This is a genomic window from Clostridium sp. LBM24168, from assembly GCF_052953915.1.
The window spans coordinates 346,029-403,699 of the sequence record NZ_CP196861.1 but is presented as its reverse complement, the minus strand read 5'-3'; the positions used below and the strand labels follow the sequence as shown (position 1 = coordinate 403,699).

Annotated in this window: 50 protein-coding genes, 2 tRNA genes, 1 other RNA gene, 1 riboswitch and 1 other annotated feature (1 of these 55 only partly in view); of the genes, 15 read left to right on the top strand and 38 right to left on the bottom strand. The window is 32.6% G+C overall.

What is annotated here, in order from left to right:
• Positions 1–129 precede the first annotated feature (129 nt).
• From ACSVC9_RS01930 to ACSVC9_RS01870, 13 genes are all read right to left on the bottom strand, one after another.
• Positions 130–2,781, bottom strand: coding sequence for a penicillin-binding transpeptidase domain-containing protein (locus ACSVC9_RS01930; protein ID WP_446898704.1), 2,652 nt, complete (start codon positions 2,779–2,781; stop codon positions 130–132).
• 15 nt (positions 2,782–2,796) lie between these two features.
• Positions 2,797–3,288 (bottom strand): rod shape-determining protein MreD, encoded by a 492-nt coding sequence (gene mreD, locus ACSVC9_RS01925; RefSeq protein ID WP_446898703.1) that lies wholly within the window; start codon positions 3,286–3,288, stop codon positions 2,797–2,799.
• A 13-nt stretch (positions 3,289–3,301) separates the two neighbouring features.
• Positions 3,302–4,162 (bottom strand): rod shape-determining protein MreC, encoded by an 861-nt coding sequence (gene mreC / locus ACSVC9_RS01920; protein WP_446898702.1) that lies wholly within the window; start codon positions 4,160–4,162, stop codon positions 3,302–3,304.
• 9 nt (positions 4,163–4,171) lie between these two features.
• Positions 4,172–5,182, bottom strand: coding sequence for a rod shape-determining protein (locus ACSVC9_RS01915; RefSeq protein WP_446898701.1), 1,011 nt, complete (start codon positions 5,180–5,182; stop codon positions 4,172–4,174).
• Positions 5,183–5,202: 20 nt separating this feature from the next.
• Positions 5,203–5,889 (bottom strand): RadC family protein, encoded by a 687-nt coding sequence (radC, locus tag ACSVC9_RS01910; RefSeq protein ID WP_446898700.1) that lies wholly within the window; start codon positions 5,887–5,889, stop codon positions 5,203–5,205.
• 15 nt (positions 5,890–5,904) lie between these two features.
• Entirely contained in the window at positions 5,905–6,483 is a 579-nt protein-coding gene (locus ACSVC9_RS01905) for a Maf-like protein (protein ID WP_446898699.1), read from the bottom strand.
• 12 nt (positions 6,484–6,495) lie between these two features.
• Positions 6,496–6,756, bottom strand: coding sequence for a DUF4321 domain-containing protein (locus ACSVC9_RS01900; RefSeq protein ID WP_446898698.1), 261 nt, complete (start codon positions 6,754–6,756; stop codon positions 6,496–6,498).
• 171 nt (positions 6,757–6,927) lie between these two features.
• The gene (locus tag ACSVC9_RS01895; protein ID WP_446898697.1) at positions 6,928–7,629 is read right to left on the bottom strand and encodes a hypothetical protein; all 702 of its coding nucleotides are present in this window, start codon (positions 7,627–7,629) and stop codon (positions 6,928–6,930) included.
• A gap of 144 nt (positions 7,630–7,773) precedes the next feature.
• Complete coding sequence (thrB, locus tag ACSVC9_RS01890) at positions 7,774–8,676, bottom strand: homoserine kinase (protein WP_446898696.1); 903 nt, start codon at positions 8,674–8,676, stop codon at positions 7,774–7,776.
• Positions 8,677–8,731: 55 nt separating this feature from the next.
• Positions 8,732–9,973: a homoserine dehydrogenase gene (locus ACSVC9_RS01885; protein WP_446898695.1), complete on the bottom strand. Its 1,242-nt coding sequence runs from the start codon at positions 9,971–9,973 to the stop codon at positions 8,732–8,734.
• Positions 9,974–10,035: 62 nt separating this feature from the next.
• Positions 10,036–10,473, bottom strand: a complete 438-nt coding sequence (locus tag ACSVC9_RS01880) for an ACT domain-containing protein (RefSeq protein ID WP_446898694.1) — start codon at positions 10,471–10,473, stop codon at positions 10,036–10,038.
• A gap of 312 nt (positions 10,474–10,785) precedes the next feature.
• Positions 10,786–12,186 (bottom strand): group II intron reverse transcriptase/maturase, encoded by a 1,401-nt coding sequence (gene ltrA, locus ACSVC9_RS01875; RefSeq protein ID WP_446898693.1) that lies wholly within the window; start codon positions 12,184–12,186, stop codon positions 10,786–10,788.
• A 463-nt stretch (positions 12,187–12,649) separates the two neighbouring features.
• Positions 12,650–14,500 (bottom strand): APC family permease, encoded by a 1,851-nt coding sequence (locus tag ACSVC9_RS01870; RefSeq protein ID WP_446898692.1) that lies wholly within the window; start codon positions 14,498–14,500, stop codon positions 12,650–12,652.
• 253 nt (positions 14,501–14,753) lie between these two features.
• On the opposite strand from ACSVC9_RS01870, the gene ACSVC9_RS01865 reads away from it, so the two are divergent.
• Positions 14,754–16,163 carry a sigma-54 interaction domain-containing protein gene (locus ACSVC9_RS01865; RefSeq protein WP_446898691.1) on the top strand — a complete coding sequence of 470 codons (1,410 nt, stop codon included), beginning with the start codon at positions 14,754–14,756 and terminating at the stop codon, positions 16,161–16,163.
• A gap of 167 nt (positions 16,164–16,330) precedes the next feature.
• Here ACSVC9_RS01865 and ACSVC9_RS01860 read toward each other — a convergent pair whose 3' ends face one another.
• A complete protein-coding gene (locus ACSVC9_RS01860; protein WP_446899784.1) occupies positions 16,331–17,704 on the bottom strand; it encodes an ISNCY family transposase in 1,374 nt (457 codons plus the stop codon).
• 208 nt (positions 17,705–17,912) lie between these two features.
• Here ACSVC9_RS01860 and ACSVC9_RS01855 point away from each other — a divergent pair.
• Together ACSVC9_RS01855 and ssrS are read left to right on the top strand one after the other, a co-directional pair.
• Positions 17,913–17,997 (top strand) — tRNA-Leu (locus tag ACSVC9_RS01855).
• 88 nt (positions 17,998–18,085) lie between these two features.
• Positions 18,086–18,262: non-coding RNA, 6S RNA (gene ssrS, locus ACSVC9_RS01850), on the top strand.
• Positions 18,263–18,299: 37 nt separating this feature from the next.
• Here the strand turns inward: ssrS and ACSVC9_RS01845 are convergent.
• Genes ACSVC9_RS01845 through polA form a run of 3 tightly spaced genes read right to left on the bottom strand, consistent with a single transcriptional unit; the run spans position 18,300 to position 22,148 of the window.
• Entirely contained in the window at positions 18,300–18,848 is a 549-nt protein-coding gene (locus ACSVC9_RS01845; protein ID WP_446898690.1) for a lytic transglycosylase domain-containing protein, read from the bottom strand.
• Positions 18,849–18,861: 13 nt separating this feature from the next.
• Positions 18,862–19,491 carry a dephospho-CoA kinase gene (gene coaE / locus ACSVC9_RS01840; protein ID WP_446898689.1) on the bottom strand — a complete coding sequence of 210 codons (630 nt, stop codon included), beginning with the start codon at positions 19,489–19,491 and terminating at the stop codon, positions 18,862–18,864.
• A gap of 23 nt (positions 19,492–19,514) precedes the next feature.
• On the bottom strand, positions 19,515–22,148 hold the full coding sequence (gene polA / locus ACSVC9_RS01835) for a DNA polymerase I (protein WP_446898688.1): 2,634 nt from the start codon (positions 22,146–22,148) through the stop codon (positions 19,515–19,517).
• A 226-nt stretch (positions 22,149–22,374) separates the two neighbouring features.
• Here polA and ACSVC9_RS01830 point away from each other — a divergent pair, with 226 nt between their 5' ends.
• The 3 genes from ACSVC9_RS01830 to ACSVC9_RS01820 all read left to right on the top strand — a co-directional run bounded on the left by ACSVC9_RS01830 (position 22,375) and on the right by ACSVC9_RS01820 (position 24,881).
• The gene (locus tag ACSVC9_RS01830) at positions 22,375–23,001 is read left to right on the top strand and encodes a hypothetical protein (RefSeq protein ID WP_446898687.1); all 627 of its coding nucleotides are present in this window, start codon (positions 22,375–22,377) and stop codon (positions 22,999–23,001) included.
• Positions 23,002–23,165: 164 nt separating this feature from the next.
• Positions 23,166–23,858 carry an iron-sulfur cluster assembly scaffold protein gene (locus ACSVC9_RS01825; RefSeq protein ID WP_446898686.1) on the top strand — a complete coding sequence of 231 codons (693 nt, stop codon included), beginning with the start codon at positions 23,166–23,168 and terminating at the stop codon, positions 23,856–23,858.
• 21 nt (positions 23,859–23,879) lie between these two features.
• Entirely contained in the window at positions 23,880–24,881 is a 1,002-nt protein-coding gene (locus ACSVC9_RS01820; RefSeq protein WP_446898685.1) for a GGGtGRT protein, read from the top strand.
• Positions 24,882–24,940: 59 nt separating this feature from the next.
• On the opposite strand, the gene ACSVC9_RS01815 is transcribed toward ACSVC9_RS01820, so the two are convergent.
• Complete coding sequence (locus ACSVC9_RS01815) at positions 24,941–25,495, bottom strand: MEDS domain-containing protein (protein ID WP_446898684.1); 555 nt, start codon at positions 25,493–25,495, stop codon at positions 24,941–24,943.
• A 370-nt stretch (positions 25,496–25,865) separates the two neighbouring features.
• Between ACSVC9_RS01815 and ACSVC9_RS01810 the strand changes: the two genes are divergently transcribed.
• Positions 25,866–25,950, top strand: a tRNA-Leu gene (locus tag ACSVC9_RS01810).
• Between the two features lie 108 nt (positions 25,951–26,058).
• Here the strand turns inward: ACSVC9_RS01810 and ACSVC9_RS01805 are convergent.
• The 5 genes from ACSVC9_RS01805 to ACSVC9_RS01785 form a co-directional block, all read right to left on the bottom strand.
• Complete coding sequence (locus ACSVC9_RS01805; RefSeq protein WP_446898683.1) at positions 26,059–27,465, bottom strand: FAD-binding oxidoreductase; 1,407 nt, start codon at positions 27,463–27,465, stop codon at positions 26,059–26,061.
• 15 nt (positions 27,466–27,480) lie between these two features.
• Positions 27,481–28,479, bottom strand: a complete 999-nt coding sequence (locus ACSVC9_RS01800) for an electron transfer flavoprotein subunit alpha/FixB family protein (protein ID WP_446898682.1) — start codon at positions 28,477–28,479, stop codon at positions 27,481–27,483.
• 1 nt (position 28,480) lies between these two features.
• Positions 28,481–29,290: an electron transfer flavoprotein subunit beta/FixA family protein gene (locus ACSVC9_RS01795; RefSeq protein WP_446898681.1), complete on the bottom strand. Its 810-nt coding sequence runs from the start codon at positions 29,288–29,290 to the stop codon at positions 28,481–28,483.
• Positions 29,291–29,475: 185 nt separating this feature from the next.
• Positions 29,476–29,676, bottom strand: a binding site (T-box leader).
• Positions 29,677–29,741: 65 nt separating this feature from the next.
• Positions 29,742–30,425, bottom strand: coding sequence for a GTP-binding protein (locus ACSVC9_RS01790; protein WP_446898680.1), 684 nt, complete (start codon positions 30,423–30,425; stop codon positions 29,742–29,744).
• A gap of 16 nt (positions 30,426–30,441) precedes the next feature.
• Positions 30,442–31,464 (bottom strand): ATP-binding cassette domain-containing protein, encoded by a 1,023-nt coding sequence (locus tag ACSVC9_RS01785; RefSeq protein WP_446898679.1) that lies wholly within the window; start codon positions 31,462–31,464, stop codon positions 30,442–30,444.
• A 194-nt stretch (positions 31,465–31,658) separates the two neighbouring features.
• Here ACSVC9_RS01785 and ACSVC9_RS01780 point away from each other — a divergent pair, with 194 nt between their 5' ends.
• The 4 genes from ACSVC9_RS01780 (at position 31,659) to thiE (ending at position 34,628) form a co-directional block, all read left to right on the top strand.
• On the top strand, positions 31,659–32,123 hold the full coding sequence (locus ACSVC9_RS01780) for a DUF441 domain-containing protein (protein ID WP_446898678.1): 465 nt from the start codon (positions 31,659–31,661) through the stop codon (positions 32,121–32,123).
• 50 nt (positions 32,124–32,173) lie between these two features.
• Positions 32,174–32,274: riboswitch (TPP riboswitch) on the top strand.
• A gap of 92 nt (positions 32,275–32,366) precedes the next feature.
• On the top strand, positions 32,367–33,170 hold the full coding sequence (gene thiD, locus ACSVC9_RS01775) for a bifunctional hydroxymethylpyrimidine kinase/phosphomethylpyrimidine kinase (protein ID WP_446898677.1): 804 nt from the start codon (positions 32,367–32,369) through the stop codon (positions 33,168–33,170).
• 40 nt (positions 33,171–33,210) lie between these two features.
• Complete coding sequence (thiM, locus tag ACSVC9_RS01770; protein WP_446898676.1) at positions 33,211–34,020, top strand: hydroxyethylthiazole kinase; 810 nt, start codon at positions 33,211–33,213, stop codon at positions 34,018–34,020.
• Positions 34,011–34,628, top strand: a complete 618-nt coding sequence (gene thiE / locus ACSVC9_RS01765; protein ID WP_446898675.1) for a thiamine phosphate synthase — start codon at positions 34,011–34,013, stop codon at positions 34,626–34,628. The genes thiM and thiE overlap by 10 nt, the downstream gene beginning before the upstream one ends.
• Before the next feature lie 240 nt (positions 34,629–34,868).
• On the opposite strand, the gene pepT is transcribed toward thiE, so the two are convergent.
• The 4 genes from pepT to thrC all read right to left on the bottom strand — a co-directional run bounded on the left by pepT (position 34,869) and on the right by thrC (position 42,488).
• Positions 34,869–36,095 carry a peptidase T gene (gene pepT, locus ACSVC9_RS01760; protein WP_446898674.1) on the bottom strand — a complete coding sequence of 409 codons (1,227 nt, stop codon included), beginning with the start codon at positions 36,093–36,095 and terminating at the stop codon, positions 34,869–34,871.
• 17 nt (positions 36,096–36,112) lie between these two features.
• Positions 36,113–39,808 carry a helicase-exonuclease AddAB subunit AddA gene (gene addA, locus ACSVC9_RS01755; protein ID WP_446898673.1) on the bottom strand — a complete coding sequence of 1,232 codons (3,696 nt, stop codon included), beginning with the start codon at positions 39,806–39,808 and terminating at the stop codon, positions 36,113–36,115.
• 14 nt (positions 39,809–39,822) lie between these two features.
• Complete coding sequence (locus tag ACSVC9_RS01750) at positions 39,823–40,890, bottom strand: diguanylate cyclase (RefSeq protein WP_446898672.1); 1,068 nt, start codon at positions 40,888–40,890, stop codon at positions 39,823–39,825.
• 101 nt (positions 40,891–40,991) lie between these two features.
• Positions 40,992–42,488, bottom strand: a complete 1,497-nt coding sequence (gene thrC, locus ACSVC9_RS01745; protein ID WP_446898671.1) for a threonine synthase — start codon at positions 42,486–42,488, stop codon at positions 40,992–40,994.
• 148 nt (positions 42,489–42,636) lie between these two features.
• On the opposite strand from thrC, the gene ACSVC9_RS01740 reads away from it, so the two are divergent.
• The gene (locus tag ACSVC9_RS01740; RefSeq protein WP_446898670.1) at positions 42,637–43,782 is read left to right on the top strand and encodes an aminotransferase class V-fold PLP-dependent enzyme; all 1,146 of its coding nucleotides are present in this window, start codon (positions 42,637–42,639) and stop codon (positions 43,780–43,782) included.
• Positions 43,783–43,819: 37 nt separating this feature from the next.
• Here the strand turns inward: ACSVC9_RS01740 and cbiM are convergent, their stop codons facing one another.
• Both cbiM and ACSVC9_RS01730 read right to left on the bottom strand, forming a co-directional pair.
• Entirely contained in the window at positions 43,820–44,791 is a 972-nt protein-coding gene (gene cbiM, locus ACSVC9_RS01735; protein ID WP_446898669.1) for a cobalt transporter CbiM, read from the bottom strand.
• A 172-nt stretch (positions 44,792–44,963) separates the two neighbouring features.
• Complete coding sequence (locus tag ACSVC9_RS01730) at positions 44,964–46,502, bottom strand: N-acetylmuramoyl-L-alanine amidase (RefSeq protein ID WP_446898668.1); 1,539 nt, start codon at positions 46,500–46,502, stop codon at positions 44,964–44,966.
• Between the two features lie 193 nt (positions 46,503–46,695).
• Here ACSVC9_RS01730 and ACSVC9_RS01725 point away from each other — a divergent pair, with 193 nt between their 5' ends.
• Positions 46,696–48,048: a hemolysin family protein gene (locus ACSVC9_RS01725; RefSeq protein ID WP_446898667.1), complete on the top strand. Its 1,353-nt coding sequence runs from the start codon at positions 46,696–46,698 to the stop codon at positions 48,046–48,048.
• Between the two features lie 110 nt (positions 48,049–48,158).
• Here the strand turns inward: ACSVC9_RS01725 and ACSVC9_RS01720 are convergent, their stop codons facing one another.
• Entirely contained in the window at positions 48,159–48,716 is a 558-nt protein-coding gene (locus ACSVC9_RS01720; protein ID WP_446898666.1) for a hypothetical protein, read from the bottom strand.
• Between the two features lie 122 nt (positions 48,717–48,838).
• On the bottom strand, positions 48,839–49,045 hold the full coding sequence (locus tag ACSVC9_RS01715) for a cold-shock protein (protein WP_294184506.1): 207 nt from the start codon (positions 49,043–49,045) through the stop codon (positions 48,839–48,841).
• Positions 49,046–49,271: 226 nt separating this feature from the next.
• On the opposite strand from ACSVC9_RS01715, the gene ACSVC9_RS01710 reads away from it, so the two are divergent.
• The gene (locus ACSVC9_RS01710; RefSeq protein WP_446898665.1) at positions 49,272–50,453 is read left to right on the top strand and encodes an MFS transporter; all 1,182 of its coding nucleotides are present in this window, start codon (positions 49,272–49,274) and stop codon (positions 50,451–50,453) included.
• Between the two features lie 27 nt (positions 50,454–50,480).
• Here the strand turns inward: ACSVC9_RS01710 and ACSVC9_RS01705 are convergent, their stop codons facing one another.
• From ACSVC9_RS01705 to modA, 5 genes are all read right to left on the bottom strand, one after another.
• Positions 50,481–51,440 (bottom strand): hypothetical protein, encoded by a 960-nt coding sequence (locus ACSVC9_RS01705; protein ID WP_446898664.1) that lies wholly within the window; start codon positions 51,438–51,440, stop codon positions 50,481–50,483.
• A gap of 129 nt (positions 51,441–51,569) precedes the next feature.
• The gene (locus tag ACSVC9_RS01700) at positions 51,570–51,776 is read right to left on the bottom strand and encodes a TOBE domain-containing protein (protein WP_446898663.1); all 207 of its coding nucleotides are present in this window, start codon (positions 51,774–51,776) and stop codon (positions 51,570–51,572) included.
• A 303-nt stretch (positions 51,777–52,079) separates the two neighbouring features.
• A complete protein-coding gene (locus ACSVC9_RS01695; RefSeq protein WP_446898662.1) occupies positions 52,080–53,144 on the bottom strand; it encodes a sulfate/molybdate ABC transporter ATP-binding protein in 1,065 nt (354 codons plus the stop codon).
• Between the two features lies 1 nt (position 53,145).
• On the bottom strand, positions 53,146–53,832 hold the full coding sequence (gene modB, locus ACSVC9_RS01690; protein WP_446898661.1) for a molybdate ABC transporter permease subunit: 687 nt from the start codon (positions 53,830–53,832) through the stop codon (positions 53,146–53,148).
• Positions 53,833–53,881: 49 nt separating this feature from the next.
• Positions 53,882–54,703, bottom strand: coding sequence for a molybdate ABC transporter substrate-binding protein (gene modA, locus ACSVC9_RS01685; RefSeq protein ID WP_446898660.1), 822 nt, complete (start codon positions 54,701–54,703; stop codon positions 53,882–53,884).
• Positions 54,704–55,161: 458 nt separating this feature from the next.
• Between modA and ACSVC9_RS01680 the strand changes: the two genes are divergently transcribed.
• The gene (locus tag ACSVC9_RS01680; RefSeq protein ID WP_446898659.1) at positions 55,162–56,295 is read left to right on the top strand and encodes an MFS transporter; all 1,134 of its coding nucleotides are present in this window, start codon (positions 55,162–55,164) and stop codon (positions 56,293–56,295) included.
• A gap of 72 nt (positions 56,296–56,367) precedes the next feature.
• Here ACSVC9_RS01680 and ACSVC9_RS01675 read toward each other — a convergent pair whose 3' ends face one another.
• Together ACSVC9_RS01675 and ACSVC9_RS01670 are read right to left on the bottom strand one after the other, a co-directional pair.
• On the bottom strand, positions 56,368–57,501 hold the full coding sequence (locus ACSVC9_RS01675; RefSeq protein ID WP_446898658.1) for a DUF1648 domain-containing protein: 1,134 nt from the start codon (positions 57,499–57,501) through the stop codon (positions 56,368–56,370).
• A gap of 13 nt (positions 57,502–57,514) precedes the next feature.
• On the bottom strand, positions 57,515–57,671 hold the end of the coding sequence (locus ACSVC9_RS01670) for a GntR family transcriptional regulator (protein WP_446898657.1). Its footprint extends 221 nt past the window's final position; the window shows 157 of its 378 coding nt (coding positions 222–378); its start codon lies beyond the right edge, outside the window; its stop codon occupies positions 57,515–57,517.

The window sequence follows — 57,671 nt, the reverse complement described above, 5'->3', positions numbered from 1 at the left end:
CCACATGCCGCCAATATATTATTTCAACAAAATTTCTCTAAATCCTTCTAGATATTTGATTTTATTTTAAATTTTATTTAAATTATATATGAACATTGCGAATAGGCTGCCTCCTATTCGCAATATTTTTTAATTTTGATTTTTATCAAGTCCAAAATAGGCTGAATATATATCTCTTGCCACCTGAGCAGAACCTGCACCCATGCCTCCATCAAATACTACCACACACACAGCTATCTTTGGATCATCAAGAGGTGCATATCCTACGTATTCAGCATAATCGGTTCTTCCAATCTTAGCCATCTGTTCCTGGCTTCCAAGGCTGGCAGTACCTGTCTTACCTGCTGTCTTTATGGGAAAGCCTGCAAATGTCTGCGAAGCCGTACCTTTTTCATTAACTGCCTCCATTCCTGCTTTAACTGCAGCTATGTTTGCATCACTAGCTCCCGTTTTTTCTGCAATTTCAGGCTTTATATTCTTAATAACTTTTCCATCTGAATCAAGTATTTTTTCTACGAGGTGAACTTTATATCGTGTACCACCATTTGCAATTGTAGCAATATAATTTGCCATCTGCAGCGGAGTAAACTGATTAAGTCCCTGTCCTATAGCTGCATCCTCTATATTAGCCGGTACCGTCAGCTGTACATGGGCATCTGACACAGTTATGTAATACAATATATCTAATAAATTACCCATCTGACTGTCAGTGATCTCTTTTTTATTGTTGGGATCTTTTGTAGCAAGTTCTGAAAACAATTCCTTGTATCGTGACTTGCTAAAGGATTTACTTCCGTTTTTAATACAGTCCTGGATCAAATTTTTAATATTCTTTTTTATATCTTTCACTTCATCTGAATCCCCGGCACTGTCATATAAATTCATGGTGATTACCCTATTTCCCTTGTCATCCTGTCCGTCTTTAAGTATTTTCATTGTCTTCCACAGATAAGTATTGGCAAAAGCATTTTTATTTGAAACTGTATTATATACCTGGCCAAATTTTTCAGGTATTTCTATTCCCGTAGTCGGTGTTACCTTGCTCTTTGGGTCTGCACCAAGTCCGAACTTCCATGCATACTTGGCCAACGTATCATCTCCAAAATTGTCCCTTATCAACTTTCCTACAGTCATAAAATAGGGATTACTGGATCTCTCTATTGCTCTTGCAAGATCTACTACACCATTAGAACCATCCAATTTAAATTCGACAATATTTCCTCCTCCCTTGTCGAAAAAGCCCTCATCATCCACACTAAAACCCGGTGTTATCGCTCCACTTTCAAGTCCGGCTATAGCAGTCATTGGTTTGAAGGTAGATCCTGGAGGTATCAGCGACTGTGTAGCATAATTATAAAACGGTTTTGAATATATATCATATACATCCTGTCTTATAGTCGTATTGCCCTTTATACTCTTGTCCAGTGGAAATAATATATCCAAAACATCATCCTCACTTGCTCCATGATAAAGGCTGGTAATTCCTCGTTTACTTATATATTCTCTACCAAATTTTTCTAAATCAGGGCTGAAATACTTACTGTATTGTTCGGAGGTAAGTTTTCCTGGAGATGAAAATAGATTTGGATCATAACCGGGTCTACTTGCAAGTGCAATCACCCCTCCTGTTTTTACATCTATAACCACAGCTGCAGCCCTTGTTGCATTTGTAGTATCAGATCTTTGCTGACCATAAGGATCCGACTGCAATTCTTCCATTCTCGTATCAAGTGCTTTTTCTGCTGCTTGCTGAACATTTTTTTGTATTGTAAGCTGGACTGTATTTCCCGGCAAAGCTTTCTCCGTTCCCATTTCCTCAATTATCTTTCCATTATTGTTAAGCTTTACCCTTCTGCCTCCTTTTTTACCTTTAAGTTCATCTTCAAGTGCAGCTTCGATACCAGCCTGTCCTACATAGTCAGTATTTGGATCGTAGCCTTTTCCCTTGTATTTGTTATAATCAGTACTGCTTATTTTGGATATATATCCCAAAACCGCAGAAGCTAAATCCTTGTTAGGATATGATCTCATAGGCTGGGTATTCACATCCACTCCGGGAAGATCATTGAGTATCTGGGAAAATTTCAATGCAGTAGCCTTGCTGATATTAGCTATTACAACCGGATCATATCCCGAAAAGCTATGCATCTTTATAGTATCCTTAATGATCATGAATCTTCTCTGTTCTTCAAGCGGATATTTATTGCTTATTTGATACTGTTTCAATAAAAGCTTATATGTTTCCTCAGGTGAAATCTTAAGCAGTCTATCGTTTACCTGTTTGGTAAGTTCATCCTCGGATATATTCTCGTTTTTTTTCTTTATCTCATATTCTATATCATCGTTCAATCCTCTATCTCTCTTGAACTTTATCTCAAGATTTCTTCTTGTCTTTGGGTCATCACTTCTGAATTCAAACTTGAAAGGATTTATTTTTAATTCAAAATCATCCTGCTGACTTTCACCATTCTCATCTAGAATTTTGAATACCTCGTGCATCGTCTGAAAAAATTTCTTGTCACTCTCATCAGTTTCATTGTAAACCAAAGTATAACTCTGGACACTGGTGGCAAGTACTTCACCATTCTTATCTAATATATTGCCTCGTGGTGCTGAATCAGATATTTCTCTTATAGATCTATTGTTAGCAGTTTCCTTGTATTGAGAACCTTTTACAACTTGAAGTGAAAAAAGTTTTCCTCCCATAATGCTGAAGATGCTTACTATTATTATAATAAGCACAGTATACCTAGATAATTTTTTCTTGTCTTCCAGTTTCATAAAATCACCATTCCTCTAAAATTTCCATTCACTTATCATATAGCTCTCCTTGCAAAGTTTATAAACTGCTTTGTATATGAATATACAGATAATCATATTGTATATGCTTGTAAAAAATATGTTGACTATATTCATTTCAATATCACTTAACCAAAATATCACAAAAATCATCATACCTTTCAGAAGCGACAAAAAGAAACATGAAATTACAGGAATAAATTTCTTCTCTTTAAATATATTAGTCCCTATAAATCCACCAATAGCACATATTACCATGTTTACAAGGGCATTTATCCAGAATCCATCCACAAAATAAATATCTTGAAGTATTCCGGCAAACACCCCAAGCCATAATCCCTCATAACTTCCATTTATAATAGAATAAGACACGGCAAATACAAAAAGTAGACTTGGGTATATTGTTTTTATAGAGAAAAAAGGTACAACTGCATTATCAAGTATAAATAGTACTATAGACAAAGAAAACAGTATTAATAACTTTTTCATATCACACATCACCTTAATACTTCACATCTATTTGGTTTTTAGGGACTACTATAAGTACCTCTTGAATTTTATCAAAATCCACATAAGGTTTTATTACAGCATTTTTCATTACTTTACCCTTATCTAATTCCACACTTATGACACTTCCGATTCTTATTCCCTTTGGATAGGCATTATCAATTCCAGACGTTAAAATAGTATCTCCCTTTTTAATTTTGGAATCAACAGGGAGATAATATATTTTTGCAAGTAAATTGTTAGATTTATCTTTGTACCCCTTCACAATTCCCTGTCCGGAAATTTCATCTTTCTCTTCAATTTTCTGTGGCTCACCACCTACAGAAAGATTTTCACTGGAAAGTGATTGAACTATTGACCAGTTTTTCTCTACATGCGTTACCTGCCCTACAAGTCCATCAGCTGTAATGGCAACCATACGTCTTTTTATACCATCATTACTTCCTCTATTTATTATAAATTGATCAAGAATGTTGTTTCCACCCTTGCCTATTATGTCACATCCTATATAGTTATATTCGGCTCTTTCCTTTTTAAAATTTAACTCTTTCCTCAAATCAGTATTTTCATTTTTTAGAGAATTATACTCTACAAGTTTATTCTCTAATTCACTATTCTTTTTAACAAGTTCTTCATTCTGACTTTTCACTGCAGAAAAGTTTATTATAAAGCCTAGAAATTGCTTTATACCATTATTTAATTTATAAACTCCACCTTGTATAGAATTAAATGTACCACCTATGCTATTTCTCATAAAAAATATATTGCTATTTTTTACGCTAAAAGAAATTAAAATTAAAAATGTAACTGACAGTACAACTATAGTAACCGCCAGTTTATTCCTGAAAAATTTCATAACACGCCGCTATTTTCTACTGGATACTATTTTATCTATAGTATCCAGTGCCTTTCCTGCGCCTAGTGCTACACAATCCAAAGGTGTTTCTGCTATATGGACAGGAATATGTGTTTCTATATTTACAAGTTGATCCAAACCTCTAAGCATAGCGCCACCACCTGCCAACATTATTCCTTTGTCCATTATATCAGATGCAAGTTCAGGTGGAGTTTTTTCCAGCGTAGTCCTTATAGCTTCTATTATGGAAACTACCGGTTCCTTTAAAGCCTCTCTTATTTCTTCTTCATTTATAGTTATTACTTTAGGAAGTCCAGTAACAAGATCTCTTCCTCTTATTTCCATGGATTTGTTTTCTCCTGTATCATAGGCAGATCCTAATTCTATTTTTACATTTTCTGCTGTCCTCTCACCTATCATTAGGTTGTATTCTTTTTTTATATAGCTTATTATAGCTTGATCCAGTTCATCTCCTGCAATTCTAAGTGATTTACTCGTAACTATACCTCCGAGGGATATTATAGCAACTTCTGTAGTTCCTCCTCCTATATCCACGATCATGCTACCTGTAGGTTCATTTACAGGAAGTCCAGCTCCAATAGCTGCAGCCATAGGTTCTTCCATTAATAACACATCTCTAGCACCTGCATGCTTTGTCGCCTCTTCTATAGCTCTCTTCTCAACTTCTGTAACTCCAGATGGAAAGCAAACAAAAATTCTTGGACTTGTAAAAGCTGATTTTGGACTCACTTTTTCAATAAATTTTCTAAGCATTGTATGCGTAACATCAAAGTCAGCAATAACACCATCCTTAAGCGGTCTTATTGCCACAATATTTCCAGGAGTTCTCCCTATCATATCCTTTGCTTCATTTCCTACAGCCATAACCCTTTTAACATCACTATTTATAGCAACAACTGATGGTTCTCTAAGAACTATACCTTTGCCTTTTACATATATTAACGTATTAGCCGTACCTAAATCTATTCCCATATCTCTTGAAATACTAAAAAGTCCCATTTATATTTCTCCTTTCAATCTCACAATATTCCCTTTTCTTTCAAACTTATATATTTTCCATTGCCTATTATCAGATGGTCAATGAGTTGTATTCCCAAAATTTCTCCACATTTGTTTAATCTATATGTAACCTTAATATCTTCATCACTTGGTGATGGATCTCCTGATGGATGATTATGACATATTATTATTGAGGCACTACTTTTTTTAATAGCATCATTGAAAACCTCTCTTGGATGGACTATGGAAGAAGTCAAACTACCTATAAATACCCGTTTCACACTTATGACTACATTTTTCGTATTGAGCATTATAACTACAAGATTTTCCTGTTTCAATAATTTCATTTCTTTCATCACAAGCATGGCAGCATCTCTGGAATTGCATATCTTGTAATTTTCACCATCTCTAAAAGACCTAAATCTCTTAGAAAGCTCTACTACAGCTAAAAGCTTAGCGGCCTTTGCCTTTCCAATACCATTTATATTAACAAGATCTTCCAGTGTAAATTCCATAATTCCATTTAACCCACCGTTATTATGTATAATCCTACTACTTAAGGACATTATGTTCTCCTTTTTAGTTCCTGAACCAAGGAGTATAGCCAAAAGTTCTACGTTGGACAATATTTCAGGCCCATATCTGAAAAGTCTTTCTCGTGGTCTCTCATTTTCAGGTAAATCTTTAATCCTTAACATTTTGTCCATGCAAAGTCTCCTTAACTATAGATTTACCCCCATTCCAGTTAACATATCATAGAGCTTATTTAATGGAAGCCCTACTACATTATAATAGCATCCATGAATTTCAGATACAAATACTCCTCCATATCCCTGAATACCGTATGCACCAGCCTTATCCGCATATTCTTCTGTTTTTAAATATTTTTCTATCTGTTCATCTGATATATTTGAAAATCTAACACTGGTTTTAACAAAATCCTTCTTCATAATATTAGAAGTTTTGTCTATAATTGCTATCCCTGAATACACGTGATGTTCATTCGTGCTTAAAGATTTTAGCATATTATAAGCTTCATCTTTATCCCTGGGTTTACCAAGTATATTCCCTCTGAAATATACAATAGTATCACACCCTATTACAATGACATCTCTTTCATTTATCTTGCTGCATACATCTCTAGCCTTACCTGAAGCCAGATCCATAACATATTTTTCACAATTTCCACCGAATACAACACTTTCTTCCCGAAAACTGCTCACAAATACATCAAAATTATCTACGAGCCTCCCTAAAAGCTGTTTTCTCCTTATAGATGAGGAAGCCAATACAATTTTCATATTCGTCACTTCCTAATACTTTCTATATAATATTATAGCCATAATTATGCCTATTATAGTCATTATATTGACATTAAAATTTATTCCCAAAGTTATAGTCATAATTTTAAAGCTCAACAACAAAGGTGCATTTGTACCTATTTCATATGAATTCTTTAAAAATTTCAGCACACTAAAACTACTTCCCAATGCATCTCCGATGAGACTTCCCGCTATGGCACCCAACAATATGAGGAACCATAAAAAAATCGTATTTTTACCTGTTCCCTTCACTTAAATCCCCCTAATTAACAATATATCTAATATAGTTTATCATTTAATATAATCATAAACAAGTATATATATTATTGTTTAAAAAAATTTTTAATTTAAATATAAAGGTGGTAGGTATCATAAGAAATTATCTATACCAACCACCTTTAATTATACATATACAAGAACAATTTACTTTATCTTTTTCAATATATTATATATATATATATAATTTTCTTCGCAATTATTCAAAGTAATATTTTCCTGCATACCTTTTATATGGTTTTTTAAATCCTTGAGCAATATAAAATTTTTATTATCCTCATTTACCTCTTTTAAGGATGAACACCATTTTTTAAGGTCATCAGTTTTTACATATTCAACATCTTTATCAGAAAATTTATTTAGTACTTGCAAATAGGCATTTATAACTTCCACTATTTCCGTATTACACAGATTATCCTTTTTTATAGTAAAATCCATACTTGAATTATCAACTTTTTGTTCTACAAGTGACTTTGTTACACTCTTTACATTGCCAGCTGTATATATTCCTAGAAAAATCCTTACTTTTCCATTATCCTCAACAGTAAAGGGTGTACCATATTTCGAAAGCAACTGTTTTTCTTTCATTGCATTATTTTTATCCTTGTATACTCCTCCTTGTACTGCTGTAAATTTAACTTCACTTCCATCTGCAATAGCTTTTTTATCACTACTCTGAGAACTTATGGTTTTATCGGTATTTTGAAACATCGTTCTATCATTGTCTCCAAGAAATATTTTGGATGCAAGAGTTCCTATAATAAATGCTGTAATAAGTATCATTGCTATCATAAATATAAAAGTTTTTGTCCCTTTTCCCTTTTTAAGATCGTATCGTGTGTACTTCATTTTTTCACCTCATTTTTCTAAATGTTTGTATTATATATATAAGTATGAAATGAAAAAAATATTACATTTTCAAACCAATTTTACAATAAAAATCGCTATTGTCTTGTAAGCACAACAATAGCAATTTAATTTTTTTCCGTTTATTTAATTTAAAATCTTTACTCCATCCAAATCTGGCTCAAGTAAAATTACATTCCAGCTATCTTCAAATCCATTTAAAAATTTTTTCATTGAATTTATAAATTTCTCCTGGTGTTTGTCGTCAAGCACTGCCATCAACGTAGACCCTGATCCACTTATAAATTCACCTATAGCTCCTAACTTTTTACATTTTTCAAAAACTAAATCAGAATCTTTTATAAGATCTTTTCTATAGGGCTGATGAATTTTATCCTGAAAACAAACTCTAAGTTTGTCGAACTCACCATTATTTAGAGCACTCACAAGCATTGCGGCCCTTGACACATTAAATACACAATCTTCCTTTAAATATGATTTAGGAAGAACCTTTCTTGAAAGTACAGTACTTACTTCAAATGCAGGAATCATTGCTGCAAACTTTAAATTGGAAGGCAAACAGACCTTTGAATAAATTATTTTATTTTCTTCTCTTAAAGAAATTACCATTCCACCTAAAGCTGCAGGGACAACATTATCTGGATGTCCCTCTATTTCAGTAGCCAGTGAAATTACATCATCCATTGACATCCTGCTGCCAATAATCGAATTCGCAGCTGCTATTCCTCCAACTATGCATGAAGAGCTACTGCCAAGGCCTCTTGATATAGGTATATTACACTTTGTAACATTTATTTTTATACCTTCACAAGAATAATCCTGCTTTTCCATAGTCATTTTTATACTTTTATATATCAAATTATCTCTAAAATCACAGGAAATCCTGATTCCATTATTATATATTTCTGTTTCGCCAGTTATTTCTTCAACTTCAATTTCATTGTACAGCTTAAGAGCCATTCCTAAAGTATCGAATCCCGGCCCCATATTGGCAGTAGTAGCTGGTATTCTAACTTTAACCTTAGACATGCTATATCCTCCTCTTTAATGTTCAAGTTCATAACATCCTCTTAGTAAAAACAAATTACTTTTCTAAAATCAACAATTTTTTTATAGATTTGGCAAATCCACTTTGCATTATAGTTTCTATATATCTGTCAATCTCACATTCACTTTCTGCTTTTACAAATGCTGCAACTTCATTTTCATCCCCTGAAACTGCATTGGATAAAATATAGCTGCTTTTAAAATTACCAGTTATACTTTCTATAATTTTTATTCTATTTTCGGTATTTACTCTGAGGAGCCATCTACCTTCCGAATCCCAATCTTTATTTACTTCTGCTTTCTCATCGTTTAAAGCAATAGTTTCATTTTTATGCATAATTATATCTGCAATATCTGCAAATACCGAACTTGCCGTAGGAAACATTCCTGCCCCTTTTCCTGAGAATAGTACATCACCTACAGCATCACCTTCAACCAAAATTGCATTGTATTCATCTTCAATTCTTCCAAGTACGGAATTTTCTTTTACCATAACAGGTCTTACAGATGCATATACCTTTTCCTTGCATTTCCTGCTGATTCCAAGAAGCTTTATACTACATCCATTCATCTTTGCATACTTAAAATCTTCCTGGTCTATATCGGTAATTCCTTCTATTTTCATATCCTTCCAATATATTCTTTTATTATATGCAATGGTAGAAAGTATGGACAACTTTCTTGCAGCATCATAACCTTTGACATCTGACTCAGGATTTGCCTCTGCAAACCCAAGTTTCTGGGCAAGTTTCAGTGCATCTCTATAACCCATATTTTCATGATTCATTTTTGAAAGTATAAAATTAGTAGTACCATTTAATATTGATTCTATACTTTTTATTTCATTTCCAACCAGGCAATCATTCATAGATTTCAGTATAGGTATTCCCCCACCTACACTTGCTTCGAAATGAATTGTAACACCATTTTGATTCGCAAGCTCCAGAAGCTCATGCCCATATTCTGCTATTAAATCCTTGTTGGCTGTAACAACATGTTTCTTCATTTTCAAAGCTCTTTTTACATACTCATAGGATGGATTGAGTCCACCCATAGCTTCTACAACTATATCGACTCTTTTTCTAAAAATATCCTCTATATTATCTGTTAATAGATTCTTATTTTTATTGTCAATATGCTTTTTAACATTTCTAACTAGAATATTAGATATTTCAAGTTCCTCATTTAATCTACTTTTAAACTTGTCCCTATTTTTTAATATGAGTTCAGCCACCCCACTGCCTACAACTCCATATCCAAGCATAGCTATAACCGCCATGTTTATATGCCTCCCTTTTTATTATATATAAAAACTCAACCTTAATTCAGGCAAATTTTATACTATTCTACTGCTACAAGTCTTACACTTACCACACTGTCTATAGATTCCAGTTCTTCAACCAATTGGTTTGTATCTACAGAAAGCTTTGATGCATCAAAAGTTATAGAAACACTAGCTGCATTATTTATAGGTATGTCCTGATTTATGGTAAGTATATTCCCATGATTTTGTGCTATCTTGTCAATTATCTTCGACAGTGTACCTGCCTTATGTAAAATCATAAACCCAAGTGTAATTTTATGCCCCACTGCACTTTCTGACATGGCGAATACCGAATCCTTGTATTTATAATAAGTACTTCTGCTTATTCCAACTTTTTTTGTACCTTGTGATATATCTTTTACCTTGCCAGTTCTAAGAAGTTCTTTAACTTTTACAACTTTTAAAAACACGTCTGGAAGAATCTCCGAATCAATTATTAAAAATTTATTGTTCATAATCCCCTCCTGTACGCGAATGGCATACAAATGTACGCGCTTAAAATTTATATTTTTTATAATATCATATATCAGTTAGAAATTCAACAAATTTTTTCAATTTATTTATCTCTCGAAAATCTACATTTATCTATGTATAGAAACATTTTTAACATAATGGCAAATGTCAACGTTTTATATAATTAATGTCTTCCAAAATATATGCTTTAATCAAATTAATCGAGTAGGAGCTGAATAATTATTTTATTCAGCGACCTCTCACACCACTGTGCGTACCGTTCGGTACACAGCGGTTCAATAAGAATTACCTAATTATAGATACCTTTCGGTTAATGTTATAAAGCCTTGCTTTTTAAGATGTTTATTAGATAGTGTCTTTGATAGAATAGGGCTGCAGGATATCCTCCAGTAGCCTTTTCTTGTATTTGCATATTCCCAAGCTTTATATTCATCAATACCAAGCCTTTTAAGATTATCGTGTTTTGTTTTGAGTTTCTTCCATTGTTTCCAATAACACATCCTAATCCTTCTTCTAAGCCACTCATCTAACGTCTTAAGTGTACTTTTCATATCTGCCAGTTTGAAGTAGTTAATCCATCCGATTATAATCTGTTTTAGCTTAATCGCACGGAGTTCCATACTCATAGCATTACTTCTTCCTGTTACTTCCTTAAGTTTAACTTTAAGTTTCCTAACAGAATTTTGATGTACTCTTATTCCCATTTCACCTTTCTTTGGATAAAATGTAAATCCTAAATATTTCAACTTCCACGGTCTATCGACCTTACTTTTATCTTTGTTGACTTTGAGTTTTAATTTCTCTTCTATAAACCTTGTTATACTTGCCATTACTCGATATGCTGCCTTTTTTGTTTTCAAGTATATATTACAGTCGTCAGCGTACCTACAGAAATGTAGTCCTCGCTTTTCTAATTCTTTATCCAGTTCATTTAACATGACATTGCTTAGCAATGGTGAGAGATTTCCACCTTGTGGAACGCCTCTTCTTGTAATGCTAAAAATACCTTTTTCCATTACACCTGCTTGTAGATATTTTCTTATTAAAGATATTACCCTAATATCTTTTATTTCTTCATAAATCAATCCAATTAATTTATCATGATTTACAGTATCAAAGTATTTCTCTAAATCAATATCTACTGCCCATCTATAGCCATTGTCCATGTATTCTTTACATTTTAGAATTGCTTGATGAGCACTTCTATTTGGTCTAAATCCATAACTTTTATCTGAAAATTTCTTTTCAAATATTGGACTTAATATTTGAGCAATAGCTTGTTGTATTACTCGGTCTACAGCCGTTGGTATACCTAGTGGTCGTTTCTTTCCATCAGACTTTGGAATTTCCACTCGTCTTACTGGATTAGGCTTATAACTACCTTCTAATAATGATTGCCGAAGGCTGGCACCCGTTTCCTTTAGGTATTGTAGAAGTTCATCTACATTCATACCATCAATTCCATGGCTGCCTTTATTGGCTCTAACTCTCTTAAATGCTTGATTTAAGTTATTTCTGTCAACAATTCTCTCAAGCAATTCATTATTGTATCTACTTTTGGCGTTCTGTTGCTTTTTTAACGTCAATGAAATGCTCGGCGCTCCTACATATTCTTTGAGTTCCACTCTATCCTTTTGTAGGTAACCTTCATTATGAAGTTGTCTGCTGTTATCACATTTCTCTGTGTTTTTCAAAGTTTCAAAACCTCCTATTGTTCAGTCCTTCCCACGCTAACGCGTTTTACGTGGTACTATGACATCTGCTGACTTCTGACAGTTCAGCCACACATTACTGTATGGGTTGTTATTTCTAAATTCATATCTGTAACTTATCTGTCAGATCTCCCCAGGTAAGAACGCAATCTTTCACTCTATCTATCTGCTACATTTACACCGCCTGTTTTTGGATAGTTTAGGGCTTCATTTTGTTATGCAAACTTACCCACAGACATATGCCTTATATGTAGTTTCTGTCCGTCAGACCAGAGTTTTGCTACCGACTTCCTTCAGATTCCACGTCACCATGGACACCCTTGTCTTAAGCTATGCACTTGGCACTATCAACCCGTGCTTGGGACTTTCACCCATTAGATTGCACCCATGCTGGGCGCACATATAAAAAAACTGTGATTTAAAATCACAGTTTTTATTTCACATTTTATTTTTCTACTATTATATATGGAACTGTAACTATGGCTATATTCCTTCTTTTGAGCAGCATTGTTCTAATTATGAGGGACGTCTGATTATGAAGTATATTGCCCCACCACTTTGTCACAACAAATTGCGGAAGCACTACGGTTACCGTATCTTTAGGTCCTGCCGAATACTCTTCCGACTCTATAAATTTAATAAGAGGACCCACTATGCTTCTATAGGGAGATCTTTTTATTATTATAGGTATTCCAATATCATATTCATTCCACCTTTTTAAAAGTTTATCCGTAGCTTCATCATCTACAGAAACATGGAATACTATTATATTATCAGATATTGTCCTGGCATAGTTCAGTGCCTTTAAAAATGATTTATTCAGGGTATCTATTGGTACTATGACATATCTCTTCTGCTCTTCAAAATTTATTTCCTTAGGTCTCTCCTCTATAGACAATTTTAGCTGTCTTGCAACTTCAGAGTAATGTCTTTTTATAATAATCATAAAATATACAATAATAGGTATGAGTATAAAAACAATCCATGCCCCATTGATAAATTTTGTTATACCAAGTATAACTGCTGTTGCAAAAGTCACAAAAGCGCCTATTCCATTTACAATTGATTTATATTTCCAGCCACTTTCCTTTTTTCTCTTCCATCTCATAAACATTCCTAATTGTGAAAGCGTAAATGATATAAATACTCCTACAGCATAAAGAGGCATTAAATAATGAGTATCACTATCAAATATTACAACAAGTATAATCGATATAACACCAAGTGCCACAATTCCATTTGAATACCCAAGCCTTTTTCCCCTCTTTGTAAACTGTCTTGGAGCAAATCCATCTTTAGCTATATATGCAAGAAGCATAGGAAGACCAGCAAATGCAGTATTACTTGCCAATATAAGTATTATAGCGGTTGTTGCCTGAATTATATAGAAGAAAATATTTGTACCAAATACCTGGGATGCAATTTGGGCTACTACAGTTACTCTTGGATTTGGAACTGCATGATAAAGTGTTGCTAGATAAGACAATCCTCCAAATATCATAAATACAACCAACGAAAGTAGTCCAAGTACCTTCTTTGCATTTTTCTGTGAAGGCTGCTCAAAATTAGGTATTGCATTACTAACCGCTTCAATACCTGTTAAAGCTGTACATCCAGAAGAAAAAGCCCTCAAAAACAAAAATAGCGTTATATCTCCAGTAATATTAGGAATTTTATAAACAGGTGCTGGAGTATATCCAAAAATTTTCACCTTAAAAATTCCCCAAATTATCATCGTCAATATTGCTATCATAAATATATAAGTCGGTATACCGAATGTTTTAGACGATTCCCTAAGCCCCCTAAGATTTCCAATAGTCATAATAACTATCAACAATACAGTTACTGCAACCTTATATGGAAGAATCTCAGGAATTGCCGATGTTATAGCAGCTGTTCCCGCTGAAGCACTAACAGCGACAGTAAGTATATATCCTACAGTAAGAGATGCACCTGCTACTAATCCTGGAACTGTTCCAAGATTATCCTTGGCTACAATGTAGGATCCCCCACCTCCAGGATATGCATCTATAGTTTGTCTATAAGAAAGGGTAACCAAAAACATCAAAAAAACAATGCACAGTGCTGCAAGGAACATATATTTATATGACATTATTCCCAATACAGGTATGAGCACCCATAATATTTCTTCTCCTGCATAGGCTACCGATGAAATTGCATCACTTGATAATATGGGAAGTCCCCAAAAAACATTGAGTTTTTCACCTTTTAATTCTTCAGTCTTAAGACTTCTTCCAACTAAAGCATTTAAAAATCTTCCTAACTTAGATCCCATTTTTTAGCACCTCTAAATATAAATTTTCATTTAATCCAATATGGAATGATTATATATTATTATTCACTTTTATCATAACCTCTTCCTGATTATTTAAAGCCTGTTTAAGAGTAAATTCCTGAATTTTTTCTTTTATATAAATACTTTTGGTTGTTTTTTAGTGCAATTCTCTAACTTTTAATGCAAGTACAAAAATGTTATACTTAGTATAAACATTTGCAATGATCAATATACATTTAAGTCTATAGTGGAGATGATCTCTTTGGACAATTATAGAAACATTGATGCCAGAACAAACACGTCAGATAAATACGGTGACAATATACTGGAAAAAGGTCTATTATCTCCTATACTTCAATCAATTCTTGATTCTGTATATGATGGTGTCATAATAGTCGATAAAAACCTGCTTATTAAAAAAATAAACTCCGCGGTTTTAAAAATCTTCAAAATACAAAAAGAAGCTTTATATAAAATTCATTTAGATGAAATCTGCATAGGAGATTCCCTTCATTCAATATTGACTAAAAAACAGAAAATTTTAGATGCAGATTACACTTTTTTTATAAACGATAAAAAAATAAGATGTGTAGTAAATATAGTCCCTATAAATGTAAATGGCACTATACATGGTTTTATATTTTTAGTAAAAGATACAAAAAAACTTCATAAAATAGTAAACAACGTAGTCGGATACAAGGCTTCCTTTACATTCGACGATATTGTAACGAGATCGGAAAATATGAAGGATATTATAAGGCTTGCCAAAAAAGCTTCAAGAACGGACTGTTCTATATTAATTGAAGGAAACAGCGGAACGGGAAAAGAATTATTTGCCCAGTCTATACATAATTACAGCAAGAGACACCTTGGACCATTTGTGGCTGTCAATTGTGCCGCAATACCCAGAGAATTGGTTGAAAGTGAATTATTTGGATATGAAAAGGGAGCTTTTACTGGAGCTTCAAAAGGTGGCTACCCAGGGAAATTTGAACTTGCAGATGGAGGAACAGTATTTCTGGATGAAATAGGAGAACTTCCAATTGATGTTCAATCCAAATTGTTGAGATTTTTGGATAATCTAAAATTAGTACGTGTGGGAGGGACCTACGAAAAATCCATAGATATAAGAATTATTGCTGCTACCAACAAGTTACTTGAAAAAGAGGTAAAAAGCAAAAATTTCAGGGGCGATTTATATTATAGGTTAAACGTTATGAAATTGCATTTGCCGCCATTAAACAAAAGATTAGAGGATGTAGAACCTCTAGTTCAATATTTTATAAACAAACTAAACATTAAAAATTCAGGTCATCCTAAATATGCAGATTATGGATATATTGAAAAATTGAAACTACATAAATTCAATGGAAATATAAGAGAATTGAGAAATATAGTTGAAAGATCCTATTATCTATGTGAAGATACAACTATAACAGATAAATATCTTATTTATCAGGATATTAGCTTAAACCATGAGATCAACCAATGCAAAAACAAAACCATACTTTCACTTGATGAGATAGAAAAACTCTACATAAAAAATGCTTTAAAGCATTTTCATGGAAATGCCCCAAAAGCAGCTAAGGCATTAAAAATAGGCAAGGCAACTATATATCGCAAAATCAAAAAATTCAACATAGATTTGAGTATATTTGATTAAGAAAATATTGATTAAACAGTGTCAACTAATTTTGAAAATGTCCCAAAAAGTTTTAATTATTAGCACCAGCTATAACTGGTGCTTTGTTATGCTTATAATATTATTTTTAGGTGTAGCAAACACATCTCTCAGCTTAAATTTTTTAAGTAAAAGGATTTTTTAGTTCTTTAGGCTATGTTTTCTTTTTGTCTATGAGCTTGCTTATTGCAATAATGTTCAAATGAAGCCTGCTTCCATGGATGACTCATAGGTGGTATATAGTGCTTCTCTGGAGCTTTTGAAGCCTTTGCAGGGTCAAAATTTTTTGATGAAGGAACATGATCTGGAAGCAATTCAAGTGCATAAACTTTTTCGCTTACACAAAAATATAGAGCATTGTTAAACGCCTTTATTACCATACCGCAGGTACCTTTACGATAATATACCGGGTGACCATTAGCATCTACTGGAAGATAATATCCCTTATTGTATTTTACACAACTCCCATTGTCTACTTTCCTACTAGCAAGTACACTAAGAATTAAATTGATTTTTTCCATATCAGGTTGTGTTTCAAATACAGATTTGATATTATTAACAGGTAAAGCAAATCGAGCATTGAATTTTTTTATGTAGGAGTTTAAAAATTCATTTGCCTGCTCAATTGTGCTTATACCAGCTAAACGCAATTCGATAGGAAGTCGTGATTGCAGCGTTTGGAACATTCGTTCCACACGCCCCTTGGCTTGTGGAATACTGCTGGTTTTAATCTCAATTCCCAACTGCTTGCAGGCATAACTGAATTGAGTAAAAGTGTCCTCTTCGATAGAAGGGGATTTTTTCTGCTTATACTCAAAAACTGTACGTCTGTCGGTGTAAAACATATAAGGAATACCATAGGTTCTAAGTATTTGCTCAAGTATGCGGTAATAGCCATTTAGCGTTTCTTGAGCATCGAAATAAGCACCTACAATAGAACCTGTGGCATCATCTACAGCTATATGAAGCTGACTTTTCCCTCCACCAAACCAAGGGTGAAGAGAAGCATCCATCTGAAGCATTTCTCCAAAGTAAGCACATCTAGGACGCCTAGGATGAGCATCTTCGATAGCAAGAATAGAACTTTGAATAATACTGGCCTGCTTTTTTGACTTCGTAAATTTTTGCATATCTTTAAGTTTAGTGTGTAGAGCCTTTTTAGAAGTTCGTTTTGCCTTAGGAGACAGGATGAATTCCTGTAAGAGGATGGAACGTATAGTGTTTGATGAAACTTTGATTTCTTCAAATTCTTCTAAGAGCTCTGAAAAATGAGTTAAGTTGGTGCCTTCATATTTTGTTCGATATAAGTCAACAATAGTCTGCTTTGTAGAATTATTTAAAGCATGAACAGGCTTTCTGCCACGATTTCCATGTATAAAAAAAGCTTTTCCATGTTCCTTATACCCTTTAATCATTCTGTTAATGTGTCTAACAGTACAATTAATCTGTATGGCAGCTCTTTGCTTGTTACCATTACTTTCTACTAATTTTTTGATTATGTTATACTTTGCATTTTCATTCATTGTTAAAACTACCCTTCTGATTTTGTCCACCTCACTTCTTAGTCATGAGGTTTTATTATACTATAAACTTATTTATTTGGGACATTATCAAATGCGGTATACTAAGACATTATCACAATTCAATCATATTGATTAAGAAAATATTGATTAAACAGTTGACAACCTGAATAAATGTAGTTATAATACTAAATGTATTGATTGAGGCTATGCGAGAGTGGCGGAATAGGCAGACGCGCACGTTTGAGGGGCGTGTGAGTAAAATCGTACGGGTTCAAGTCCCGTCTTTCGCACCAGTATAAAGTTTTATAGGTTTGTGAAAATGTTTGCAACGCCTATTGACTTCATGAAAAATAAGCCTTATAATATGTTTGGTAAGAACTTTAGCTTCTGAAATATTCGTCAGACTTTAATTTGAACCTACATTATTAAAAAGGGAGTTCAATATTTAGGTACTAATATGTACCCTTTAAGACATAGGAATTGATAGAAGTATCTGTGAGGACACCCACCTATCGAGAGATAGGTGTCAAATAAGGTCAGCGGTATTTTGGATATTATTTAAAAGATAAAGAGAGATTTTTATATCTCTCTTTTTTTAGTTTATATCATATAGATATTTGTATATTTTATAACTTACTTTTACTTTTTTAACATATTTATCTGTTTCCTTGAATGGTATGTAGTGTAGATTTTTCCCATCATAAGAATGCCCTGAATCTTTAAGCCATTTCTGGACATTTCCCCTTCCTCCATTATAAGCTGCAAGTACCAGATCCATATTTCCATTAAATTCTTTTTTTAGATTGTTTATATACCAGCACCCCATATTTATATTAAATTTTGGATCATTTAGCATACTATCTTTAAATTCATATATATTCATTCTTCCTGCAGCCCAGTTGGCAGTATCATGGGTTATTTGCATAAGTCCCATAGCATTTTTATTTGATCGTACATTTTCTTTAAATCCACTTTCTGTTCTTATAATCGATATAACCAAATAAGGATCCAAATCATATTTTTGCGAATATTCCTTTATATAATCCAAATATTTTAAAGGATAAAAATGCCTTACTATATTTTTTGCGTTTATCACAATTACAATCAATATTAATATAGTAACTACTCTCTTTGCAAATTTCAATATTGAGTATGTCCTAAATATTGAATTTAGGACACTTCACCCCCTTGTATTTTATAGTTATTTTAGTAAATATATCCTTTAAATTCTGTCTAGTCTTACAGACCTCTCCTGAATTATCCAGTATAAAAGTTGCATATTTTTTCTTTTCATCCAATGTCATCTGAGAATTAATTCTAAGCAGTATTTGATGGGCAGTAAGCTTATCTCTTTTTTTTACTCTGCTTATTTGAGTATCAATATCCACCCAAACCAATATGACTTCATCCATATATACATGAAACTTATTTTCTATGAGTGTTGCTCCATCCAATACACACAAATCATTACCATTATCTTTAAACTTATCTATCTCTTCAAATATGTCCTTTTTTATAAATGGCATTATCATACTTTCATATTCAGCCTTCAGATATTTGTCTGAAAATATAAAGTCTCCAAACTTTTTTCTATTCAGAATTTTCCCCTTGTCAAAAAAATTCTTTCCAAATACAATCTTCATATTTTCTATTATTTCAGGATATTTACTTAGTACATCTCTACTTATGACATCTGCATCTATTACCGAAATTTTATTGTCCCTTAATATACCTGATACTGTACTCTTTCCACTGCCAATCCCTCCAGTAAGTCCTATTAACACCATAATGTACCACCTTTTGACAAGTATTATTTTATCTCATACCAATTATTTCCCATATTCATATCTACTTCTAGGGGAACTTTGAGAGAAACTGCATTTTCCATCTGGAACTTCAAAATACCCTTTACCTCATCAATTTCATCTTTATATACATTCAAGATAAGTTCATCATGTACTTGAAGTATTAATCTACTCTTCAGATTTCTTTTTTTCAACTCATTATATACATTTATCATCGCCATTTTAATAATATCTGCAGCGCTCCCCTGTATAGGCGTATTCATTGCAAGTCGCTCCCCCAAAGAGCTAACCACCTTGTTTGAGGAGTGTAATTCCTTTATAAATCTTCTCCTATTCATTATTGTAGTAACATATCCAGATTCCTTAGCACCTTCTACAATATTGTCCATATATCTCTTTACATTTGGATATCTTTTAAAATAAGTCTCTATATAATTTTTAGCCTGATCTCTAGTTATATTGAGATCCTTCGACAGGCTAAAATCACCAATGCCATATATTATACCAAAATTTACTGCTTTGGCATTACTTCTCTGCCTCTTAGTAACTTCACCTATAGGAACATTAAACACTTCAGATGCTGTTTTAGTATGAATATCACTATGGTGTTTAAATGCATCTATTAAATTTTTATCATCTGCAATATGTGCAAGTACCCTGAGTTCTATCTGTGAATAATCTGCCGACAATATAACACAATCACAATTTTCAGGTACAAATACCTTTCTTATTTCCTTCCCCATCTCATATTTTATAGGTATATTTTGAAGATTCGGTTCCGTACTTGAAAGTCTTCCAGTTGCAGTCACTGTCTGGTTAAAATTAGAATGAATTTTACCATCCTTATCTACAACAGCACTTAATCCTTCTACATAAGTTGAATATATCTTCGAAAGCTGTCTATAATAAACTATCTTTTCAATTATCGGATGCTTATCCATAAGTTTTTCTAGTACCTGAACATTGGTTGAATATCCCGTTTTAGTCTTTTTAATAACTGGGAGATCTAACTTTTCAAAAAGTATTTTTCCAAGCTGCTTTGGGGAATTTATGTTGAATTCCTCTTCAGAGAGCTCATATATCTCTTTTTGTACCCTATCTATTTCCCCTTTGAATTTCATCCCAAGCGACTGCAATTTATCCTTATCTACCCTAAATCCCTCACACTCCATCGAAGATAGCACATGAACAAGCGGAAGTTCCATTTCATACATGAGCTTCTCCATATTTGCCTCTTCTATTTTTGTCTTCAAACATTTATATGTATCCTCAAGCATGGAAGTTTCCTTCTCCATAAATTTATCATCCTCTTCCGGAATATCAAAACCTACATACTTTTTTATTATACTTTTCAACTCCAAATTATCTGATGGATTCAATATGTATGCGGCTATTTTTATATCAAACCTCACATTTTCCAAATCAATACCCATTTTATATAGTATACTATAGGCAGTCTTAACATTATACCCGACTTTTTCTATATTAATTTTATTGAATAAGCTCTGGAGCATTTCTCTTGTAGATTTATCATCCTCCTCCAGTATAGATTTTATTGGGATTACATAATTATGCTGATAAAAATTTATAAATATCCTATTAATATAGCCTTCCGAATATATTTCATCTCTCAGTGTCTCAAAATTTATATACATTATCTTATTCTCATTATCAAAAGTCTTTATAAATTTCAACAGATCTTTAAACTTATCAATATCATCAACAATTTCAATATCAATATCAAATTCCTGTTTTTGTTGAACATCCTTCATCCCAGGCAACTTATTTATCAAAGATTTAAACTCCAATTCTTCAAATAAATTTTTAAGGCCGAGAATATTATAATTGTCTTTGGATTCTATTGATTTAAGATCTATATCTATAGGCACATCAGTCACAATTGTAGCAAGCTTTTTACTAAACACAGCCTGTTCTCTGTATTCAGTCAAGTTTTCCTTAAGTTTTTTTCCCTTTATATTATCTATATTTTTCAGCACGTTTTCAAGTCCTTTATACTCTTTTATAAGCTTAAGTGCTGTTTTAGGTCCTATTCCAGGCACACCTGGTATATTATCTGAATTATCCCCCATAAGACCTTTTACATCTATGAATTGAATTGGAGCTATTCCATAATCTTCTACAATTCTATTTTTATCATATATTTCTTTTTCAGTAATACCTTTTTTGGTTATAACTACGTTTATTTTATCTGAAGCAAGCTGCAATAGATCTCTATCTCCTGTAACTATATATACTTCTATACCATTTTTTTCTGCAAATACAGAAATAGTTCCCATTATGTCATCCGCTTCAAAACCATCTATTTCAAATATATCTATAGACAGAAGTTTTAGTATTTCTTTTAGTACAGGAAACTGTTCAGAAAGTTCCGGAGGCATCTTTTTTCTTCCAGCTTTGTATTCTCCGTATTCTTTGTGTCTAAATGTAGGCACACTTCTATCAAATGTGCATACTACATAATCAGGTACTATTTCTTCTCTCACTTTTAAAAGCATATTTACAAAACCATAAATTGCATTCGTATGAAGTCCTTCGCTATTTGTAAGATCTGGCAGTGCGTAAAATGCTCTATTCATTAAACTGTGCCCATCCAATATTAACAATTTCTCATCAGTCATTTGACTACTCCTTATATATTAATGCTTTAGTAATATTCTATCACATTATTTTTTATTGTAATACTACTATCCTTATATATTAAATTTATACTCTCTGTACTATTTTACACAATATACACCTATAAACAAGTATAATAATCATACTTGTTCTATTTTTCATATTTTATATACATTTTAAAAAATCTCCAAAAAGGACTAAAATCATTATAGAGGAAGGTTGATTTTAATGATTTTAAGTTACGATTTTAATAACAATATTCCAGCATTTAAATGTACTCTATGTGGAAAATGTTCTAAAATACTTGAATCTACTTCATATACCCATATCAAAAACAGAGGATGTTGCTGGTATTTTCCTGAATACAGATTGATAGATATAAAAAATATTATAGACAACAACAATATACACTTTATATTGCATCTTGCTTCCCTTTCAAACTCGATAATAAAAAAATATTCCATAATGATACAGGGCACTTTTTTTAAAAACAAATATATGGAATTTATTAAAATTCACACAAAAAATACGAGCTTTAATGAATCTCTCTTTTTTAAATTATGTCCATTTTTAGGAGATAAAGGTTGCAAATTAAATTTTTTATTAAGACCCCATCCATGTAATCTATATCTGTGCAGACACGTAATAGAACTATGTGGACAGTATTATTCATCTTACTGCAGAGAACGAAAAGATTATTATGCTTATTGCAGTTATTGTAATGAATGTATAAAAGAAGATTTAAAAAGAAATAATACAAATCTGTCCGAAAATATGGAAAAATCACTGTATATAATAAAAGAATCATCTATATCAAATTTTTGCTCCCAGAATCTCAGTTCTATACAATTTTAGCTGTATTTAAAACTTTTCATCACTATCTATTGAGATAACATTATATGTTTGATAGAATGATATTGATTACAAAATATTTATATTTCTTATGGGATTGTTTTAGCCCCTACGGGATAATTATAAAACCGCATAAAATATTTATAATTTAAGAAGGGAGATAAAATATGATTTATTCAACAGAAGTAGACAAAATGTGCTGTGTAGCCAAAGGACCAAATCACGGCCCTGCTCCAATTCCTGAAGAAGGTAAATGGGTACAAGCTAAAGAAATTAAAGATATATCAGGATTAACTCACGGTGTAGGCTGGTGTGCGCCTCAGCAGGGTGCCTGTAAGCTTACCTTAAATGTTAAGGAAGGTATTATACAGGAAGCCCTGATTGAAACTATAGGATGTTCAGGTATGACTCATTCAGCTGCTATGGCGTCTGAAATACTTCCCGGGAAAACCATACTTGAAGCATTAAACACTGATCTTGTATGTGATGCAATAAATGTGGCAATGAGAGAACTGTTCCTTCAAATAGTTTATGGAAGATCTCAAACTGCTTTTTCAGAGGGGGGCCTTCCAATAGGGGCAGGTCTAGAAGATTTAGGAAAAGGATTAAGAAGTCAGATAGGTACAATGTATGGAACAAATTCAAAAGGTACAAGATACCTTGAAATGGCAGAAGGTTATGTAAACCATATAGCTCTTGATAAAAACAATGAAGTAATAGGATATGAGTTCATAAGCCTTGGGAAAATGATGGACATGATAAAAAAGGGTACTGATCCTGCTGAGGCCATCAAAAAAGCTACTGGTACATATGGAAGATATTCTCAGGCTGCAAAAATTATAGATCCAAGAGAAGAATAAGAAACAGGGGGATAAATTATTATGGCATTATTTGAAAGTTATGAAAGAAGAATAGATCAGATCATACCTGTATTAAAGAAATATGGTATGAACTCAATAGAAGAAGCTAAAACCGTTTGTGACGAAAAAGGAGTTGATGCTTACAATATAGTTAAAGGTGTTCAGCAGATTTGCTTTGAAAACGCTTGTTGGGCATATACGGTTGGTGCTGCAATAGCTATAAAAAAAGGTTGTACCAAAGCTGCTGAAGCTGCTGAAGCTATAGGAGAGGGTCTTCAGTCATTTTGCATACCGGGTTCTGTTGCAGATGACAGAAAAGTAGGTCTTGGTCATGGAAATCTAGCTGCAATGCTTTTAAGGGAAGAAACCAAATGTTTTGCATTCCTAGCCGGTCACGAATCCTTTGCAGCCGCTGAGGGAGCCATAGGTCTTGCAAACTCGGCTAACAAAGTAAGGAAAAATCCTCTTAGAGTTATATTGAACGGTCTTGGAAAGGATGCCGCTTTCATAATATCGAGAATCAACGGTTTTACTTATGTTCAAACTAAATTTAACTATTACACAGGTGAACTCAGCATAGTTAAAGAAATAGCCTATTCAGACGGAGAAAGGGCAAAGGTAAGATGCTATGGTGCTGATGACGTTAGAGAAGGCGTTGCCATAATGCATCATGAAAATGTTGATGTGTCAATAACTGGTAACTCAACAAATCCGACAAGATTCCAACATCCAGTTGCAGGAACATATAAAAAGGAATGTATTGAACTTGGCAAAAAATATTTTTCAGTTGCCTCAGGTGGTGGTACAGGTAGAACTCTTCATCCGGATAATATGGCCGCTGGCCCGGCTTCTTATGGAATGACAGATACTATGGGAAGGATGCATTCCGATGCTCAGTTTGCAGGTTCATCATCAGTTCCAGCCCACGTTGAAATGATGGGACTTATAGGAATGGGTAACAATCCTATGGTTGGAGCTTCTGTTGCCGTTGCTGTTGCTGTTGAAGAAGCTATGTCAAAATAAGATTGGATAAAGAAGTTCCGCATCTTTTTTAATTCGTGCAGAACTTCTTTTTTATACTTTTAGACAGCAAATAATCCTTCTGAATTTACCAATCTATTCTTGTATAATCTATATGGATGACTTTCATAGGATTTTCGAATAATTTCATCATCGATAAACTTTCTCTTACCTATATAATCTTCAAAATCATATGTACATATAACAGATGATTTCGTATTCGAAATAATTTTTGTAATATCACAATCAATTTTCAAGAAATCATTTTTAGATGTGACGGATATTAAATAACCAACATCTATTATAAAACTCAGTCCTTTAAATCCTCTCTTTGTAATAGCACTCTCATATTTCAACAGTTTTTCCCTCATTCCAGTTTCACCCAGAGAATTGTATATATTAATTATTTTATAGACATCTGGTATCTGCAAACTACTATTCCTATCTATTCCAGTAAAGTTTTTAACATCATTACATACTTTGCTATCTGCAATTAAACAAATAAAATTACCTTTTTCTATGCACAATTTTATATATTGGCATATACTTACGTATAAATGTTCCAATCCAAAATAGTAAAATGAAGAATGAAATCCAAAAATGTTTTTATCTACCATAATCATTATCCTCACAATTAAAATTTATTATTTATATTCTACATAATATTTAAATATTCCTCTTAATATTAATTAAATCCAGCTAAAATTTTTTCCTATTTATTCCTATATTATATTATTTTTATACTCGTTTAGAACCTATATAGTATATTTAGACATTTTATTTTAATTAAATATTACACTGAATAATCAGTATACGTATTTATTATAATTATACTACATATTACCATTAATTTCCATAGAAAATAAACTTTAGATATGAAATATTATATATATTTTTTTGTAACATATTTAAGATTGCCTCTTGACGTAAAATATCATTTATGATATTATACTTTTTGTTACTTGTTGAGATAATTTAAATGATTATGCCGATGTGATGGAATTGGCAGACTTGCTTGACTCAAAATCAAGTGTCTTCGGGCGTGTCGGTTCGAATCCGACCATCGGCACCAAAAGTGTGATTTCCTGAAATTATTCGTAAATAATTTCAGGCATTTTTTATTGTATACATAATAACAGGAACTGTAAGATAGAAATTAAATCTATCTTACAGTTCCTGTTTAATCTACTATATCCCCTGGATTAAGAATTCCATTAGGATCAAAAACCTTCTTTATTCCATTCATAATATCAATTTCCTTTTTGCTAAATTGAAGTGGCATATGTTTCTTTCTCGTTTTTCCAGTTCCATGTTCAGCTGTTACAGTTCCTCCATACTTTATAGCAGTTTCATACATCCTCTCTTTAAGTTCTTCATAATAAGAAGGTAACTTCCCATTGTCACCCATAATGAAGTTGTGAATATTTCCATCAGCTATGTGTCCTAGAGACACTATTGAATTGCCATATTCCTTAGCAAACTCCGCCACATCATCCAGAAAATCAGGTACAGATGAAGGTGGAACTGCTATATCAAGTGCATCTGCTATATTGTCCTTATATGGTCCATAGGCATTACTCCTTATCTCAAGTATATGCCTCTGCTCCTTTGGTGTCTCTGCTATTATACTGTCTACCGCACCATTTTTTTCACATATATCTACAATCTTCTCACTGCTGGCATAGAGTTCATCTTCATTAGCTGAATCAATTATAAATATCAAATCTACAGAGCCCTTTGAAGCAGGCCATGAAGTATCCAGTTGCTCCGCCGATTTATTGGCAATAATTCTATCCATATACTCTACTGCCAACGGCGTAATTCCTTCCTGTATTATTTGAGGTACTGAATCACAGGCCTCCCTCCTTGTATTGAAAGAAACTATCAGTGTACCTGAATACTGACTTCTAGCATACAATCTTAATGTAACTTCAGTTACAATTCCAAGTGTTCCTTCGCTTGAAATCATCATGTTGAGCAGATCATATCCCATGTTATTCTTGAGTAGCTTGCCACCAACCTTTACTATTTCTCCCGTAGGTAAAACTACTTCCAGTTCCTTAATATGATTTCTCATAACCCCATGTTTTACAGCTCTTGTCCCTCCTGCATTGGTTACTACCATTCCTCCAACCTGTGCACCCTCATCTCCCGGGTGTATAGGGAAGAACAGTTTTCCCTGATTGCTGAGCACTTCAAGAAGCTGGGCAAGAGTTACCCCTGCTTGAACAGTGATCATCAAATTTTTTTCATCCAAATCTACAACTTTATTCAACCTTTCCAATGATAAAATTATGGAAGGCTTAGTAGGTATAGCCCCACCAACAACTCCTGTACCACCGCCTCTTACAGTTACAGGTATGAGCATTTCATTTGCATATTTAAGGATATCTGATACCTCCTGTGCTGATTTAGGCTTGACCACTATGCAGTTTTCCGATGCACTTGGTCGCAGAAGCGACTCGGTTTCGTCATACAAATAACCCTGTATCTGGGACATATCACTTGTGACCCAGTCCTCTCCTAGGATTTTTTTTAAATTATCCTCTACCTCTTTTTGTGAATTCTCAATTACACTATTTCCCAATATTAACACTCCAATCTAACAATTAGCTATTTGCAAACTACCTTGTTTTATTTTTCTTATTAAATCCGGTACTACTTTATACATATCATCAACTATTCCATAATCAGCCACATTGAATATTGGAGCAGATGGATCTGTGTTGATTGCCACTATGAAATCAGATTCTTTCATACCTGCAATATGCTGTGGAGCTCCTGAAATTCCACAAGCTATATATACTTTGGGTTTTACTCTATTTCCACTATACCCAACTTGAAAGTCCTTAGATATGAATCCGTCATCTACAATTTCTCTGGTTGCACCAACCAAACCTCCCAACAGATCTGCCAGTTCCTTAATCATGCTCATATCTTCAGCCTTTTTTAAACCCTTCCCTGCTGCAACAACTACATTAGCATCAGATATGTCCACATCCTGGGCCTTCAATTCATCTAGTACTTCTACAAGTTTATTTTTGGGTTTTATCGGATCTATAACAACAACTTCACCTTTATTTTTATCGTTTCTCAGGCTTTCATCAAATTCCTTATACCTCACTGTCGCCATCTGCGGATAGGTATCTGTCTTTATGTGAGCCAGTATATTCTCACTGAAAGCAGGCCTTATTTGAACAAGCTTCCCATCTTCATCTATTTCCAGTCCTGTACAATCTGCCGTTAATCCAGTACCCAGAGCCGCCGCCAGCCTTGGTGCTATAGACCTTCCAAGTGTCGTTGCTCCGATAAGACAAATTTCAGGCTTTACTTTTTTTATAAGGCTCTCCAAATTAGTTTCATAAATTAACTCTTCTGGTTGATTAAAAACATCATCAGCTGAATAAAACACCTTGTTAGCCCCTCTATATATGAGTTCCTCAGGTTCCATACCTTCTGGTCCTAAGAGTACGCTGTATACGGGAACATTCAATTTATCTCCAAGTTGTCTAGCCTTTCCAATTAACTCATAACTTACTCTATGAATTTTTCCTTTTTTTTGCTCTGCAAATACAAGTATACCATTATATTCTTTATCCATATTAAACATCTACCTCCAAAACCTTCTTTTTCATGAATAAACTTATAAGTTCTTCTTCTGCCTTTTCAGAATCCGCTTCTCTGTAGATTTTTCCCTGTCTTTTTTCTATCTGTGGTACTTCTATTTTCTTGACCTTTGTGGGTGATCCTTTGAATCCGACTTTATCATTATCCAGATATTCACTTAAATCATCAAATTTTATAACTTTTATTTCCGCCTTCCTTGCCTTCATTTTACTCTTGAATGAAGGGAGTCTTGGTTCATTGATGTCTTTTGTAACTGTAATCAATGCAGGCAGCTTCATATTTTTCAAATAAGTTCCTTCCCATATTTCTGAACAAACTTTTATGTTATCATCATTTGCATCTGTAATTTTACTTATATAACTTGCATGAGGTATGTCCAAAAATTCAGCAACTTCAGGTCCAATCTGGCCTGTATCACCATCTACAGTTTTTTCGCCAGCAATTACCAAACTACAATTGCCAATTTTCTTAATAGCACTTGCCAGTATAAATGATGTAGCTTTGGTATCTGATCCTCCAAATTTTGCATCGCTAATTAATATTCCTTCATTTGCTCCCCTTGCAATACATTCCTTCAAAGCCTGTTCTGCACTCGGTGGTCCCATACTTATAGCTGTAACTTTTGCATCAATTTTTTCACTTATTTGAACTGCAGTTTCAAGTGCATTTAAATCAAAGGGATTAATTTCTGTTCCAGCAGATTTCCTATCTACTACTCCTTTTTCCCTATCAAATTTTACTTTTTCCATATCAGGAACTTGTTTAATTAAAACTATAATATCCATCACTTATTCACCCATCCATTTTATAAATTTTAAATAGGTGTGCTGTCACACCTCTACAACTATGTAGAAAATATAATTCATCTTAATTTTATGAATTTATATATTAATTGAAATTATGAAAATTCTTAATTTAAAACAATTAAATACAATCTCCAAATTTGGGTATAAAAAAAACAGATTCATTTCGCTGGGGCGAAAAATCTGCCGCGGTACCACCCAATTTTTTACTTAATTAAAATAACGGTTTTATATAACCGGCACAGTTTACTGATATTCAACCTGCAGTTTCAAGATGAGTTTCAATACGTATGCCTATAGGATTCACACCAACTCCTACTCTCTTTAAAACACATTACATACTTACTTGCTCTTGTCATAACCTTTATCTTTACCTATTGAAAATAAGTCTACTATAAATTTAAATCAATGTCAATAAATATTCATAAATTTTTTAAAAATTCATCTTTTTTACACTGCCCATTTGAAAATGAATTCCTATTTTAGTTTCACCTAGACAATAGGAGCATATTGAAGACGGCATAGTAAACCTTAGACTTTTTCCATTAAAATCCTTGATTTCATGAGAATATTTAAAATTCATTCCCAATTCAAAAGCTCCCTGACCTGTTATACCATTTACAAATACAATTTTAGCTCTCGGATTTGCCTGTTTTACATGAAATGAAAATACTTCCCTTTCTGCCTGGGAAACTATATCTCCTTTTGTTATAACCACAATATCTGCAAATTTAAGCATAGGCCCTATTTTCTTTGGTGTATTTATTCCCGATAGACAATCTATAACACAAATTGAAAGAACTTCTTTGATATGTGGCGAACATCTATTACACAGACCTGCACTCTCAGTTATGAGGTAGTCAAATTTTTTACTGAATCCCCATTTTACACAATCCTCTATATTACTTACATAAAAATGATCAGGGCATAATCCACCAGAAATTCCAACCTTAACATCAACTTCGGCTTTTCTGTATAAATCATCATCATACGTAGACAGACAATCAAATTTTACGACCCCTACCCTGGATCCCATGTCTTTTAAGTTGTTTATAGTTTTCAAAATAACTGACGTCTTCCCGGAAGAAGGCGGACCTGCGACTGTTATTAATCTCAATTAAATCATTCCTTTTCTAATCCTTATATTTAAAATATTTGCCTATATCAAAATCTATTATTTCTCCATCCCGCAATTTGTTTCTTATTTTCAGCAGCTTACTATCAATATATTCAAGAGGCTCTAAATTTTTTTTCTCATTTTTATCTATCTTTATAACCTTGTATATTCCTCCATTTTTTATCACAATTCTCGTATTACCCATAAGTGCCAAAATCGGATCGTGAGTTGACATAAAAATAATTTTATCCTTTTTGAGAAGTGTTTCAATAGCCTTTCTACGGTCTATTCCTGCATTTTCTATCTCATCAATCAATATTATAGGCGATCTGCTGAGCAATGCCGTGTCGGCAATCATAAGAGCCCTGGACTGTCCACCACTTAGCTGGGTTATTGGAGCATCTTTTGAAAATTTTTCTCCTGCAAGATCATTTGCACATTTTACTATCGACTTCACAATTTCACAGGGATTGCATATCATTCGGCTTTCTGCATGCATTTCAATAAATTCTTCTACGGTAACATCCATTATGAAATTCATATTTTGTGAAAGCTGCGCAACCATCTTATTGTCCAAAGAAAATCTGTCTTTCTCTTCAGGTACTTTGCCGTTTATAAGTATCTGCCTTCCTGTTGGAGTATCATTTTGTGCAAGACATTCTATATCCTCAAGAAGCCTGCTCTTTCCTGAACCAGTCCGTCCAACTATACAAACTACTTCCCCACATCTAAATGTCAATTCTGATCCTTCATCTTTTCCTGACTTGTCATGTCCTCCTATTACAGTTACCGATCTAATATTACAGCTGTTCATATCTTTTATTTTCCTCATCTTTTCAATAAAATCTTCAAAATAACTCAAAATTTGATTGCTGTTGTAACCCATACTTTCAAGGTACATTTCATCTAAACCAGATATAACTTTTCTGGCTGTCATTGAAGTATCGACATTATTAATTCCTATAGATATAAAAAAATTTTTCGTACTAGGATATTTTTCTAAGATATCTTCTATCTTCACATCAACTATATCTTCCATCAAATCTCCACCTTGAATTTAGTAGCTTATAAATAATTATAATATTAAATTGCAATAATTTAAAGTATATTAAGTAGTATTTATAAATAATTTGTGGTTTTTATTAATAAAAACGTAATTTAAACATAATATTAATGCAGTATACATAAAAATATATAGTATGAAATTAATTTTCAAATTTGGAGATGATAATAGTGGAATCAACAATAATTCTTGTTATAATACTGGCAGTTTCAGTTCTTGGAAAAGCCAATTCTGTGGCTATCGCAAGTTGTATACTCCTAATTTTAAAACTTCTTAATATAGATAAATATGTATTTCCGTCTCTACAAGAAAATGGTTTATCATGGGGATTGATAATATTACTAATATCCATTTTAATACCTATAGCAAATGGTAGTGTAAAATATATGGCCATAAAAAATGTGTTCACATCCTGGTTTGGAATATTTGCCCTCTTAATTTCACTTTTTACTACATACCTAAGTGGATTGGGAATGCAGTACTTGACCATACAGGGACATAGTGAAATTATGCCAGCTCTTATACTTGGTGCAGTCCTTGCTGCAGCATTTTTGGGTGGCGTTCCTGTAGGTCCCATGATAACTTCTGGAATGATAGCTCTGGGGCTAAAACTTTTTCATAAAATAGGTTCTTAAATATAAGTTGCAAATTTATCTATTTGTAGTAGAATTAATAGTGATAACGTAATATATTGTAGGGGTGCTTTTAAAAGCTGAGAAGATTTACATCTAACTCTTTGAACCTGATCCAGTTAAGGCTGGCGTAGGAAACATTTTGTATAATAATTTACATAATTTTAGGATTTCAAAAGGTGTATTGCTTCTTCAGCAGTACACCTTTCATTTTAAATTTACTATGGAAAGCAAGAGGTGACCGCAATGAAAAAAGTGCTGACTATTGCCGGTTCTGATAGTTCGGGTGGTGCCGGAATACAGGCTGATTTAAAAACAATGAGTGCAATCGGTGTATTTGGAATGAGCGCTATTACAGCTATAACAGCTCAAAATACAGTTGGAGTACAAAGTGTAATGGAAGCATCTCCTGAAATCGTTGAAGCTCAGATTAGATCAATATTTGATGATATAGAAGTTAATGCTGTAAAAATAGGCATGGTATCAAACAGCAAAACCATATCAGTAATATATAGACTATTAAAAGAATATAAAGTTAAAAACATAGTACTTGATCCCGTAATGATATCAAAGAGTGGCTACTTTCTATTAAAAAAAGAAGCACAGAATCAATTAAAATATCTAATAAGCATAGCAGATCTGGTAACTCCAAATATACCAGAGGCGGAAGTACTATCAGGAATAAAGATATCAAATGAAGATGATATGATAAAAGCAGCCTTCAAAATAAAACAACTTGGTTGTAGACATGTACTTGTAAAAGGAGGGCACAGACAAGAGGATGCAAATGATATCTTGTTGTACAATAACAAAATATCATGCATAAAATGCAACAGAATAGACACCAATAATACTCATGGAACTGGTTGTACTTTGTCTTCTGCCATAACCTCATATATAGCCAGGGGATTTGATTTAGAGCAGGCAGTTTTGAACTCCAAAAAGTATATAACAAAAGCTATAGAAAATTCCTTTCCCATAGGCCATGGTGTAGGTCCTCTAGGACATTTTGTAGAACTGTACAAAAAAGCAGGAATTTCCTATAAATAATACCTGGAATTCTCAATTCATAAGCTGGGAGGAAATTATAATGAATAATTCAAATTTGGAAAGAGTTTTAAATGTATTGCTTCAAGTAAGGCAAAAAGTTCCACTGGTTCAATGTATTACAAATCATGTTACAATTAACGACTGCGCAAATATACTTCTCTCTTATGGTGCTTCACCTGCCATGTGTGAAGCCTATGATGAAGTATTTGACTTTGTAAAAATATCACAGGCACTTTATATAAATCTAGGCACTTTGAATAAAGAACAAGAAACTTCAGTAATACTTGCAGTAGAATCTGCAAAAATAAATGATATTCCAGTAGTGCTCGATCCAGTAGCTTGCGCTGCTATTCCTAAAAGAATTCAGGTCATAAACAGAATTTTTGAGGTTGGCAAAATAGATATTATAAAAGGAAATATAGGAGAAATAAATTTTCTTGCAGGAAAATCCTCAAATGTAAAAGGCGTGGATTCTTTAGATGGTTCCGAAGGAGCAATGGAAAGTTGCATAAGACTTGCCAGAAAGTATAATTGCACTGTAGCCGCAACAGGTAAAGAAGATTTCATAACAAACGGCAAAGAAAGTGCCATAATACAAAATGGTACAAATATGCTCACCAAAATAACTGGTGCAGGATGTATGCTAGGTGCACTCTGCGGTGCAGCTGCTGGAGCTTGTAAAGATAATTTTATTGCTGCAACTGCAGCTATACTATCAATGAATATAGCTGCTGAGGAAGCCTTTAAATACGCAAAAGCTCCTGGAAGCTTCAGGGTAAAATTAATAGATTCAATATATGAATTGGACTGTGATAAACTAAGGAAAGGTGAAAAAATATTATGGGAATAAATTATAATTTATATCTGGTAACGGATAGGAGATTCATTGGATCAAAGCCCTTGAAAAAGGCCGTTGAAGAGGCAATACTAGGTGGAGTTACCTTAGTTCAAGTAAGAGAAAAAAATGCATCTTCAAGAGAATTTTATAGAATAGCACTTGAAGTCAAGGAAATTACACAGTATTATAAAATTCCAATCATAATAGATGACAGACTAGATATAGCTCAAGCTATTGATGCAGATGGAGTACATTTAGGTCAAACCGATATTCCCCTTGACATAGCCAGAAAAATACTAGGTATCAATAAGATAATAGGTATATCTGTCGGAAACATAGAAGAAGCTGTTGAAGCTGAAAATGGCGGTGCTGATTACCTTGGCATAGGTACTATATTTAATACCGGAACCAAAAAAGACATAGATATCCCTATAGGAATAGAAGGTCTCAATAAAATTTATAACAGTATAAACATACCTGCAGTTGCCATTGGAGGTATAGGACAGAACAACTTCAAAGAAGTATTTTCAACAGGTATAGATGGTATAGCCGTTGTATCTGCAATACTTGGAAGTAAGGACATAACTTCTGCAGCAAAGCAGTTAACAGCTATACACTAAATATACTCAGACAATTTTAACAAGCTCTGTTATTTTTTATTAGCAGAGTTTGATTTTTCTTCCTTGTTATTCTCATTGCCCTCAAAGCACTCTCTAAGACATTCCTCTATTACATCCATTGTTATTATAAAATTATTTTTCAATTCATGTTCACCCCTTTTTGTAATAAATATATAATATTAAGTCTAACTTTAATATTATATGTATCTCAGGCAAAATTATTACATGAATTGAAGTAAATTATAATCTTGGCACCAGTTTTATTATATTTACTATAACTTCAACAGCCTTTTCCATGGCAAATACAGGAATATATTCATATCTTCCATGAAAATTATGCCCTCCTGTAAATATATTAGGAGTTGGAAGCCCTACAAAAGAAAGCCTCGCTCCATCAGTTCCACCTCTTATAGGAGATATTTTGGGTTCTATATTTGCTTCACGCATAGCCTGAGCTGCAATATCCACTATATACTTAACAGGCTCTATTTTTTCTTTCATATTGCTATACTGATCTTTTATGTCAATTTCTATAATATTTCTACCATATTTATTGGAAATCACAGATGCACACTTCTCAATAAATTTTTTTCTTCTTTCAAAATTATTTCTGTCAAAGTCCCTTATTATATAAGATAAATCCGTTTCCTCCACTTCACCATTTATAGAAACAATATGGTAAAATCCATCATATCCTTCTGTAGTTGCAGGGGTCTCCTCCTTGGGAAACATCTCCATAAATTCGCTGGCAATAAGTATTGAATTTATCATTTTGTTCTTTGCAGATCCTGGATGCACATTCCTACCTTTAATCTTAACTTTGGCAGACGCTGCATTAAAATTTTCAAATTCCAGTTCTCCAAGTTCACCTCCATCTATTGTATATGCAAATTTGGCATTAAATTTTTCAACATCAAAATGATCTGGACCCTTTCCAACTTCCTCATCCGGTGTGAAAGCTATTTTAATATCTCCATGTTTCATTTCAGGATGATTTATAATATATTCCACTGCCGTCATTATTTCTGCCACACCAGCTTTATCATCTGCTCCAAGTAATGTATTGCCATCTGTAGTTATTAAGGTCTTGCCTTTATATTTTACGATCTCCGGAAAATCTTCAATTTTCAATACTATATTACCATTATCATCTAGGATTATATCCTTTCCATCGTAATCCTCAATTATTTTTGGTTTTACATTATTTCCTGAGATTTCAGGACTTGTATCCATATGGGAAATAAATCCTACAGTCGGTGCCTTCCCATCTACATTACCTCTCAGTGTACCCATTACATACCCATTTCCATCTAAAGATACATTCTCGACTCCCATGCCTCTTAACTCTTCTGAAAGCTGTTTGCCAAGTTTTAGCTGTTTTTCAGTAGTCGGAACACTGTCAGATTCCTCACTTGATCTAGTATCAAATTTAACATATCTTAAAAATTTATCAGCTACTTTTTCCATTTTAATCCCTCCCATAATTAAATCTCAAGCTGCATATTTTTATGAAATAAATATAAATACCTTTCTTTAACTTTTATGTCCGTCATTTTTTCAAGTGCCTTTGAATAATAGTCAATTTGTATTTTATACCTATCCCTAATAATTTCAGGATTTTCTACATAATCAGTTTTATAATCCACAAGTACAATCCCGTCTTCCTCTTTAAAATAGCAGTCAATTATTCCCTGTATAATTACTTTTTCCTTCTTACCTATGTATTCAGGTAAATCCTCATATATATCTCCACTGTCTGTCTGCATATAAAATGGAATTTCTCTATATAAATTTTCAGCTTTCCTCATTCTAATACCAAGATTAGAATTAAAAAATCTAAATATTTTATATGCAGAAATTACCTTACTCTCCTCTTCAGTAATAAATTTTCTGGCTACAAGATTCTGTATTTGCTGCTTTACAGCACTTTCTGAATCAATCTTATGTATGTCTATATGCTGCATGACGAGATGAACAAGTGTTCCTCTCTCAGCGGGAGATATTCTGCTTTCTCCATCAATAAAATGTGGTCTTTTGAGATTTATGCCTTCCATGAATTCCCCGCTATCTTCTCTGTCAATAATTTCAAACTTCCTTTTCAATTCCGATACTGAAAATTTTGCAGGAATTTTAGAAGCTTCATAATATTTATATTTCCAGTTGAGCCTCTCAATTATTTTTTCATAGTATTCGCTCCTATCCTCATCTGCAGCCCTCTCTTTAATATGATTTATCATATCGTATTCAGAATCATCCTCTGACTCTTTAAAAAAGTCCTCTTTTTTCCACAAATCAATACTCCACTTTGAACAATCATTTAATATAAAATCAGCATCAGCTTCGTAAGAAGCTGCTTTCCTGATGGTCTCACCATCCCTGTGTCTGACAAGAGCATCTCCTATCCAGTCAAGATAATTATGTGCATTAGAAAGTGCATATTCAGGGATCTTATGTTCATCAACAATTGACTCCTCACACCATTTTCTACAAGTTTTTTCAAGATTGTTCACCATACCTGTTATAATAAGCTTTTCCTTCGCCCTCGTAAAAGCTACATAGAGTATCCTCATTTCCTCTGAAAGAGTTTCAATTTTAATTCTGCTCTTCAACATCTGCTTTATGACAGTAGGGTATCGTATTCTTCTTTCAGGATCTACATAATCAGGTCCGAGTCCCAATTGTTCATTGAAAAGCACTGGTTTATTCATATCCATCATATTGAAATTCTTGCCCGCCCCTGCCAGAATAACTACAGGAAATTCAAGTCCCTTGCTCTTGTGTATACTCATTATCCTGACTACATTCTCATTTTCACCCAATATCCTGGCACTACCCATATCTCCGCTGCCACTTCTAAGCTTACTTATAAAATTTATAAAATTAAAAAGTCCTTTATAACTACTTTTTTCATATTGCTCTGCTTTCTGAAACAACATTCTTAAATTCGCCTGTCTCTGGGTACCTCCTGGCATGGCACCTACAAATCCATAATATCCTGTATCCGTATATAGATACCATAGAAATTCATCTATTGGCATATGTATAACTTTTTTTCTCCAATTATTTAATCTCATCATAAAATTATTCACTTTATTTTTAAGATTATCTTCTATATTATCTATAGAACACTCCTCTGAAGAGCCGGACATACAGCTCTTAAGCGCCTCATAAAATGGAATATTTTTATTTACAATTCTTATATCTATAAGTTCTTCCGGTGAAAATGATTCTATAGGTGAACGAAGTACAGATATCAAAGGTATATCCTGGATAGGATTATCTATTATTTGAAGAAGACTCATAATTGTCCTTATTTCAATGGTTTCAAAATAGCCTGTTGATGTATCAGCAAAGACGGGTATTCCTAAATTATTCAATTCTTCTACCATTATAGGTGACCAATTCTTTGTAGCACGCATTAAAATGACTATATCTTTATACTTTATTGGTCTATAACTTTTTATGTCCCCGTCATATACTTTTCTATTTTCCCCATCTCCTGTATTTACCAGTGACTTTATCCTATCTGCTACCAACCTTGCTTCAATTTGAATATCATCCAGATTCTCTTCGTTGTCTTTTTCTGTCATTTTGTCTATTAAATGAAGTTCTATACTTTCATTTTCAAATATACCTTTTTCCTCTGAAGCTTCTGGATATGTTGCTCCACTTTTGAGCTCCTCTTCTTCATCATATTCAAGCTCGCCTACTTCTTTACACATTATCTGCTTGAATATAAAATTTACTCCATCTATTATTTGAGATCTGCTTCTAAAATTTTTAAATAATTTTATTTTTCTATCTTTTTCTCCGTCATTATCAGAATAACTATTATATTTTTCCATAAACAAATCCGGCCTTGCCTGTCTAAATCTGTATATGCTTTGTTTTACATCTCCAACCATAAACAGATTTGGAAGCTCACCTTTTCTACTTATCATATTTATTATAACTTCCTGAACTGCATTGCTGTCTTGATATTCATCTATCAATATTTCTTCAAAAAAGTTCCTATAATAAATCGCGGTATCAGAAGGTAATATTTCCCCATTTTCACCTTTATTACATGTCAATATGTCCAGGCAGAAATGTTCTATATCGTTAAAATCCACTATATCCCTTTCCCGCTTTTTGGATGAATATTTACTTTCAAAATCGCTTACAATATCAACCAGGCATCTCATAAGAGGATAAATATCCTTTATACTTTTAGCAATATTATCTGTATATCCAAATATACTACTTTGTATTCGTTTCACTGATTTTTTTACGTCGTTTCTCATTTTAACTACTTTTTGTTTTATTTCATCATTATAGTTTACGCCTTTCAGTGAAGCAAATCTATCAAATTTAAAATTCTTAATTTTTTCGGCTATTTCTTTCCACTGCTTCAATCCCAACAGATCCTCAAAATTATAAATATCACTATAAAAAGTACTTTCATATGTTTTAAGTTCTGAATCCATGTGTATTAATTCAATTGCACTTTTTAACTTATATATTAGACCCTTAACCTCAACTTTTAAATTTGAAATAATCATACCCGACCACTTTGAGGTTTCAAAATTAAAATTATTATCCAAGTTAAAACTTTCAGCAGCCCAATTAAGCCATTTCTGTGGCCATGGTACACTTTGGACAAATTCATATAAATCTAAAACCATATTCTTAACTTTAGAATCACTTTTATCGCCATAGGAATCCACAAGTAGAAGAAAATTCTTATCATTACAGTCATACTTTTCTTCAAAAAGTTCTGAAATTGACTCCTGCTTCAAAAGTATAATCTCCTCATTATCTGCTACCCTGAAATTCGGATCAAGATCTATCAGATGGAAATTGTCTCTAATAACTTTAAGGCAAAAAGAATGCATAGTCATAATATTTGACTGATTTAAAAGTGTAAGTTGCCTTTGAAGTTTCTTTGACTGGAAATTTTCTTCTAAATTCTTCTGAATCTCCTCTCCTATCCTTTCTTTCATCTCAGATGCTGCTGCATTTGTATAAGTTACAACAAGTAACCTGTCTATATCAATATCTGAATCTTCACTGATTACCTTTCTTATTATTCTATGCACAAGAACTGCAGTTTTACCAGCTCCTGCTCCTGCAGCTACTAAAAGATTTGACTTTTCAGTAAATATTGCCTTCTTTTGTTCATCTGTCCATTTTGTAACCATAAACTATCACCTTTTTAGATAACTACTTTATTTTTTCCTGAATTTTTTGCTCTATACAAATTTACATCTGCTTCCCTTATCAAGCTCTCTATATCATTATTGTCAGCCTTAGATACACTTATGCCCATAGAAACAGTCACATGAGAAGAAATTTCTCCATAATTTATAGGTGTATCCATTATCTTGCTTTTTATACTGCACATTCTCCGGTACACATCCTCTTCTTTCTTAACATCATACATATAAACTATAATTTCCTCCCCTCCGTATCTGGCCACAATATCTTCATTTCTAAGGTTATCTTTAATAATACTACTTACCAGTCTCAACACCTTATCTCCATATTGATGTCCAAAAGTATCATTGCAGTTTTTAAAGTTATCTATATCTATCATTACAATTGCAAAACTAGATTCACAATTTTTTATCTCGTCGCTTATTACAGAGAAAAAATAATTTCTATTAAAGAGTCCTGTCAGAAAATCCCTTTGGGAATTTTCTTTTATCTGATTGTAAAGTCGATTATTTTCTATACACATTGCAATTTGATTACTAACAGCAATCAATAATTTTATATGATCCATATTTAGATAGTTATATATATTATGCTCAACTACAATAGCACCTAAAAGGTCATCCTGCAAATATATTGGAATAAATATAGCTGAGTGAATTTCCAGATTTTCCTTACCCAAATATATATTACTTTTTGAATTTGTCAAATTAATTTTAGGTTTGGTTACATTTCCTTGGTTGAATTTATATACACTCTGATGATGCTTTGTATTTTTTAAATTTGAAACTTTTAATTTCAATTTTCTATTTTCAACTAAGTATATACTTGAATAAGTCACTCCTAGAATCCCAATCATTATATCATTTACAGTTGAAACTATCTCACCATCTTCAAGATATTTATTAACATATTGGCTTATTTCAACTATCAATGACATCATATCCAACTTTTTATCTAATTCAATAATTTTTTTACTCTGTTTCTGCATAGTATCTTCAGCCATTTCTTGATAATCCTCATATTCTTTTTTCAATTGACTATACTTTTCCAATAATGACATAACCATAAAACTTCTTCTCCCCTATTAAAAGCACTGTCAGTATTTTGTGAAAATGTAAGTTCATCAAATATATAACATAAATAAGAAGAGATAAATAGACCATTTTATCAATTATTATACAAGAGGAATTTTATAATTTCATTTTTCATTTCCTGCTTTTTACATACACTTCTGTGAATGATACTATCTTTTTTCAAAGCCTGTAAAGCATCTGGAACCTTAAGTCCTGAAACCTTACTCATAATATCTATAAGTTCCATATCATTATAGCTGCCATATTTTTCATTCAATGCAGTCATAACTGACTTCGTAAATTTATATGGACTAGCAGTCGAAACTATTATAGTCTTTGTCTTGTCACCAGTATTATTCACATATTTCTCATAAACTGAATGAGCTACGGCAGTATGCGTATCCATCAAGTAATTATAATTTTGAAAATTATATCTTATGGAACTCATTGTATCTTTTTCACTAGCAAATCCTCCATAAAATGATTTTAATTCATCTCTCATATTGTCGGTAATAGTATATTTCCCTTTTTTATTTAAATTGCCCATTAATCTCATTACTAAATCAGTATCTTTAGAACTTATATCATACAAAAGCCTCTCAAGATTACTCGATACAAGTATATCCATAGATGGTGATATAGTAACAATGAAATCCCTTACTTTATCATATGTACCTGTAGACAAAAAATCGAATAAAACTTTATTATCATTTGATGCACATATAAGCTTGTTTATAGGAAGTCCCATTTTTTTTGCATAATAGGCAGCCAATATATTGCCAAAATTTCCTGTTGGAACATCAAAATTTATTTTGTCACCAAATTTTATTTCACCTTCCCTAACTAGTTCCATATATCCATAAAAGTAATAGACAACTTGAGGAATAAGCCTACCTATATTTATAGAATTTGCTGAAGAAAACACATAACCATTTTCCTCTAGTTTATTTTTCAACTCATTTTCATTGAAAATTTTCTTCACTTCACTCTGAGCATCATCAAAATTTCCGTCTATACCAATTACCTTTGTGTTTTTACCTTTTTGAGTTATCATCTGCATTTTTTGTATCTCACTTACCCCGTCTTTCGGGAAAAATACAATTATCTTTGTACCATCAACATCAGCAAATCCATGGAGAGCAGCTTTCCCTGTATCCCCAGAAGTGGCTGTAAGTATAACTATTTCCTTATTTAAATTTTGTTTTTCTGCTGAAACTTTCATTAAATATGGAAGAAGACAAAGTGCCATGTCCTTAAATGCCAGAGTAGGTCCATGATACAATTCCAGATAGAAAGCCTCTTCTGTCTTTTTTAGTGGAACTATTTCATCACATTCAAATTTATTGTCATATGCTTTATCTATACAATCAGACAGTTCTTTTTTATCTATATCTGTAAAGAATTTGCTTATTATAAATAGAGCTAATTCTTTATAACCCATATGTATACATCTTTCCAATTTATTTCCTATAAAAGGTATCTGATCAGGCACAAAAAGTCCGCCATCTTTTGCAATTCCATTTAATATAGCCCATGATGCGGATGAATCTTGTTTCAATCCTCTTGTACTATTATAACAAATTTTTTCCAATTATATCACTCCTTATACAATTATCATAAAGCACCTGTTTAATATATAATAACATAGGAATATGCAACTTGAAAATAAAATTTGGACTGAAAGAATTTTTCATTTTAATATTTAATAGTATAATTAAAATAGCAAAGGAGTGGATAACATGGGCATATACTTAGACAATGCAGCTACGTCATATCCAAAGCCAAATGTAGTTGCAGATAAAATGTACCATTTTATGAAAAATATAGGTGCAACCGCAGGAAGAGGAGCATATAAATCTGAAATAGAAGCTGATAAATTAGTATATAATTGCAGGAACAGCTTATGCAGACTATTTAATTTTGATAAACCCTCAAATGTGGTTTTTACCTACAACGTTACTGAAGCATTGAATCTTGCAATAAATGGAATTCTTGAATATGGAGATCATGTAATTACAAGTAGTATTGAACATAATTCTGTCATGAGGCCCTTAAAAATACTTGAAAAAAATAGAAACATACATATATCCACCATTTCCTGCAACAGCAGCGGAATACCAAATATAAATGAAATGGAATCGTTAATAAAGCCAAATACAAAATTAATTATTTTCAGCCATGCATCCAACGTGCTCGGTACAATTCAACCTATAAATAAAATTGGAGCAATAGCAAGAAGTCATGGAATACCATTTTTAGTAGACAGTGCGCAAACAGCAGGTGCTTACCCAATAGATATAAAAAATGACAATATAGACTTGCTGGCCTTCACAGGTCATAAGAGTCTTTTAGGTCCAACAGGCACCGGAGGACTTATTATAAATTGCGATAAGGACATAAATCCATTGAAAGCCGGTGGTACAGGAGTTGATTCGAAATATCCGTATCAACCCGATTATCTCCCTAATAAATTTGAAGCAGGTACATTGAATGTAGTAGGTTTAGCCGGACTCCTAGAAGGAATCAGCTATATAAACAAAATAGGTATAGCATCAATTAGGAAAAAGGAAAGTGAACTCATACAATATTCATTATATAAATTGTCCAGTGTACCTGGAATAAAAATATACGGTCCAAAAAATGCCGACAAAATAGTTGGGGTTATTTCTTTTAATATAGAGGGCATTCCCTGTGATGAAATAGGCTTTGAGTTAGATAAAAAATATAATATAATGGTACGGGTCGGATTTCATTGTTCCCCTACAACGCATAAAATCATGGGAACTTATAATACAGGTGCAATAAGAATAGGCCTAGGATACTTCAATACAAAAAAAGATATAGACATATTGACTGATGCTCTAAGATCATTTTATAAAAGTTAATGGAAAGATGTACATTGTACATCTTTCCATTAACTTCTTAAGAATTATTGTTTTCTTTTCTTGATGAAGACAATATCTTAACCAATATAAGTATAATTGCTACTCCTCCTACAGCAGATATAATGTAGCCTGCAACATCATTCATACCAGATATTGAATAATCTGCCGCTACAGCATTATAATTAAAACCATGCTTGAATGCTTCAGGAATATATCCTACAAGCCCCTTTATTTCTTCAGAACCCCATTCGCCCCAGGCAGTTCCCTCTGCCAGCAATCCAATCGGACACAATGCTATGAGAATGATTAAAAGCCCATATAGAGGTTTTCTACTTGAACATTTATCTTCATATATTGTCCCAGGTGATACCTTTTTAACATACGCAAGCACAGCTGCCGTAATACCGCCTTCTATAATTCCAATTAAAAGATGTGGCAATATCATTGCAGGTATCGATATATTCAATCCATAAGGACAGTAAAGTGGTGCACCATTTATATCCTTAAATAGCATTGGCTGTATACCAAATTCTATAGATGCTACAAAGGCTGCTACCAAAATTCCTGCATAACCACCTATAAAAGCCGCTATGTATTCTCCTTTTTCATTTTTCAATCTGGATTTTGCAAACCTATAGATAGTATATCCTACAAATGGCATTACAAATGCCATATTGAAAGTATTCGCACCAAAGGCAAGTATGCCTCCATCTCCAAAGAAAAGAGCCTGAATTAGCAATGCTATAGTTACACAAATTACAGCTGCGTGAGGTCCTAGAAGTATAGCTGCCAGTGTTCCTCCCACTGCGTGGGCTGTTGTCCCACCAGGCACCGGTACATTAAACATCATTATCAAAAATGAAAAAGCAGCACAGACACCAAGAACAGGCAATTTCTTCTTAGTTATTTCTTTCTTTACTTTTTTTGAAGCTCTCATCCATACGGGAATCATAACTGCAAACATGACAGCGCAAGTAGATGGGCTCAAATAATTATCTGGAATATGCATAATAATCCCCTCCAATTAAACTTTATACACTAATAATTAAAGCAAAATCTATACCACATTCTCAGAGCTTATTTTATCTCGTTTTATAAAAAATTATTATCAAAATGATACAATTCGGTATCATTTTGATAATATAATAATCTATGGTTTCATATTAAGACAACCTACAACCTCAATTATCCTGCTGTATTTTTTTCATTATCCCATTTGCTATGCCTGTTGCAACCTTTTTTTGAAAATCATCACTGTTTAAAAGTTTTTCTTCCTGTGGATTGCTTATAAAACCTACCTCTACAAGCACAGCCGGTGCAGCAGTATTTTTTATAACATAATAATTGGCTGTCCTTATTCCCCTGTCTGTGGAACCTATAGCCTGTACAAGACTGGATTGTATATATTGTGCCAGCTCCTTCCCATTTTCACTGGAACTATAGTAATAAGTCTCCGTTCCACTCGCACTGCTGGCTTCAGCACTATTCATGTGTATGGATACAAAATAATCCGAACCGGCTGCATCAGATATGTCACATCTCTTCTGCAAATCTTCACTTACATTGGATGGCCAGGATACTTTGTCACTCGTCCTAGTGTATGTTACGCTTATTCCATTTTGCTGAAGAATTTTCCCAATTTTCAATGCTATGGACAAAGTTAAATTTTTTTCCATGCTTCCCCCTGGTCCAATTGCTCCTGGATCATATCCTCCATGACCCGGATCCAACGTTACCACTATATTTTTACCATTTATAAGTCTCTGTACCATTGCATCACTAACTACACCTATTCCTCCAATTATTTTTATTGATTTCACAGAAGATATATTCGTTTTTATCATACTCTGCTGATTTATACTGTTACTGTTTACAATAACAACAGGCGAATCGGTCTGAGCTGCGGCTGCAGAGCCGGAAAGTGCATCTGAAAATCCAGAACCTGTTGCCACGTAAACTGTACTCATATTTACGTATCCCTTTTTCAAAAATGAGTTTATTACTGCTGTATTTGTCTCGTATCTATCGACTCCAGCCAATCTTTCACAGTTTCCTATATAGCTTGCAATAGAATTTGATATTGCTCCTTCTCCCCCAACAATATAAAAACTTTTTCCCCTGTTTTGATCTATATATTGTTTAGCAGAATCTGACAGTGTCTTTGAACTTGTAAGAATCATTGGTATTTGTTTTGATCCCGAAATAGGAGCCATGGAAAGTGCATCTGCAAAGTTTTCTCCAGAAGCTATAGCTATACCATTTTGGGTTCCTATATTTTTTGCCACCTGAACACTGGTATCATACCTATCCTTTCCTCCAATTCTTGTAACAGATACTGAAATTCCCTCCAGTTGTCTTTTTACAGCATCGGATACAGCTCCTTCACCACCTACTATTATTGCATTTTTGGCTCCAAGCCTTTTTATTTCTAGAATAGTATTGTCTCTTAACCGACTTTTTTCAGACAAAAGTATGGGTGCCTCGTTCTTTCCCGCAAGTGTTGTTGAAGAAAGTGCATCCGCAAAATCTTCTCCAGAAGCTATTATTACACAATTAGACTTAGTAAAATTTGTTTTCGATACATTTACTGACGTATCATATCTGTTTTGCCCATCAGCTCTCGTTATATCTGGACCTGCAGCATATGTCTTGAAGTTAAATATAAAAACAAAACATACAAACAAAAACAATCCAAATATGGTCTTTCTTTTTATACTCATTTCTACCTCCTTGTATAAATCTACATAGTATATATGCATATTGCAATCCTTCTTACATTATAGAAGACGTTATAAAATTAAATACCGCTTCCAAAAATAATAAATAGCAATTTTATTAATCCGTTAAAATTGTATATATGTTATAATATGTTATAATATACTGAGTTTTTATTTAACAAGGGGGAATTTTTATATGGACAGTGGTCCGAGTAGCATTTTAATTGACCTTTTTTTAATCTTTATACTTATAATACTCAATGCATTTTTTTCCGCTGCAGAAATCGCAATAGTTTCAGTAAATAAATCAAAAATAAGAATACTTGCAGATAAAGGTAATAAAAAAGCTCAATTGCTGCTTGATCTCATGAAAGAACCGAATAGATTTTTGGCAACTATACAGGATATAATAACTCTGGCAGGTTTCCTTGCCAGTGCACTTTCAGCTACGTCACTTTCTCAGCCTCTAGCTGTATTACTTAACAAGTTAAATGTACCTTCAAGCGATGAGGTTGCAATAATACTTGGCACTATAATTTTATCCTATTTCACTTTAGTTTTCGGAGAATTATTTCCAAAAAAAATTGCTCTTCAGAATTCTGAAAAAATGGCATTATTTGTAGTAAAACCGCTTTTGTGGACATCAATGGTAACTTTTCCTTTTGATAAGATATTAACCCTATCAATTAATATTCTTTCAAAAGTAACAAAGATTAAAAGTACAAATATAAAAGATAATATATCCATAGAAGAAATACAGCTTATGATAGATGCAGGAGAAGAAACAGGTATAATAAATGAAACAGAAAAAGAAATGATAAATGGTATATTCAAATTTGATGATACCTTGGCTAAAAATATAATGACACCAAAAGTGAATGTGTTTGCTTTAGATGTAAGCACTCCCATTAAAGAAATTTTAAGTGAAGTTGCTAAGCATCAATATTCACGAATACCCATATATGAAAATGCAATTGACAATATAATTGGTATCTTATACATGAAAGATCTATTTATAGAGTTTCATAATGGAACATTAAATCATAAGTCTATAAGGGATCTTATAAGAAATGCTTATTTTGTTCCTGAAACTAAAAATATAGATGAATTATTTGAGGAAATGCAACTTACTAACAATCATATGTCAATTTTAATAGATGAATATGGTGACTTTACAGGTATTGTAACTATAGATGACTTAATAGAAGAAGTAATGGGTAATATTCCGGATGAACACGATAAATATGATACAAGTAATGAACCTATAAAAAAAATAAGTTCCAATACCTATATAGTAGACGGTCTGGTTCCAATAGACGATATAAATGAAGAATTATATATAGATCTGCCCTCTGATGTATTTGATACAGTTGGTGGATTTGTAATAGACCTTTTGGGTCACATTCCAAAACATAACGAACATAGTACTTTGAAATACAATAATTTAATCTTTAAAATAAAAAATGTAAAAGAAAAGAGAATAGATAAAGTTGAAATAATTATAGAAGATAATCCTAACACAAGACAGCCTGAAAATAATGTTGATTAATATAAGCCTAACTATTTTATAAAAACTGGTATAGTTATAAAAAACTATATCAGTTTTTTATAACCAGTTTTATCTTGATATATAAAACTTTTCCACTATTTTAATAAATTCTAGTAGGTACTTATATGAAGTGTATTTTTTCTTTTAATGTCTGCATGAGATAACATTTCATGTACTATATCCAAATATTTTTGTGATACTTGTGGACATTTTTCCAATATACTGTCAATTATAAAGTCAATATTATCATCATTAACTTCTCTTGCATTTATACTTTCATCTGTATTTCCTTCTGTATTTCCTTCTTCATCTATTACAATTTCATTTGTACTTAAAGAATTATATATATTATCCACTACTTCACATTTCATTGTATCTTTTGTATCTTCAAAATCTTTTGAAAAATATAAAATTCCATCCGCAACTGCAAATTTTCCATAAATATATTCTCTTTTCAACCCTGCAAATTCGCTTTCCTCAGAAGACGTATACTTCAAATGCTCTACATGTTTTACATCCACTATATAGTTGCTATTTTTTCTAGTCAAAACACATCTCACTTCGAGATCCATAAGCCTCTTTTTTATATGTTCCGAAAAATTTTCTCCGAACTCTGAAATAAACATTTTTACAGAGATCGTTTTTTTCATTTTATAATTTTTCTTCACAATAAACCCACTCCTTTAATTTTATTTAAAAATCACTTTCTAATAAAAAACCACCTTTCTAAAAGGTGGTAAAACACTTAATTAATGTTTATATTAACGTTCAATTTATTAATAGTGTAAAATTATGAAAGTTTTACAACATTAGCAGCTTGAAGTCCTTTTGGTCCTTCTTCTACATCAAATTGAACTTTTTGGCCCTCTTCAAGATTTTTTCTTGGTTCATCACTCTGTATGGCAGTGAAGTGTACGAAAACATCGTTTTCTCCTGGAACTTCAATGAATCCAAATCCTTTCTCTGAGTTAAACCATTTTACTGTACCTGTTTTCATTTATTATCCTCCTAAAGATAAAACACTTATAATTGATATATCTTGACTTTGTATATCGGTGTTTATAATATAATATTATAACACAAAAATGTAAAATTAACAATAAGCTTTGTCAACTTAAACATTTTGTTATTTAGTATATTATACAATAATTTTTCAGGATAATCAAATGATATTAATATTATCTTCAATCCATGATATAAAGAAGATAAAAGGAGGATATTAAATGCATAAAGATACTGTTTCATTCAATAAAATAAATCACGGTTTGGTAATTATAATGGCCCTTATCTGCTGTATTACGGTTGCAAACTTATACTACAATCAACCGCTTTTGGGAGATCTTGCAAGAAGTTTTAACGTATCAAGTAAAAGTATAGGTCTTGTATCCACTTTGACACAAATAGGATATGGAGTAGGTATGTTCTTTATAATTCCACTTGGGGATATAAAAGAAAGGCGCAGCCTAATTTTAAAACTTCTAGTGATTCTATCAATATTTTTAGTATTATTCGCTTTATCTCCAAATATAACCTTCCTTATTATAACAAGTTTTATCATAGGCTTCACCACAGTAATACCTCAGCTTATAATACCATTTGCAGCAGAACTTTCAGAACCTGAAACTCGTGGCAAAACTATAGGCAGTGTATTTAGTGGATTATTCATAGGTATACTCTTAGCTCGTACAGTAAGTGGATTTATAGGATCTTTCTTTGGATGGAGAACAATGTATTATATAGCTTCAGTACTTACAATTATATTATTTTTTATAGTACTTAAATTTCTTCCAAAAAATTATCCCAAATTCAAAAAATCATATAGGGAAACAATGTTTTCAATGAAGGGTTTATTGAAAAAAGAACCTATATTAAGGGAAGCCTCCTTAAACGGAGCCATGATGTTTGGTACCTTCAGTATTTTTTGGACAACTCTCATATTCTTTCTTGAATCACCGCACTATAATCTTGGAAGTGAAGCTGCAGGCTTATTCGCACTTCTTGGAATATCAAGTGTAATAGCCTCACCAATCGTAGGAAACATAAGCGATAAAAAAGGCCCAAAGTACGTTGTTGGAATTTCTATTATATTCTCAATTATAGCATTTGTAATTCTCATGGTATTAGGTTACAAGTTATGGGGAATTGCCCTTGGATTAATATTGCTTGATCTTGGAACTCAATCAGCACAAGTTGCAAATCAGACCCGTATTCAAAGCTTATCTCCTGATGAAAGGAATAGACTTAATACTATATTTATGGTTTCCTATTTTCTCGGCGGTGCTCTTGGATCATTCGTAGGTACATATAGCTGGAATATGTTGAGATGGAATGGTGTTTGCCTATCAGGATTCATATTCCTGATAATAGCTACCTTAAACCACGTACTTACAATAAGGAAAAATTAAATTTTCCTTATAGCAAGTGCATATAAATCAATTTGAGCATCCTGTACAGGATGAACATGGGGAATTGATATTAAGTGATAGGGTTTTTATATCAAAATCATATTCATCAATTTTACATTCATATAAAAATTGATGCTTGAATCCATTGCTGAATTCGACTTTATCTCCTTTAAATTCAATGTTAAGGGGTATTATCTCCATACTATTTTCATTAATTATACTCTGCTTCAGCATTGGTCTATATACTTGTTTTTCTCCAGTTTTTCTATTGGTAACTTCTATTCTATCTGTAGAAGTTACCAGAGATTCAACCTCGCCTTTTCTCGAAAATACCAATGAATTCGAATCTCCATGAATTCCAATGGCACCTGTATCATAAGCTTTTATGGTTCCTATTCTTGTCCTTGCATTTACATTTACACCAGGTTCAAAAGATTTTATTTTTCCGTCGGGATAAAAAGCTACACCTATTCGCAATGTCACATCACCTATAGGTGTGTGTATCTTTATATTGTTGCCGCGCCAAAAAGTTATACTCTTTAAGGGACCTCCCTCGTAAAAATATATTCCTATAACTTTTTGTTTCAATTTACCTATAGAAAGATCAAATTCCATTTCTTCTGCCAGGTTATACTCATCTTCTTCCGTCCAATAAGCCGTTATTTTACCGTTTAATGGGAATATTCTTTTTATATCTCCATTCTCATAGAAGGTCATGAATTCGGCAGGTACAATTCCCACAGAAGTATTGACCTCAATTTGCTTTTGCAAATAAATACTCTTTAAGTTACCATTTTTATAAAATGACAGCGATTCAATATGCTTTCTCCTAATCCCCCCATCTTCATACTGCGGGATAAGCGTTCCATAAGAACTATTCAACCTATTTAAAGAACTTAAGGTGCATTCCTTCACACTTCCATCTTCATAATAATCTATTCCTGATATTCCCCTGAGTATTCCGTATTTGGTATTCAACTCTTTCATAATTGTTCACCCCTAGATTATTTATTTTACATTACTATAGCATAACATTTTAAAAATATCTATATAAAAAATATACCCTTCTGTTAATCAGAAAGATATATTTTTTATACATTAGCAATTTTTCATAGGTTAAGCCATAATCATTACATTGGATGCCTTTATTACTGCAGTAGCTTCAGAACCCACTTTCAATCCCAAATTCTTAAGTGAATCCATGGTAATAATAGAGCATACTGATTTGCCTCCACCTAAATCTATTATTACCTCTGCATTTACAGCTCCTTCTTTTATCTTAACAATTTTTCCTTCCAGCTGATTTCTTGCACTAATTTTCATAATTGACTACCGTTACGCAAAATTCAGACTTTAACAGCCCTCACTGCTTACTTTTTCACTGTGTCCGATTATACAAATCGTCTGGTCTGACACTCCAAAGTCTTAAATTCGGATGTACTTCACCCTACCTATAGACAATCACATTTTGTTTACTACAAAATATGTATCCAAATAAACGGTTCTCAACTCCTTTTTCATATATTTGACCATAAATAATAAAATTCTATTATTTACTTGTAATTTAACATATTATAGATAATTATGCAATATATTTTTACTTTTGTATTGTCAAACACATAAAAATTATTTAATTAGAAAAATTTTGTCCGGATTAATATATACATTCCAAGGTTGTTTTACATTCTTCAATCTATTCCATATTTCTTTTTGGACCTCACACTGCAAATTTTTGGTTTTTTCATAGGGTCTATCCACAACAATATTTAAATGGATCATGACAGTAAAAGGACCTTCTACTGTACTATCTACAAAACATTTGAAAATATTACTATCATTATCATAGTTTACTATATCAACATAATGCGCTCTTATACCTATATAATCCGGCGAACCTTCAATTTTATCCTTTACCTTAATGGTACATCCCCAATCTACAGCTTTCACTGTATTCTCATCCAATATGTCAATCTTTGATATATTCTTACATCCAGTAAGTTGTGCAGCTGCCATAGTTGGTGGCTTTGAAAATATATAATCCCTGTATCCATAGGCATCAATATTTCCATTGTCAATTACTGCAATACTATTGCAAATGTGATATATTTCATCTCTGTTATGGGATACAAATACAGCAGTTCCTTCATAATGGTATAATATCTCAACAATCTGCTGTTCCATCCTGCTTCTAAGATGACTGTCCAGAGCAGAAAAAGGTTCATCCAAGAGTAATATCTCTGGATCAACAGCCAACGCCCTGGCTATTGCAACCCTCTGCTGCTGTCCTCCTGAAAGTTGACTTGGGAATCTTTCCTCCAGGCCTTCAAGACGCATCATTTTTATCTTTTCCTCAACTATTTTCTGTCTTTTTTCTCTGGGAATATTATCTAATGCAAAACTTATATTCTGAAGTACCGTCATATTGGGAAACAATGCATAATTCTGAAATAAAAAGCCCACTTTTCTCTTTCTAATAGGAACATTTATTTTCTTTTCTGAATCAAATAAAACCTTTTTATTGAGAATTATTTTTCCCTGATCTGGCGTAACAAGACCTGAAATGCACTTTAATGTCATGCTCTTTCCTGACCCTGAAGCACCCAGAAGTCCTATTATATTATCACCTGCTTTGAATTTGATTTTCAAATCAAACCCCTCGAAGCGCTTTTTTATATCAACATAAAGTCCCATCCTATTTTCTCCTTACTCCGTAAATGTTTCTCTGCTGATGCTCATTCCAGTAATTCATTAAAAAAATTACTACAGTTGAAATTATGACAATCAGTATAACCCATATAAGAGCTATGCTCATTTCTCCATTTTCAGCCGCAAAATAAATTGCCATAGGAATGGTCTGAGTTTTATGCGGTATATTTCCTGCCACCATGAGGGTTGCTCCAAATTCTCCAAGTGCTCTGGCAAAGGAAAGCACTGTAGCTGCTGCAATACCAGGCCAGGCCATTGGAATCATCACCTTCCAGAAAATCCTCGTATTAGACACACCAAGAGTCCTTGCAGCATTTACAACATTACTGTCTATTTGCTCAAAGGCACCTTTAGTCGTACGGTACATCAACGGGAATGCAACAATAGTGGCTGCCACAACTGTAGCCGGCCATGAAAAAATCAATGTAGTTCCCATTTTTAAAAGAAGTATTCCCAGCGGACCATTTTTCCCAAAAATAAGCAATAGGAAAAAACCAACTACTGTAGGAGGAAGCACCAGTGGCAATGTAAATACAGTATCCAAAATATTTCTCAATTTTCCATTGTAATTTGTCATCCAGTAAGCAGCACCTATTCCCATAAAAAATGTTATTATAGTAGCTAATAAAACAGTCTTTATAGAAATCAGTCCTGGTGAAATGTCAAATCCCATATTACACTCCCTCCTGCTCAATAAAATATTGGCTACATTAACTGGCTATCTATTTCCCAACCTTAAATCCATACTTTTCAAATACTTTCTGTGCCTTGTCACCAGACAGATATTCAAGAAATTCTTTAGCTGCATCCTGATTTTTGCTAGCCTTGACCACGGCTGCAGGATATATTACATCCTTATGGGAATTTGCCGGAGCAGTAGCTATAACTTTAACCTTATCTGACACCAACGCATCTGTCTTATATACAATTCCCGCATCAACATTTCCTGTTTCAACCCATGTCAGAACTTCTTTAACGTCTTTTCCATAAACAGCTTTTGGACTAACTTTATCCATAAGTTTCAGATTTGTAAGTATATCCTGCGAATATTGCCCTACCGGTACGCTTTTGATTTCACCAAGTGCTATCTTTTTAACCTTGTCACTTGCAAGATCCTCAAAACTAGTTACATTTGACGATGATTTAGGAGCTACAAGCACTACATCATTTTTCAGCAAATCCTTAATAGTATCATTTACAAGCAGATTCTTACTCTTAAGTGCATTCATCTGTTTAGTTGCAGCAGACATAAATATGTCAGCAGGTGCCCCCTGCTCTATTTGTTGTTGAAGTGAACCCGATGATCCAAAATTGTAAGTAATAGTTACATTAGGATGTTCTTTAGTATATAGTTGTTTTATTTCATTCATAGAGTCTTTTAAACTCGCAGCAGCAGATACCGTCAATGTTACGGCTTTATCTTGCTTTGTAGCTGAATCAGATTTTTGATTGCTGGAATCTTTATTTGCAGTTCCACATCCAACTGACAAAACTGTAATAAGTAAAAATAAAACAGCGGATAAAATTTTTTTAGATTTTTTCATCATAATACCTCCCCAAATTCTTAAATTTATTGATGTACAATTAATATTATAAAAAACGTTATATAAGGCTATATAACATTTTTTTATATTACACATATATTATATTCATGAAATGTTATATTATATATTATATATAAAATTTGATAAACAATCAATGTTTTATTGACAATTACGTAAATTTTAGCCCATATAATTACATAGTTATTAAAATTCATAGCATTAATCAACAAATTTTTATGTTATGCTATGCTATGTCATGTCTGTTTTAAAATTATTTATATTACACAAATTTTTCTAGAATAATATTATAATTTAGATTATAATTAATATTAATTCATATCTTCGGAGGTAGAATTTAAAATGATAACTATTTGATACACCTTTTCATAACAAAATATATTTTTTAATAACCTTACCTACAGATCTTTTTGTTATACAATTTCGGAGGTGTATCAAAATTGAATAATATAAAATTAATGTATATTATGAGCTTTCTTCAAGGGCTTATATTCTATGGTCCTGCTGCCACTCTATACAGGCAATCAAGAGGTTTATCCATATATCACATGTTTCTAATAGAATCAATATTTATGATCCTAATGATTATGTTTGAAGTTCCCTGGGGATGGTTTGCTGATAGATATGGGTATAAAAGGACTTTGATAATATCAAACTTTATACTTTTTTTATCAAAAATTATTTTCTATTTTGCTAACTCATTTTCTATGTTTTTATGCGAAAGAATTCTTATGGCTTTATATTCTTCTGGTATCTCTGGATGTGATACGGCACTTTTATATTCTTGTTCTGGTAAAAAAAATTCAGAAAAATTGTTTGGAGTATACAATTCCATGAACAACGGAGCTTTTATACTAGCCTCATTCATATTTACTTTCATGTCAATTGTATCCTTGGATTTTACTGTATTCGCCAGTATATTTCCATGTGCTATAGCCTTTTTTATAGCTTTCTTTATAGATGATACAAATTTATCTTCACATAAAAAATATAGCTTTAAAGACACCTTTAGAAACATATCCATAGATAAAAGAATACTTATAATAGTGGTTTCAACTTCACTTATAAGTGAAGTTGCCCACTCTATTGGAGTATTTTTAAATCAAATACAGTATATAAGAAGTGGACTATCAATAAAATATTTTGGTATTCTTACATCATTGGTACAGTGCTTTTGTATATTGGCTGTTTTTACTCACACAATAACTAAAAAATTCGGTGTAAAGAATATATTGCAGCTGCTAATAGCTGTTTTATCCACAGTGTGTTTAATTCTTGCATATACCAATAATCCTTTTTTAAGTGTATTTTTAATAGCTGCTACTCAAGGAATATTTGCAATAATCAGTCCAATTGTTTTAAATATAGAAAATGAATCCATAACTGCAGACAATAGAGCTACTATACTGTCTACATATGCCATTATAACAGATATAATAGCTTCTTTTGTCAACATATTCCTAGGTGTGTTTGCAGATATATCAATAAAATTGACTTTTTTGAATTGCTCGATAATAGCCGCTGTTTCTTTAATTTTAGCATATTTATTTTTTCACTTATACAAAACAGCCTAATTCGCCTATTAATTAGCACTATAAAAGAACTGACATCAAAACACAATAATAGATGCAGTTCTTTTTTTAACTCTAATTTTTCAAGAATCTAACGACAGTCATTACAATTATGATGAACAATATCATTCCTATATACACGGCCATTCCCAAAGGTCTTCCTGCATTTATAGTCCAGCCTACTCCAAATCTCTTTTCAATAAATACAGACGGATCATCTGGATTGTAATATATCGTATTGCCAAGTTTCCAGTATATATCATCATCTCTATTTTCCCTGGGGAATTTGTTTTTATTATCCTCATCCGGAAACTTTATATTTGCCCCTCCCTGTCCTAATTTTACAGATAGTATAATAATGCTTAAGAATATCAAAATTAAAAAAACGACAATTACAATTGTATAAAATATACTACTTATATTAAATATCTTAAATATCTGAACGGTTCCCATAGTAAGTAAGATATCAGTAAGGATACAATAAATCACCATGTATATGGACCATACTTTCCTAAATATCTTATTCTTCTCTACGGAGGCCCTTGGATTTGAAGAATTTATCTGCTGTTTAGACCATCCTATACTTTTATATATTATAAAAAATATAGCTGTACAAACAAGTTGTGCTAAGGGCATTTCCCATATTAGAAAGCTTGATTTGTCCTGATAACCTGTAATGTTTCCTGAAAAATCCCAGTTGGTGGCTACCCTATGAGGCAGTAAATCATAATGTGTATATCCTAAAATTATATTAACTAAAATTATTATTATTGGAATTAGAAATAGCCATGACGATACGATTGAATTCACCTTTTCTTTTGAAAAATCTGTATCAATAGTTACAAATTGTTTTTTCCCTTTAAACCAATTTTCTCTCTGCTTTAATCTTTTTACATTTCTATTTGATACTAAATATATTAGAAAACCTATAAAAAGGAAACCAAACACAGTAAATAGTATCATGCCAATACTAAAAAAAATATAATTCATAATACTAAATAAAACTATAACCGGAATCCCTATCAACAAATTATTCTTTACATATTTTTTCTTTATATCTTCAATTTCCTTTAAATCTATTTTATCCTCGGGTATTCTTACTCCAAATATGATTTCCTTTCTAGTAAACTTTGGAGTGAGCATTTCTATAATCAAAATTATTATAAATATAAAAAGCATATATAAAGACATATACAAATTTTCTCTCATGATTCTCGCCTCCCTATAATTTTAAGTTTGCGAACATTCTATGGCAATATTGGGAAAATTCTTCTTCATCTATACCTCTTAAATATGATTCTGATATCAGGTAAAGGAGTTCATTTTTAAGTTTATCTTTAAACTCCTGTGTATTGTTAGGCAATTTACAGCTTACTACC

Excerpts from the sequence above, each read along its gene's own strand:
- ACSVC9_RS01930 (WP_446898704.1), bottom strand. The coding sequence starts at position 2,781 with ATGAAACTGGAAGACAAGAAAAAATTATCTAGGTATACTGTGCTTATT.
- mreD (WP_446898703.1), bottom strand. The coding sequence starts at position 3,288 with ATGAAAAAGTTATTAATACTGTTTTCTTTGTCTATAGTACTATTTATA.
- mreC (WP_446898702.1), bottom strand. The coding sequence starts at position 4,162 with ATGAAATTTTTCAGGAATAAACTGGCGGTTACTATAGTTGTACTGTCA.
- ACSVC9_RS01915 (WP_446898701.1), bottom strand. The coding sequence starts at position 5,182 with ATGGGACTTTTTAGTATTTCAAGAGATATGGGAATAGATTTAGGTACG.
- radC (WP_446898700.1), bottom strand. The coding sequence starts at position 5,889 with ATGGACAAAATGTTAAGGATTAAAGATTTACCTGAAAATGAGAGACCA.
- ACSVC9_RS01905 (WP_446898699.1), bottom strand. The coding sequence starts at position 6,483 with ATGAAAATTGTATTGGCTTCCTCATCTATAAGGAGAAAACAGCTTTTA.
- ACSVC9_RS01895 (WP_446898697.1), bottom strand. The coding sequence starts at position 7,629 with ATGAAGTACACACGATACGATCTTAAAAAGGGAAAAGGGACAAAAACT.
- thrB (WP_446898696.1), bottom strand. The coding sequence starts at position 8,676 with ATGTCTAAGGTTAAAGTTAGAATACCAGCTACTACTGCCAATATGGGG.
- ACSVC9_RS01885 (WP_446898695.1), bottom strand. The coding sequence starts at position 9,973 with ATGGCGGTTATAGCTATGCTTGGATATGGAGTTGTAGGCAGTGGGGTG.
- ACSVC9_RS01880 (WP_446898694.1), bottom strand. The coding sequence starts at position 10,473 with ATGAACAATAAATTTTTAATAATTGATTCGGAGATTCTTCCAGACGTG.
- ACSVC9_RS01870 (WP_446898692.1), bottom strand. The coding sequence starts at position 14,500 with ATGGGATCTAAGTTAGGAAGATTTTTAAATGCTTTAGTTGGAAGAAGT.
- ACSVC9_RS01865 (WP_446898691.1), top strand. The coding sequence starts at position 14,754 with ATGATCTCTTTGGACAATTATAGAAACATTGATGCCAGAACAAACACG.
- ACSVC9_RS01860 (WP_446899784.1), bottom strand. The coding sequence starts at position 17,704 with ATGAATGAAAATGCAAAGTATAACATAATCAAAAAATTAGTAGAAAGT.
- coaE (WP_446898689.1), bottom strand. The coding sequence starts at position 19,491 with ATGGTGTTAATAGGACTTACTGGAGGGATTGGCAGTGGAAAGAGTACA.
- polA (WP_446898688.1), bottom strand. The coding sequence starts at position 22,148 with ATGACTGATGAGAAATTGTTAATATTGGATGGGCACAGTTTAATGAAT.
- ACSVC9_RS01830 (WP_446898687.1), top strand. The coding sequence starts at position 22,375 with ATGATTTTAAGTTACGATTTTAATAACAATATTCCAGCATTTAAATGT.
- ACSVC9_RS01825 (WP_446898686.1), top strand. The coding sequence starts at position 23,166 with ATGATTTATTCAACAGAAGTAGACAAAATGTGCTGTGTAGCCAAAGGA.
- ACSVC9_RS01820 (WP_446898685.1), top strand. The coding sequence starts at position 23,880 with ATGGCATTATTTGAAAGTTATGAAAGAAGAATAGATCAGATCATACCT.
- ACSVC9_RS01815 (WP_446898684.1), bottom strand. The coding sequence starts at position 25,495 with ATGGTAGATAAAAACATTTTTGGATTTCATTCTTCATTTTACTATTTT.
- ACSVC9_RS01800 (WP_446898682.1), bottom strand. The coding sequence starts at position 28,479 with ATGGATAAAGAATATAATGGTATACTTGTATTTGCAGAGCAAAAAAAA.
- ACSVC9_RS01795 (WP_446898681.1), bottom strand. The coding sequence starts at position 29,290 with ATGGATATTATAGTTTTAATTAAACAAGTTCCTGATATGGAAAAAGTA.
- ACSVC9_RS01785 (WP_446898679.1), bottom strand. The coding sequence starts at position 31,464 with ATGGAAGATATAGTTGATGTGAAGATAGAAGATATCTTAGAAAAATAT.
- thiD (WP_446898677.1), top strand. The coding sequence starts at position 32,367 with ATGAAAAAAGTGCTGACTATTGCCGGTTCTGATAGTTCGGGTGGTGCC.
- thiM (WP_446898676.1), top strand. The coding sequence starts at position 33,211 with ATGAATAATTCAAATTTGGAAAGAGTTTTAAATGTATTGCTTCAAGTA.
- thiE (WP_446898675.1), top strand. The coding sequence starts at position 34,011 with ATGGGAATAAATTATAATTTATATCTGGTAACGGATAGGAGATTCATT.
- pepT (WP_446898674.1), bottom strand. The coding sequence starts at position 36,095 with ATGGAAAAAGTAGCTGATAAATTTTTAAGATATGTTAAATTTGATACT.
- addA (WP_446898673.1), bottom strand. The coding sequence starts at position 39,808 with ATGGTTACAAAATGGACAGATGAACAAAAGAAGGCAATATTTACTGAA.
- ACSVC9_RS01750 (WP_446898672.1), bottom strand. The coding sequence starts at position 40,890 with ATGGTTATGTCATTATTGGAAAAGTATAGTCAATTGAAAAAAGAATAT.
- ACSVC9_RS01740 (WP_446898670.1), top strand. The coding sequence starts at position 42,637 with ATGGGCATATACTTAGACAATGCAGCTACGTCATATCCAAAGCCAAAT.
- cbiM (WP_446898669.1), bottom strand. The coding sequence starts at position 44,791 with ATGCATATTCCAGATAATTATTTGAGCCCATCTACTTGCGCTGTCATG.
- ACSVC9_RS01730 (WP_446898668.1), bottom strand. The coding sequence starts at position 46,502 with ATGAGTATAAAAAGAAAGACCATATTTGGATTGTTTTTGTTTGTATGT.
- ACSVC9_RS01725 (WP_446898667.1), top strand. The coding sequence starts at position 46,696 with ATGGACAGTGGTCCGAGTAGCATTTTAATTGACCTTTTTTTAATCTTT.
- ACSVC9_RS01715 (WP_294184506.1), bottom strand. The coding sequence starts at position 49,045 with ATGAAAACAGGTACAGTAAAATGGTTTAACTCAGAGAAAGGATTTGGA.
- ACSVC9_RS01710 (WP_446898665.1), top strand. The coding sequence starts at position 49,272 with ATGCATAAAGATACTGTTTCATTCAATAAAATAAATCACGGTTTGGTA.
- ACSVC9_RS01705 (WP_446898664.1), bottom strand. The coding sequence starts at position 51,440 with ATGAAAGAGTTGAATACCAAATACGGAATACTCAGGGGAATATCAGGA.
- ACSVC9_RS01700 (WP_446898663.1), bottom strand. The coding sequence starts at position 51,776 with ATGAAAATTAGTGCAAGAAATCAGCTGGAAGGAAAAATTGTTAAGATA.
- ACSVC9_RS01695 (WP_446898662.1), bottom strand. The coding sequence starts at position 53,144 with ATGGGACTTTATGTTGATATAAAAAAGCGCTTCGAGGGGTTTGATTTG.
- modB (WP_446898661.1), bottom strand. The coding sequence starts at position 53,832 with ATGGGATTTGACATTTCACCAGGACTGATTTCTATAAAGACTGTTTTA.
- modA (WP_446898660.1), bottom strand. The coding sequence starts at position 54,703 with ATGAAAAAATCTAAAAAAATTTTATCCGCTGTTTTATTTTTACTTATT.
- ACSVC9_RS01675 (WP_446898658.1), bottom strand. The coding sequence starts at position 57,501 with ATGAGAGAAAATTTGTATATGTCTTTATATATGCTTTTTATATTTATA.